Source organism: Tenacibaculum sp. M1.3A (assembly GCF_057732375.1).
This window is the reverse complement of the sequence record NZ_JBYJEF010000002.1, coordinates 57,672-115,342: the sequence shown is the minus strand read 5'-3', so window position 1 is coordinate 115,342 and position 57,671 is coordinate 57,672. Positions and strand designations below refer to the sequence as shown.

At 31.4% G+C, this 57,671-nt stretch carries 52 protein-coding genes (2 of these 52 cut by a window edge); 15 read left to right on the top strand and 37 right to left on the bottom strand.

What is annotated here, in order from left to right; all coding sequences use genetic code 11:
- The 3 genes in view from sov to AC28QF_RS03125 are tightly spaced (at most 53 nt apart) and all read right to left on the bottom strand, a layout consistent with a single transcriptional unit that may run on beyond the window.
- Positions 1-3,751: the 5' portion of a T9SS outer membrane translocon Sov/SprA gene (gene sov / locus AC28QF_RS03135; RefSeq protein ID WP_488202411.1), read on the bottom strand. Its footprint begins 3,305 nt before the window's first position; the window shows 3,751 of its 7,056 coding nt (coding positions 1-3,751); the start codon lies at positions 3,749-3,751; its stop codon lies off the left edge, out of view.
- Positions 3,752-3,772: 21 nt separating this feature from the next.
- A complete protein-coding gene (ruvA, locus tag AC28QF_RS03130; RefSeq protein WP_488200816.1) occupies positions 3,773-4,354 on the bottom strand; it encodes a Holliday junction branch migration protein RuvA in 582 nt (193 codons plus the stop codon).
- A 53-nt stretch (positions 4,355-4,407) separates the two neighbouring features.
- Positions 4,408-6,690, bottom strand: coding sequence for an NADP-dependent malic enzyme (locus AC28QF_RS03125; protein ID WP_488200817.1), 2,283 nt, complete (start codon positions 6,688-6,690; stop codon positions 4,408-4,410).
- A 135-nt stretch (positions 6,691-6,825) separates the two neighbouring features.
- On the opposite strand from AC28QF_RS03125, the gene AC28QF_RS03120 reads away from it, so the two are divergent.
- The 4 genes from AC28QF_RS03120 to AC28QF_RS03105 all read left to right on the top strand — a co-directional run bounded on the left by AC28QF_RS03120 (position 6,826) and on the right by AC28QF_RS03105 (position 13,082).
- Entirely contained in the window at positions 6,826-7,440 is a 615-nt protein-coding gene (locus AC28QF_RS03120; RefSeq protein ID WP_488200818.1) for a PAS domain-containing protein, read from the top strand.
- 183 nt (positions 7,441-7,623) lie between these two features.
- A complete protein-coding gene (locus AC28QF_RS03115; RefSeq protein ID WP_488200819.1) occupies positions 7,624-10,194 on the top strand; it encodes an AsmA family protein in 2,571 nt (856 codons plus the stop codon).
- Positions 10,195-10,325: 131 nt separating this feature from the next.
- Positions 10,326-12,791 carry a DUF5686 and carboxypeptidase regulatory-like domain-containing protein gene (locus AC28QF_RS03110; protein WP_488200820.1) on the top strand — a complete coding sequence of 822 codons (2,466 nt, stop codon included), beginning with the start codon at positions 10,326-10,328 and terminating at the stop codon, positions 12,789-12,791.
- A 48-nt stretch (positions 12,792-12,839) separates the two neighbouring features.
- Complete coding sequence (locus AC28QF_RS03105) at positions 12,840-13,082, top strand: MoaD/ThiS family protein (RefSeq protein WP_488200821.1); 243 nt, start codon at positions 12,840-12,842, stop codon at positions 13,080-13,082.
- A gap of 131 nt (positions 13,083-13,213) precedes the next feature.
- Here AC28QF_RS03105 and AC28QF_RS03100 read toward each other — a convergent pair whose 3' ends face one another.
- The 3 genes from AC28QF_RS03100 to recO are packed head-to-tail and all read right to left on the bottom strand — an operon-like array spanning position 13,214 to position 16,696.
- Positions 13,214-13,495 carry a DUF3817 domain-containing protein gene (locus AC28QF_RS03100; protein WP_488200822.1) on the bottom strand — a complete coding sequence of 94 codons (282 nt, stop codon included), beginning with the start codon at positions 13,493-13,495 and terminating at the stop codon, positions 13,214-13,216.
- A 9-nt stretch (positions 13,496-13,504) separates the two neighbouring features.
- Positions 13,505-15,970, bottom strand: coding sequence for a TonB-dependent receptor (locus AC28QF_RS03095; RefSeq protein ID WP_488200823.1), 2,466 nt, complete (start codon positions 15,968-15,970; stop codon positions 13,505-13,507).
- Positions 15,971-15,973: 3 nt separating this feature from the next.
- Positions 15,974-16,696: a DNA repair protein RecO gene (recO, locus tag AC28QF_RS03090; protein WP_488200824.1), complete on the bottom strand. Its 723-nt coding sequence runs from the start codon at positions 16,694-16,696 to the stop codon at positions 15,974-15,976.
- A 91-nt stretch (positions 16,697-16,787) separates the two neighbouring features.
- On the opposite strand from recO, the gene AC28QF_RS03085 reads away from it, so the two are divergent.
- A complete protein-coding gene (locus AC28QF_RS03085; RefSeq protein ID WP_488200825.1) occupies positions 16,788-17,258 on the top strand; it encodes a CYTH domain-containing protein in 471 nt (156 codons plus the stop codon).
- Between the two features lie 3 nt (positions 17,259-17,261).
- On the opposite strand, the gene trhA is transcribed toward AC28QF_RS03085, so the two are convergent.
- On the bottom strand, positions 17,262-17,903 hold the full coding sequence (gene trhA / locus AC28QF_RS03080) for a PAQR family membrane homeostasis protein TrhA (protein ID WP_488200826.1): 642 nt from the start codon (positions 17,901-17,903) through the stop codon (positions 17,262-17,264).
- Positions 17,875-18,666, bottom strand: a complete 792-nt coding sequence (locus AC28QF_RS03075; RefSeq protein ID WP_488200827.1) for a lysophospholipid acyltransferase family protein — start codon at positions 18,664-18,666, stop codon at positions 17,875-17,877. Before AC28QF_RS03075 ends, trhA begins: the two co-directional genes overlap by 29 nt.
- A 105-nt stretch (positions 18,667-18,771) precedes the next feature.
- On the opposite strand from AC28QF_RS03075, the gene trpS reads away from it, so the two are divergent.
- Both trpS and AC28QF_RS03065 read left to right on the top strand, forming a co-directional pair.
- Entirely contained in the window at positions 18,772-19,740 is a 969-nt protein-coding gene (gene trpS, locus AC28QF_RS03070) for a tryptophan--tRNA ligase (protein ID WP_488200828.1), read from the top strand.
- Positions 19,741-19,761: 21 nt separating this feature from the next.
- Positions 19,762-20,064 carry a DUF6370 family protein gene (locus AC28QF_RS03065; protein ID WP_488200829.1) on the top strand — a complete coding sequence of 101 codons (303 nt, stop codon included), beginning with the start codon at positions 19,762-19,764 and terminating at the stop codon, positions 20,062-20,064.
- Between the two features lie 84 nt (positions 20,065-20,148).
- On the opposite strand, the gene AC28QF_RS03060 is transcribed toward AC28QF_RS03065, so the two are convergent.
- Positions 20,149-21,189 carry an NADP(H)-dependent aldo-keto reductase gene (locus AC28QF_RS03060; RefSeq protein WP_488200830.1) on the bottom strand — a complete coding sequence of 347 codons (1,041 nt, stop codon included), beginning with the start codon at positions 21,187-21,189 and terminating at the stop codon, positions 20,149-20,151.
- Positions 21,190-21,239: 50 nt separating this feature from the next.
- Complete coding sequence (locus tag AC28QF_RS03055) at positions 21,240-22,427, bottom strand: phosphoglycerate kinase (protein ID WP_488200831.1); 1,188 nt, start codon at positions 22,425-22,427, stop codon at positions 21,240-21,242.
- 118 nt (positions 22,428-22,545) lie between these two features.
- On the opposite strand from AC28QF_RS03055, the gene AC28QF_RS03050 reads away from it, so the two are divergent.
- Positions 22,546-22,968: a molybdenum cofactor biosynthesis protein MoaE gene (locus AC28QF_RS03050; RefSeq protein WP_488200832.1), complete on the top strand. Its 423-nt coding sequence runs from the start codon at positions 22,546-22,548 to the stop codon at positions 22,966-22,968.
- A 108-nt stretch (positions 22,969-23,076) separates the two neighbouring features.
- Here the strand turns inward: AC28QF_RS03050 and AC28QF_RS03045 are convergent, their stop codons facing one another.
- Positions 23,077-25,833 (bottom strand): PD-(D/E)XK nuclease family protein, encoded by a 2,757-nt coding sequence (locus AC28QF_RS03045; protein WP_488200833.1) that lies wholly within the window; start codon positions 25,831-25,833, stop codon positions 23,077-23,079.
- Between the two features lie 75 nt (positions 25,834-25,908).
- On the opposite strand from AC28QF_RS03045, the gene AC28QF_RS03040 reads away from it, so the two are divergent.
- A complete protein-coding gene (locus AC28QF_RS03040; RefSeq protein WP_488200834.1) occupies positions 25,909-26,712 on the top strand; it encodes an amidohydrolase in 804 nt (267 codons plus the stop codon).
- A 69-nt stretch (positions 26,713-26,781) separates the two neighbouring features.
- On the opposite strand, the gene AC28QF_RS03035 is transcribed toward AC28QF_RS03040, so the two are convergent.
- From AC28QF_RS03035 to AC28QF_RS02945, 19 genes are all read right to left on the bottom strand, one after another.
- Complete coding sequence (locus tag AC28QF_RS03035; RefSeq protein WP_488200835.1) at positions 26,782-27,762, bottom strand: acyl-ACP desaturase; 981 nt, start codon at positions 27,760-27,762, stop codon at positions 26,782-26,784.
- Between the two features lie 22 nt (positions 27,763-27,784).
- Entirely contained in the window at positions 27,785-28,513 is a 729-nt protein-coding gene (locus tag AC28QF_RS03030) for a lysophospholipid acyltransferase family protein (RefSeq protein ID WP_488200836.1), read from the bottom strand.
- 63 nt (positions 28,514-28,576) lie between these two features.
- Positions 28,577-28,984 (bottom strand): hypothetical protein, encoded by a 408-nt coding sequence (locus AC28QF_RS03025; protein WP_488200912.1) that lies wholly within the window; start codon positions 28,982-28,984, stop codon positions 28,577-28,579.
- Positions 28,985-29,086: 102 nt separating this feature from the next.
- Entirely contained in the window at positions 29,087-30,256 is a 1,170-nt protein-coding gene (locus AC28QF_RS03020) for a nuclear transport factor 2 family protein (RefSeq protein WP_488200837.1), read from the bottom strand.
- A gap of 11 nt (positions 30,257-30,267) precedes the next feature.
- Positions 30,268-32,808 carry a TonB-dependent receptor gene (locus AC28QF_RS03015; protein ID WP_488200838.1) on the bottom strand — a complete coding sequence of 847 codons (2,541 nt, stop codon included), beginning with the start codon at positions 32,806-32,808 and terminating at the stop codon, positions 30,268-30,270.
- Positions 32,809-32,942: 134 nt separating this feature from the next.
- Positions 32,943-34,511 carry a glucose-6-phosphate isomerase gene (gene pgi / locus AC28QF_RS03010; protein ID WP_488200839.1) on the bottom strand — a complete coding sequence of 523 codons (1,569 nt, stop codon included), beginning with the start codon at positions 34,509-34,511 and terminating at the stop codon, positions 32,943-32,945.
- A gap of 3 nt (positions 34,512-34,514) precedes the next feature.
- Positions 34,515-35,798, bottom strand: a complete 1,284-nt coding sequence (locus AC28QF_RS03005) for a peptidoglycan DD-metalloendopeptidase family protein (protein ID WP_488200840.1) — start codon at positions 35,796-35,798, stop codon at positions 34,515-34,517.
- A gap of 94 nt (positions 35,799-35,892) precedes the next feature.
- Complete coding sequence (locus AC28QF_RS03000) at positions 35,893-36,669, bottom strand: DUF3108 domain-containing protein (protein ID WP_488200841.1); 777 nt, start codon at positions 36,667-36,669, stop codon at positions 35,893-35,895.
- A gap of 102 nt (positions 36,670-36,771) precedes the next feature.
- On the bottom strand, positions 36,772-37,692 hold the full coding sequence (locus AC28QF_RS02995; RefSeq protein WP_488200842.1) for a tryptophan 2,3-dioxygenase family protein: 921 nt from the start codon (positions 37,690-37,692) through the stop codon (positions 36,772-36,774).
- A 71-nt stretch (positions 37,693-37,763) separates the two neighbouring features.
- Positions 37,764-38,924 carry a 4-hydroxyphenylpyruvate dioxygenase gene (gene hppD, locus AC28QF_RS02990; protein ID WP_483703757.1) on the bottom strand — a complete coding sequence of 387 codons (1,161 nt, stop codon included), beginning with the start codon at positions 38,922-38,924 and terminating at the stop codon, positions 37,764-37,766.
- A 131-nt stretch (positions 38,925-39,055) separates the two neighbouring features.
- Entirely contained in the window at positions 39,056-40,213 is a 1,158-nt protein-coding gene (locus tag AC28QF_RS02985; protein WP_488200843.1) for a homogentisate 1,2-dioxygenase, read from the bottom strand.
- Between the two features lie 198 nt (positions 40,214-40,411).
- Positions 40,412-40,744, bottom strand: a complete 333-nt coding sequence (locus AC28QF_RS02980; protein WP_218771728.1) for a 2Fe-2S iron-sulfur cluster-binding family protein — start codon at positions 40,742-40,744, stop codon at positions 40,412-40,414.
- 1 nt (position 40,745) lies between these two features.
- Positions 40,746-41,642 carry a sterol desaturase family protein gene (locus AC28QF_RS02975; protein ID WP_488200844.1) on the bottom strand — a complete coding sequence of 299 codons (897 nt, stop codon included), beginning with the start codon at positions 41,640-41,642 and terminating at the stop codon, positions 40,746-40,748.
- 40 nt (positions 41,643-41,682) lie between these two features.
- Entirely contained in the window at positions 41,683-42,738 is a 1,056-nt protein-coding gene (locus AC28QF_RS02970) for an NAD(P)/FAD-dependent oxidoreductase (RefSeq protein ID WP_488200845.1), read from the bottom strand.
- A gap of 201 nt (positions 42,739-42,939) precedes the next feature.
- Positions 42,940-43,176 carry a NifU family protein gene (locus tag AC28QF_RS02965; RefSeq protein WP_218771730.1) on the bottom strand — a complete coding sequence of 79 codons (237 nt, stop codon included), beginning with the start codon at positions 43,174-43,176 and terminating at the stop codon, positions 42,940-42,942.
- A 10-nt stretch (positions 43,177-43,186) separates the two neighbouring features.
- A complete protein-coding gene (locus AC28QF_RS02960; protein WP_488200846.1) occupies positions 43,187-44,317 on the bottom strand; it encodes an Mrp/NBP35 family ATP-binding protein in 1,131 nt (376 codons plus the stop codon).
- A gap of 158 nt (positions 44,318-44,475) precedes the next feature.
- Positions 44,476-44,820 carry an MGMT family protein gene (locus tag AC28QF_RS02955; protein ID WP_488200847.1) on the bottom strand — a complete coding sequence of 115 codons (345 nt, stop codon included), beginning with the start codon at positions 44,818-44,820 and terminating at the stop codon, positions 44,476-44,478.
- Between the two features lie 9 nt (positions 44,821-44,829).
- The gene (gene trmB / locus AC28QF_RS02950; RefSeq protein WP_488200848.1) at positions 44,830-45,501 is read right to left on the bottom strand and encodes a tRNA (guanosine(46)-N7)-methyltransferase TrmB; all 672 of its coding nucleotides are present in this window, start codon (positions 45,499-45,501) and stop codon (positions 44,830-44,832) included.
- Positions 45,502-45,513: 12 nt separating this feature from the next.
- Positions 45,514-45,732, bottom strand: a complete 219-nt coding sequence (locus AC28QF_RS02945; RefSeq protein WP_488200849.1) for a DUF6341 family protein — start codon at positions 45,730-45,732, stop codon at positions 45,514-45,516.
- Positions 45,733-45,774: 42 nt separating this feature from the next.
- Here AC28QF_RS02945 and AC28QF_RS02940 point away from each other — a divergent pair, with 42 nt between their 5' ends.
- Positions 45,775-46,677, top strand: coding sequence for a DUF6427 family protein (locus tag AC28QF_RS02940; protein ID WP_488200850.1), 903 nt, complete (start codon positions 45,775-45,777; stop codon positions 46,675-46,677).
- Between the two features lie 2 nt (positions 46,678-46,679).
- Here AC28QF_RS02940 and upp read toward each other — a convergent pair whose 3' ends face one another.
- Positions 46,680-47,333 (bottom strand): uracil phosphoribosyltransferase, encoded by a 654-nt coding sequence (gene upp, locus AC28QF_RS02935; RefSeq protein WP_488200851.1) that lies wholly within the window; start codon positions 47,331-47,333, stop codon positions 46,680-46,682.
- A gap of 39 nt (positions 47,334-47,372) precedes the next feature.
- Complete coding sequence (locus AC28QF_RS02930; RefSeq protein WP_488200852.1) at positions 47,373-48,152, bottom strand: alpha/beta fold hydrolase; 780 nt, start codon at positions 48,150-48,152, stop codon at positions 47,373-47,375.
- 42 nt (positions 48,153-48,194) lie between these two features.
- On the opposite strand from AC28QF_RS02930, the gene AC28QF_RS02925 reads away from it, so the two are divergent.
- On the top strand, positions 48,195-48,752 hold the full coding sequence (locus AC28QF_RS02925) for a hypothetical protein (RefSeq protein WP_488202408.1): 558 nt from the start codon (positions 48,195-48,197) through the stop codon (positions 48,750-48,752).
- Positions 48,745-50,022 (top strand): branched-chain amino acid transport system II carrier protein, encoded by a 1,278-nt coding sequence (gene brnQ, locus AC28QF_RS02920; protein WP_488200854.1) that lies wholly within the window; start codon positions 48,745-48,747, stop codon positions 50,020-50,022. Before AC28QF_RS02925 ends, brnQ begins: the two co-directional genes overlap by 8 nt.
- A gap of 35 nt (positions 50,023-50,057) precedes the next feature.
- Here brnQ and AC28QF_RS02915 read toward each other — a convergent pair whose 3' ends face one another.
- The 3 genes from AC28QF_RS02915 to AC28QF_RS02905 form a co-directional block, all read right to left on the bottom strand.
- Positions 50,058-50,561 (bottom strand): DUF3575 domain-containing protein, encoded by a 504-nt coding sequence (locus AC28QF_RS02915; protein WP_488200855.1) that lies wholly within the window; start codon positions 50,559-50,561, stop codon positions 50,058-50,060.
- 220 nt (positions 50,562-50,781) lie between these two features.
- Positions 50,782-52,887: a ferrous iron transport protein B gene (gene feoB, locus AC28QF_RS02910; RefSeq protein WP_488200856.1), complete on the bottom strand. Its 2,106-nt coding sequence runs from the start codon at positions 52,885-52,887 to the stop codon at positions 50,782-50,784.
- A 3-nt stretch (positions 52,888-52,890) separates the two neighbouring features.
- Positions 52,891-53,115, bottom strand: a complete 225-nt coding sequence (locus tag AC28QF_RS02905) for a FeoA family protein (RefSeq protein WP_218771742.1) — start codon at positions 53,113-53,115, stop codon at positions 52,891-52,893.
- Between the two features lie 123 nt (positions 53,116-53,238).
- On the opposite strand from AC28QF_RS02905, the gene AC28QF_RS02900 reads away from it, so the two are divergent.
- From AC28QF_RS02900 to AC28QF_RS02890, 3 genes are read left to right on the top strand one after another with little or no spacing between them, the layout of a single operon-like run.
- Positions 53,239-54,390: a DNA polymerase III subunit gene (locus tag AC28QF_RS02900; protein ID WP_488200857.1), complete on the top strand. Its 1,152-nt coding sequence runs from the start codon at positions 53,239-53,241 to the stop codon at positions 54,388-54,390.
- A 50-nt stretch (positions 54,391-54,440) separates the two neighbouring features.
- Positions 54,441-55,853, top strand: a complete 1,413-nt coding sequence (locus AC28QF_RS02895) for a sensor histidine kinase (protein ID WP_488200858.1) — start codon at positions 54,441-54,443, stop codon at positions 55,851-55,853.
- A gap of 48 nt (positions 55,854-55,901) precedes the next feature.
- Positions 55,902-56,681 carry an enoyl-CoA hydratase/isomerase family protein gene (locus tag AC28QF_RS02890; RefSeq protein ID WP_488200859.1) on the top strand — a complete coding sequence of 260 codons (780 nt, stop codon included), beginning with the start codon at positions 55,902-55,904 and terminating at the stop codon, positions 56,679-56,681.
- Between the two features lie 193 nt (positions 56,682-56,874).
- Here AC28QF_RS02890 and AC28QF_RS02885 read toward each other — a convergent pair whose 3' ends face one another.
- Together AC28QF_RS02885 and AC28QF_RS02880 are read right to left on the bottom strand one after the other, a co-directional pair.
- Entirely contained in the window at positions 56,875-57,531 is a 657-nt protein-coding gene (locus AC28QF_RS02885; RefSeq protein ID WP_488200860.1) for an HD domain-containing protein, read from the bottom strand.
- Positions 57,532-57,592: 61 nt separating this feature from the next.
- On the bottom strand, positions 57,593-57,671 hold the 3' portion of the coding sequence (locus tag AC28QF_RS02880; RefSeq protein WP_488200861.1) for an aspartate-semialdehyde dehydrogenase. Its footprint extends 929 nt past the window's final position; 79 of the gene's 1,008 nt are visible here — the last part of the coding sequence; its start codon lies beyond the right edge, outside the window — the gene reads right to left on this strand; the stop codon is at positions 57,593-57,595.

Below are 57,671 nucleotides of genomic sequence, written 5' to 3'. Positions count from 1 at the left end.
TAAATTGCGAAAGAAACATTCTAATAAAACGAATACTATTAAAATCGGTAATTCCGTTTATTCGCTGAGCATCTGTTACATTTCTAACCGGAATTCTAAATTGATACCAAGTCGTACTTCTTGTAGATCCGTTTGCTAATGTAATTGGCTCACTTTTAACATCTATAATATTATTTTGACCTAATTGTAAATCGCTTTTATTTAATGAAACCTCGTATTCAAAATAACTGTTTACAGGGTTCATCGTTTGATCTTTATTAATATCTTCAACATCAGGATATGCCGTTGATGAAGTAGGAAAAGATTCGTTTGATTGACTTGCTGTTGGTGAATTACCTTGAGTACCGTTAAAATTTTTATAACGTGATAAAACCGATGCGTTTGTATTTTCTATAGCGCCTCCTCTAAAATATTGGAAGTTATCTCCTGCGGGATCATCTAAGGATGCGAACGCAGGGAACTTTATTCTTTCATCTTCATCTGTTAATCCGTCTAAACCGATATCTTGATTTGCACGAGCTTCGTTGCTAGAATCAAAAGCATATAATATTGATGGATTTATTGGCGTATTTCCCCAGTTGGTTGCATTTACATTCGTTCCATCTACTTTATTTCCATCCGCAGGTAAACCATTTTCATATTGCTTTCTACCGTCTTTTAAAATATCTTCAGAAACGTTTCCTAAGTTTATAAATAATTTTCCGACTTGATTTCCTGGATCTTGTGGATTTACTCCTGCCGATAATCCTTCTGCTTGTGTGATAGAGTAATTTTCATAAGGATCCATTAACCAAAACTGAATATATTCTACATTCGCTTGTTCAAAATTATTGGTTGTTAACGGTCGCATAATTCCTCCCCAACGCTCTTCTGGGGCTACTGAACTTGCATTTTCGTTATAATTATAAGGACCTCTTTCTGAAGGATAATAAGCTAAATCTAATGTTCTAACTAAATTTTGCTGCGTAATATCTAAATCGGTGTTCGGAAATAATTCGTTGTAACGTATCTGACGAACTTCGTTTCTAGACAGTTCATTTTCATCAATATTATTAGGCCTGTTTCCGCTACCATAAAATAGTTGGTCAATATTATACCATGCAATTTTACCTCTTTTATAATTATAAGATAAATCACCTGCACCACCATCAAAACCTTGCGATTCTGGTGTACTTGCTAAAAACCATTGTTGTGGTGAACTTAAGTTAATTGGTATCTGCGAAGCCTCAAAATCGTCTAAATATGAAGTTGCTGTTCCGTCTACATTAATTCCGCTTGGCGAACCTGGCAATAAATAAGCCATGTCTGCTCTTACAGATACATTCGATGGGGCTTCGGTTTCTACAAATGGTAACCTGTTTGCTAATTTTGTTAAGTAAGGAACCTCAGCTGAATAATCTAAATTAAAACCTAACATTACATTATCAATAGGTTCTCCTCCAAAATTTACTTTAGGTGTAATTGGTTTTTCACTTACATTTAAATAAGTTCCTCCTATGGTAAATTTATCAGAAAAACGATGCTCAACATCAATACCAATAAATGTTTTTCGTTGCTGGCTAAATAAGGTATTACTTTCAGTCGTTGCGTTAATAGGTATCCCTGATGCTTCTAAACCTGGATCTAAAATTTGCACACGACCTAATTGATAATCTACCACATAATCTATACCTTCAACTAACTGTCGTCCTCCGGCAGTTACACGTACCGAACCTCTAGGAATATTAAATCCTCCTAAAGAAATACCTCTACTTGTTTCTGACTTAAAATACCCTTTTAAAAAGAATTTATCTTTGTTCTGATACTCGTTTTTTGCTTGAATTTTTGTTGTTAAATACAGCTCTTCGAAAAGGTATTTATCTTGATCTGAAGTATTGGTTAATACATCTCTTAAATCTTCACCAAAAGGTTCTGGTTCTGGAAACAATACATATCCTCTTTCTGAATTCACAGTAATTCCATCTACGTAATCAAAAAAACCATCTCCGTTTGGCACAGCATACTCACTTTGATCTAATTTATCTAAGTTTAAAATACGCAATAACGGTTTATCTGTTATCCCAGGTGTTAAAGCTTTTTGTAATGTATTTTGTAAAGTTCCTGTTTCATCATCACGGTATAGAAGTTCAAAACGAAACCCTTCACGTTGCAAAGGAAAAGCGCCTAAAGCATACACGTTTTTCATCATTAAACGCCATGTAGGAAAACCTTCGTCTTCGTTCGTAACCGTATTCTTTCTTGTGGTATTTAAAATTTCACTACGCAAAAGTTTTACCACTAAGTTGTCTGGTGCAACTACACCATCGTTAGAAAATTCTCCTACTTTAAAAACAGTTTCTCCACCCGATGCTCCAACCGCAGTATATTCATAAGCAACTGCTAAAACCTCGCCATCATTTAACCTTCTGTTTAAAGATATAAACCCTAATTGCGGATGTACTCTAAATTCATTTGCTTGTAGTTTTCTTGCATTCTGAAGGTAAGAATAGTTAAATCCTTGACGTGCTGGCATAATATTATTAATAGCCGCATCTACAGTAGCCACATCTCTAATACCACCTGTTGTGGTTGCTAATAAAGGACTTAAATTATTAACTCCGTTATATGGTAATATTTTAGAGTTTGCTGAAATAGGGCTAGGAACAGTATTTACCTCAGCCGGATTTACTTTGTTTGCATTATTAGATTCTCCTAAATCGGCAAGACCTACAATACTACGATAATCAGTAACGTTTTGAGTTCTATTGGTTATCCAAACCTCTACTCTTGTTATATTTACTGGACTACTTACCAACGGATAATTTGTTAAAGCACCAGTATAACTTTCTCTAAAATATTGTGATAAAAAAAAGTGACGATCATTATCATAATCAGAAGCTCTTAACTCAAATTCTTCTATAGTTGCCCCCCCTTCAGCTATCACTGTTTTAGATTGTGAGTTTTGCTGTGAAAATGCTGCCGTTATATATGTTTTACCAAACTGTAATTCTGTTTTTACACCAAATAATGTTTGTGCCCCGTTTATTAACGAGTTTTTAATTGGCATACTAATATTACCAGCTTCTATATTTCGTATAATATCATCTTCAGTAGGCGTGTACTCTAATTTTATAATATTCTGAAAATCGAATGTAGATTGTGTGTCGTAATTTGCTGTCACTGTTAATCGTTTACCAACTTTTGCTTGTAAACTTGTACTTATTTGTTGATCAAAATCGAATGTAAAACTACTTTGATTTTCTATTGATATCTGCGGATTTTCGTTTTTCTGATAAATCCCTCCTAGCTTTATATTTACCTGACCTGTAGGGTTTACCTCAACGCTGTTACCACCAAAAATAGATTCGAAAAACTTAGAATTCACATAATACTTAGGCAACAGGTTTTTTCTGGCTTTGCTATTTCCTTTTTTTCTAGAATTTGTTGCATCAACTTTTTCTTTAAAATAATCTTTTACATCATTTTTTAATCGATACTTATCATACTCAGCCGGAGTCATAAAAACAGGGGTTCCTATATAATAATCGCCTATTTTTTCAACCAACATAAACTTGTTTAAAGTCTTATCAAAAGTTATGGTTATCTCTGTAGGGTTGCTTAAAAAAAGAGTTCCGTTTTGACTGTTACTAAAATTATATTTTAGTGGTATAACAGTGTCTTTTTTTATAGTATTACTTTTAGTACTCTGAGCGCTTTGTGAAAACGAAACAACACTTACCAATATAGTAAGTGTTGTAAGTAATCTATTAATAATTGCTTTTTTCAACCTGTTTTATAAATTTTTTAACGCCTGTTTTATCAATGCTTCAACACTAGCATCAGGTGTTTCTTTTAATATATTTCCTATAACTTTATCTGCTTGCTTTCTTGCGAAACCAAGAACCTCTAGTGCAGATAACGCTTCTTCCTTGCTTGTATTGTTTTGAGCGATTGAAACTTCATCTAGATCAAATATTTTCAGAATCTTATCTTTCAGATCTACAATAACTCTCTGCGCTGTTTTTACCCCAATACCTTTAACAGACTGTATTGTTTTTACATTTTCTGAAGCAATAGCTTGTTGTATTTCTTCGGATGTCATTGACGATAACATTGTTCTTGCAATACTTGGTCCTACACCTGAAACAGATGTAAGTAATCTAAAAATTTCTCTTTCAACTTTATTAAAAAACCCATACAACGTATGTGCGTCTTCACGTATAGATAAATGTGTATATAATAACACATTTTCATCATCTGGTAACGACGAATAAGTATTTAAAGAAATATGTAATAAGTAGCCTACTCCATTACAGTCTATTACTGCATACGTAGGGTTTTTCTCCACAAGTTTCCCCTTAATTTGTGTGATCATTCAGTTGAATTTCAATTTGTCTAAAGTAGACAAATTATTTAGTTTTAAAAGTATTAGCTTTTATTTTTTAATTCTTTGTTCTGAGCGTCTACAACTGCTACCGCTGCCATGTTTACCATCTCATCTACACTTGCCCCCAATTGTAAAATATGAACTGGCTTACTCATTCCTAATAAAATAGGCCCGATAGATTCAACTCCATCAAGCTGTTTCATTAATTTGTACGTTATGTTTGCCGATTCTAAATTCGGGAATATTAAAATATTTGCTCGTTTACCATTTAATTTAGAAAAAGGGAATTCTTTTGCTAACAACTCAGGATTTAAAGCGAAATCTGCTTGTAATTCACCATCAACAATTACATTCGGATGGTAACGATGTATGTACGATACTGCTTCTCTTATTTTTATTGAACTTTCTGCTTTTGATGATCCAAAATTAGAAAAACCTAGCATAGCAATATGTGGCTTCATTCCAAACATTTTTGCTAAACCTGATGTTAGTTGACTAATTTTTGCTAATTCTTTAGCTGTTGGATTAATATTAATCGTTGTATCAGCTAAAAACATTGGCCCTTGCTTTGTCAACATCATATTTGTTGCTGCCACTCTAGTAACACCTTTTTCTTTTTCTATTAACTCTAACATTGGTTTTACAACCGATGGATATGACCTTGAGTAACCCGTAATTAAGGCATCTGCTTCACCAGTATTCACCATCATTGCTGCAAAATAATTACGCTCTCGCATCCACTTTTGAGCCTCTAAAAAAGAAATACCTTTACGCTGTCTTGTTTTCCAGAAAGTTTCTGCATACCTATTTCTTCTAGTTGTTTCTTCATCCGTTTTAGGATCAATAATAACAACATCTGCGTCGAATCCCAATTCTTCTTTTAATTCTAGAATAATATCTTTTCTTCCTAATAAAATAGGTGTAGCTATTTTCTCGTCATAAACACGTTGTGCTGCTTTTAACACATCTAAATGATCTGCTTCTGCAAAAACTACTCGTTTAGGCGCCTTTTTTGCTCTGTTATGTAGTAATCTAATTTCTTTACTTCCTGTACCAGATCTATCCATTAATTCTTCACGGTATGCATCCCAATCTGTAATTGGTTCTTGTGCTACTCCCGATTCCATTGCTGCTTTTGCAATCGCTGGTGGAATTTCATATATTAATCTAGGATCAAAAGGCTTAGGTATAATGTATTCTTTTCCGAATGAAAGACTTACTTCGTCGTATACTATATTTACCTGTTCTGGAACAGACTTCTTAGCTAAATCTGCTAAAGCATGTACTGCGGCCATCTTCATCTCTTCATTAATTTTTGTTGCCCTAACATCTAAAGCTCCTCTAAAAATAAATGGAAATCCAAGTACATTATTTACTTGGTTAGGATGGTCTGATCTTCCTGTAGCCATGATAATATCATCACGAGTATCTACAGCCAACTGGTATTCTATTTCAGGATCTGGATTTGCCATTGCAAAGACAATAGGATCTTTAGCCATCGCTAATAACATCTCTGGTGTAACTACATTTCCTTTTGATAAACCTATAAAAACATCTGCATTATGCATTGCTTCTTCTAAAGTATTGATGTCTTTATCAGTTGCAAACTCTGCTTTTTGTGACGTTAAATTACCCCTATCTTTTCTAATAACACCTTTACTATCGCACATCACTACATTCTCTCTCTTTGCACCTAATTTTAAATACAATCGTGTACAAGAAATTGCTGCTGCCCCAGCTCCGTTTACCACAATCTTAATATCTGATATTTTTTTATCAATAATCTCTATAGCATTTTTTAAGGCTGCTGCCGAAATAATGGCTGTTCCGTGCTGATCGTCGTGCATTACAGGAATATCTAATTCCTCTTTTAATCTTCTTTCTATCTCAAAAGCTTCCGGAGCTTTTATGTCTTCTAAATTTATCCCTCCAAAAGTTGGAGCAATTGCTTTTACAGTTTCAACAAATTTATCTACATCTGTAGCATCTACTTCTATATCAAAAACATCAATATCAGCAAAGATTTTAAATAACAAACCTTTCCCTTCCATTACTGGTTTTGATGCTTCAGGACCTATGTCTCCTAATCCTAAAACAGCGGTTCCGTTTGTAATAACAGCCACTAAATTACCTTTAGCGGTGTATTTATAAACATTGTTTTTGTCTTTCGCAATTTCTAAACAAGGTTCTGCAACTCCAGGAGAGTATGCCAACGACAAATCGTGTTGTGTAGCATATTTTTTAGTTGGTACAACTGCTATTTTTCCTGGTTTTGGCTTTGCATGGTACAACAAAGCTTCGCGCCTTTTTCTAGAATCACTCATAGATTAGTTTTATTTGTTTGAACTCACAAATATACGTTTTTGTTATTTAGTTAAAAACCTAAAAGATGATTTTAGTCATGTTTTACAGATACTTCTATTTATAAATTTGCAAAAATTTTAATTTTACAAGAAACTATGAGAACGCCCCCAATTAAACCAATCAATGAAGAAATAAAATGGGATAAAACCCAAGTAATCGTTAGTAAAACAGATATCAACGGAACAATACTTTACGCAAACAAAGCCTTTACTGACGCTTGCGAATACGATGCAACTGAGTTAATGGGTGAACCACATAATATTATTAGACATCCCGACATGCCTAAGGTAGCTTTTAAAGCTTTATGGAATGCTTTGAAAAAAGGCAAAAATTACCATGCAATTATAAAAAATTTAACCAAAACAGGTAAATATTATTGGGTTATTACCGATTTTACGATTGATAAAAATGAAATAGGCGAAATTACAGGTTATACAGGTAGAAGAAAGGCCATACCTAAAAGTGTTGTTGACAAAATTGAACCTTTATACAAAACACTTTTAGATATTGAAAAACTAAAAGGTGATAATGTTAGTGAATTATATTTTGAGGGATTTTTAAAAGAAGAAATTGGTAAAAGCTACGATGAATTTGTGCTTGATTTATTTAAAGAAGAATCTTTAAAGACTGCTAAAAACCATACAGAAGTTAAAGAAAGAAATAAAATTAAAAAAGGGCTGAACTGGTTTTTCTTTGGTGATTTTGTTTAAACATTTTATATAAAGTTATTTACAATCACAAAAGTAAATAACTTTATATTTTTAATGACAAACCATCACTATTAAACCTAATAATTACTACGAAGCTTATTTTATGTTTTATTTCACTTTATTTAATAGATAATTCATGAACTTTGTGTTTTATTACACTTAAACACAAAACCTCTTTACTTCATGAAAAAAACATATAAAATACTCCTAACCATAATATTAACATTATTTGCTTTACTAATTTTAGCTCCGTTTTTATTTCAAGGTAAAATTATTAATCTCGTAAAGAAAACTGTAAACAATAATATTACCGCTCAGTTAGATTTTACAGACGCTAATCTTAGTTTATTAAGAGATTTCCCAAACGCTTCTTTGCAACTTTCTAATGTTTCTATTATTAATGGCAAACCTTTTAAAGGCGACACCTTGTTATTTTCTAAAGAAATTAATTTAGAATTAAGACTTACTGAATTACTTAAAAACACTTCAGAACAATTAAACATCCAATCTTTTTCTATTAAAGATTCTAAAGTAAATGTTTTAGTAAACGAAATTGGTATTGCCAATTACGACATCACAAAACCGTCTGATGTAAAAATTGATAGTACAAATGTGCCGGTATCTAATTTTGGCCTTTCTATAAATTCTTATGAAATTAATAACGCTATAATAAAATATATTGATAAAAAAAGTAAAATAAATCTTACTTTATCTGATTTTAATCATAGCGGTAGCGGAGATTTCTCTCAAACTAATTCTGAATTAAATACCAAAACAACTACATTAGTTTCTTTCGAAATGGATAGCACTTCGTACTTAAAAAATCAAAAGATAGAATTAGATGCTGTCTTAGGAATGGATTTAGTAAACATGAAGTTTTCGTTTCTAAAAAACGAAGCAAAACTTAATAATTTACCTTTAATTTTTAATGGGTATGTTCAAATAAACGAAAACAACCAAGATGTTGATATTAGCTTTAAAACTCCGTCATCAGACTTTAAAAACTTTTTAGGCTTAATACCTGAAGCTTATACCAAAAGTATTGAAAACGTACAAACAACTGGTGACTTTAGTCTTTCAGGAACCCTTAAAGGTTTAGTTACTAACAATACAATTCCGTTGTTAGACATTAACTTAAAATCTAAAAACGCTTCTTTTAAATATCCTGATTTACCAAAAAGTGTTCGTAACATTAATATCGATGCACAATTAAAAAACACTACAGGTTACCTTGATAAAACTTTTGTAGTTATTAACGGCTTATCTTTTAAAATAGATGAAGATACTTTTTCAGGTAGCGGAAGTGTTGCTAATATTGTTAACAACCCAACTATAAACGCTAAATTAAAAGGAACCTTAAATTTAGCCAACATAAACAAAGCCTATCCCGTTGATTTAAAAAGTGAATTAAGTGGTATTTTAAAAGCCAACTTAACTACTGAATTTGATTTAAAAGCAATTAAAAACAGCAACTTAAATCGTATTAAAAACAACGGTGAAATAACAATAAGTAATTTTATTTTTTCTTCGGATGATATTGCTAGTCCGCTTAATATAAAAAACGCCAAAATAAATTTCAAACCAACAACCATTACCTTAAACGAGTTTGATGCTAAAACAGGTAAAAGTGATTTAAATGCTACAGGAGAAATTAAAAATTTATTAGGTTTTTTACTTTCTGATAAAAAACTACAAGGAACTTTTAATGTAAAATCGAATTCTTTATACATGAGTGATTTCATGCAAGAAACGACTACTACAGATAAAAAAGACACGAATAAAACAGAAAAACCTACAGAATCTTTAAAAATCCCTGCTTTTTTAGATTGTAAAATTATAGCGGATGCAAAAACTGTTTATTACGATAATTTAGCTTTAAAAAACGTAAAAGGCACATTATTGATAAAGGACGAAAAAGCGACTTTACAAAATGTAAATGTTAACATATTTAAAGGTACTATTGCTTTAAACGGTGAAGTAAATACACAACAAAAAACGCCTTCTTTTAATATGGATTTAGGCATAAAATCGTTTGATATTTCAGAATCTTTTAACGGCTTAGATTTACTTAAATCAATCAGCCCGATTGCTGCTGCAATGAGCGGTAAATTAAATTCTGACATTAATTTATCTGGTAATTTAAACAACGATTTTACACCTAATTTAACCTCTTTAACTGGTAAAGCATTAGCGGAATTATTAACCACAAAAATAAACCCTAAAAAGACCAAAGCTTTAAGCTTATTAAGCGAAAAACTATCGTTTATTGATTTAGACAAATTAGATTTATCTGATATAAAAGCAAACTTATCTTTCGATAACGGTAAAGTATCAGTAAAACCATTTAAATTAAAATACAAAGACATCGGTATTAACATTGGTGGTAGTCATAGTTTCGATCAAAACATGAATTATGATTTAACTTTAGATGTACCTGCTAAGTACTTAGGTAGTAAAGTAGAAGGATTATTATCTAAATTAAGTGAAAAAGATCAGAATATTACCGTACCAATTACCGCAAATATTACCGGTAACATGTCTAACCCGTCAGTAAAAACAGATTTATCTTCTTCTGTTACAAAGTTGAGTCAAAAATTAATTGAACAACAAAAAGACAAACTAATAAAAAACACACTTGGTAATTTATTAGGTGATAAAAAGAAAGATTCAACTAAAACAAGCGATACCAAAAAGAAGGTAAAAGATGTTTTAGGAGGTTTATTTGGAAAAAAGAAGAAAAAAGAGGGGAATTAATTCTCAGGCAACCTTTTTGTAAATTTACAAGTCTTATATTTAAGATTTCATTGTAAATTATTTAACAGCTTTTAAACATAGCCGAAAAATTACTTCGGCTATGTTTGTTTTTTATTTCAACAAAACCAACTATGAAAAAAAACTACACACTATTTCTTTTATTCCTTACTGCTATTTCTTTTGCTCAAATCAAAGGAAATGTAACAGATACAAACAACAAGCCTTTATCTTTTGTTAGCGTATATTTAGAAAACTCTATTACAGGAACTACCACAAACGATAATGGAGATTATGAATTAGCCATAACAAAAAAAGGAGAGCACACTTTCATTTATCAAATCTTAGGATACAAAACAGTGAAGAAAAAAATTACTATTTCTTCTTTTCCTTTAGTTTTAAACGTTATTCTTTCTGAAGAAGAAGTTGCCTTAGATGAAATTTTAATTTCTTCGAATGAAAATCCTGCTGATAAAATTATTAGAAATGTAATTGCTAATAAAAATAAAAACACCGATAAGTTTTCTGAATATAAAGCCGACTTTTACTCTCGCGGATTATTTAAAGTAAAAGATTTACCAAAAAAGTTTTTAGGGCAAGAAATTGGCGATATGGGTGGCGGATTAGACTCTACAAGAAGTGGAATCGTATATCTATCTGAAACAATTTCTAAAATTTCTTTTCAAAAAAAACCTGCTAATTTTAAAGAGCGTATAGTTGCCTCAAAAGTTTCGGGTAGCGATAACGGAATTAGCTTTAACCAAGCTAAAGAAGTAAATTTTAATTTTTATGAAAACTCTTTTAAATTAGCAGACGCAGAAATGATTTCACCCATTTCTAACGGTGCTTTTGGCTATTACAACTATAAATTAGTAGGAACGCTTTATGATAAAAACAATAAATTAATTAGTAAAATAAAATTACTTCCAAAAAGAAAAAACGATCGTGTTTTTAGTGGTTTCATTTATATTGTAGAAGATGATTGGGCTATTTACGGTACCGATGTTGTGACTACAGGTGCGCAAATAAGCATGCCAATGATAGATTCTTTAAAGATTAAACAAAACTATAATTACTCTCTTAAAAACAATGCTTGGGTACCGGTTACGCAAACAATCGATTTTAAAGCAGGTATGTTTGGCTTTAATTTTAATGGTCGTTTTTCGGCAGCTTATTCAAACTATAATTTTACACCTAACTACAACAATAAATCATTTGGGAACGAAATTTTATCTTTTGCTGAAAATGCAACTAAAAAAGACAGTTTATATTGGGCCAAAATTCGCCCTGTTGCTTTAACTACTGAAGAAGTTTCTGATTACAAATTAAAAGACAGTATTAAAACCATACGAAAGTCTAAAAAATATTTAGATTCTATAGATACCAAACAAAATAAGTTTAACCTTTTAGATGTTATAACCGGCTATTCTTATAACGACACTTATAATAAATGGGGTTTAGGTTTTTCATCTCCTATTTTCGACTTAAACTTTAATACCGTACAAGGTTGGAACTCTTCAGTTGGATTAAATTATTATAAATCGATAAATGAAAAAGGAGAAAGGTTTAATATTGGTGGTAAATTAAATTATGGGCTTTCAGATAAAAAACTAAGACCTACCGGTTATTTTTCTTACAAATGGAATAATACAACCAAACCAATTTTAACACTTTCAGGAGGTGTTACAACCGCTCAATTTAATGCAAAACAACCTATTTCAAAATTATGGAATACCATTAGTTCTGTTTTATTTGAAAGAAATTATTTAAAAATATACGAGAAATCATTTGCTAAAGTATCTTTTTCAAGAGAAGTAATTAATGGTGTTAGTATGTCTTCTTCTTTAGAATACGCAGATAGAAAACCATTATTTAACACCACAGATTATGTAATGTTTCCTAAAAGCGATGTTGATTATACGTCAAATAATCCGCAAGAACCCGCTAATTTTAACACGTCTTTTACACCTAATAAAATATGGTCGTTTGCTTTAGGAACTACTATTAATTTTGGTCAAAAATACGTGTCTTATCCTGATGGAAAATACAATGTGAGTAGTAATAAATACCCTTCTTTATTTATCGGTTATAATAAAAAATTTGGCGCTGATAATGCAGAATGGAATTCTGATGTAGTTTACTCACAAATAACTCAAAATATATCTTTAGGCAATTGGGGGCAATTTAAGTACAAGGCCAAAGGAGGAGTCTTTTTAGAGAAAAAAGATATTCAGTTTATAGACTATGCTCATTTTAACGGAAACCGATTGTTAATTGCACCTAACGACAATTATTTAAACAACTTTTACATGTTACCTTACTATCAGCTAAGCACAAATGATAAATATGGTGAGTTGCATGGGGAATATAATTTTAAAGGTGCTTTGCTTAGTAAAGTTCCGTTATTAAATAAATTAAATTTCCACTTGGTAACCAGTGCTAAAGGATTGTTTACAGCAGGCAACAACCCTTATTCTGAATTTTCAGTTGGGTTAGATAATGTTGGTATTGGAAAATGGCGTTTTTTACGTGTAGATTTTGCCCGCTCTAACTTTAACGGAAAGAATGAAAACAGAGTGCTATTCGGAATTAAATTGTAATTTTACTTTATCAAAACCATATTAAGGGATTCATCAAAAAATACTCGTGTGAAAATAACTGTATTACTTTTTGGTATTGCAACAGATTTAATAGGAAGTACTTCTATAGAAGTTGTACTTCCTGTTAATTGCAATGTTACTTCTTTTAAAGAATTCCTTGTAAAACAACATCCGAAATTAAAAAACACGAGTGCTTATGCAGTTGCCATCAACGAAAGTTATGCATCAGACGAAACAATTATTAATGAAAATGATGTAATTGCTATTATTCCTCCAGTAAGTGGTGGCTAAAGAGATTACTTCGTCCTTCTTACTCGTAACGATAGGTGTAAATTTTTTACGTCATTGCGAAGAATGAAGTAATCTGTAAAATGGTAGTTCTAAACAAAGAGATTACTTCGTCGTGCCTCCTCGTAATGACATTATTGTTTTAAATACTTCCCTACAAAGAAAGTTCCGAAAGGTAAAATAGACAATAAGCAAACAATTCCGAATGTTTTACCGTTCCAGTTCAATTCGAATTTTAGCATAATTGCTATGATTATATAGGCAACAAATAGAATACCATGCGGCATTCCAAAAAGTTTTACAAAATAAGGATCGTTTCCTAAAGCCTCTAAATACTTATAAGGCATGCCTAAAAACATTAATAATAAATAAGAAATTCCTTCTAATAAACTTACAATCTTAAATAGATTTATCATTTGTATATTTTAAAAATTGGTTAGTAGCGATACTGAAACATTGCGCCCTGGTGCAGAAACACCACTTGCAAACTCTTTGTAATGGGCATCTAATAAATTAGTAAGCTGTGTTTGTATTGTTATATTATTATTTACTGTGTACTTGGCAAATAAGCCAACGGTCATCCAACTTGGTGTACCGTAATATTTATTAATATCTTGAGTAGCAGCCGAGTTAACAATTGGTGTTTCTTGATGATTATCTATTCCTTCGTCTAAATTATAATCAGCGATGTCTTTTTTTGCGTTAAAAACAAAATTAGCGCCTCCTTCAAACTTATTATTAGCGTAATTTAATTCAAAACGACCAAATAATGGCGGAATTGAAGACATTGGTAAATTCGTGTCATACGCTTTACCTTTTGTATAGGTTAAAAACCCTGAAGTACTCCAATTATTAAATATTTTCCCTTGGTAACTCACCGTTGCTCCTGTAATATAAGCAGTACCTTTATTTACATTTGCTACAATATTACCCTCTTCACCATCGTAAGAAACAGTACTACTTCCGTTTAACTGAAAGTTTTCACGATAAATATAATTGTTTAACAACGTATAATACACATTGGCACCGATTCTAAATTTTCGGTTATTAAAATACTTCTGAAATCCAACTTCGGCATTGTAAGCATGTTCCGGTTTTAAAGTGATATTTGGCACAGTTACATCTCCGTTTTTTTCTCTTACTTTACCTACATCATCAATATTTGGCGATCTAAAACCTGATGACAATACTGCGTTCAACTGCAATGTTTTAACTGGTTTAAACACATAACCAATAGTAGCCGTAAGTGCTGTATTGTTTAAACTAATATCATTACTTGGTAGCTGTATAAATGTTTCATCAATCCATTTTGCATCTAGTAATGTATTTGTTAATCGAATACCTGTATTTAAGATTGATTTTGGCGTAATATCTTGGCGATAATCTAAATACATTGCAGAACTAAAATAACTACTTCCGCCATCAGGATATCGAGATTGCACTGCAAAATCTGCATCAAAACCAATAATTTCATTATTATTTATTCTTAATGTTTTACCGTAAGAATTAGATTTAACATCGTTGTAAGCTGCCTCAAAACCATAACCTAAATCACGATTTTCTGCTAACGGAACTGTAAAATCTCCATTTATACTAAAAACATTTACATTTTCTTCTCTGTAAGATCTTTCTAAACTTTCGAATTTTCTTTGAATACGACTTTCTTCAATATTCTGATAAGCAGCCGTAATCGTACCTTTATCTAACCATTTTTTATTCGGATTGATTTCTAATTGAGATGAAACTAATAACCTGTTTTGCGGACCATATTGCCATTCTGCAAACTTTAAATCACCACTACCTTTAAGCTCACTTAATTTATCAAACCTTGGCACATCTGATGATGTAGAATATTGAATATTTACCTTTAAATCGGTCTTTTTTGATAAGGGGATAAAAAATTTCTGTAAAAAATCAGTTTGACTAAAACCTGTATTTTTCTGTAAATTCACATCTTCGTTTGCTATTGGATTCTCTGCATAATTCCCATTTAAATTATCAGAATAAAAAAACGTTTTTCCCCAATCATCAAAACCATGAGAACGATTTTTACCCATTTTTAAATCACCAAAATTACTATGTGTTATGCTCGTAAGCGATGCCCATTTTTTAAATTGTAATTCTGCCGATACCGAATTGGTAACTTCATTATTTACCGAACTGTAACGTAAAAAACTACTTCCTTTAATTTGATTTTCTTCAGATAATTTTGGCGTTTTTGTATAATAATGAATTACACCTCCAAGCGCATCAGAACCATAAATAACAGATGAAGGCCCGAAAATAACTTCTGTTCTATCTAATAAAGTAGGGTTTACAGTTATTGAACTTTGTAAATGCCCTTTTCTATAAATTGCATTGTTCATTCTAACACCATCAACAACCAATAAAACACGGTTACTTTCCATCCCTCTTAAAACAGGACTTCCACCACCAAATTGTGATTTCTGAACTTTAATTCCGGGAATTGTAGCTAATAAATCTGCTGATGTTTGTGGAGATACTTTTTGAATATCTTTTAAAGAAACAACTGCTATTTGCTCTGCAATACGATTCGCTTTTTCTTTATTCTTAAATACAGATACAACTATTTCATCTAATTGCTCTGATTGTTTTGATAAGAAAACTTGGTACTTATTTTGTTTTAAAACCGATTTTTTCTCTTGAAATTTTGCGTACGATACGTGTGAAAAAACAAGAATTTCATTATTTTTAAACTTCGCAACATCTACAACTCCGTTAATGTTACTAATTGCAGATATTGTTTTATTTTTATTAAAAACAGCAACCTCATCAATTTTTTTGCCAGTTTCGGCATCAATTATGGTAAGGTTTTGCGAAAAAATAGTGGTAATTGTCAGTAAAAAAAATAGGGTAATAGCTTGCTTCATCTGTTAACTAAACACGGTTTCTAAAATATTTAATGATCTTGGCTCCTTAAAACCCTCCAAATGTAATTCAAAATATCGAACTATAATTCTGAGAATTATTTGCCTTTCGTATTTATTGTACGAAATTGTATTTATCCTATCAAAATTTATGCCCAATAGCTTTTTAAAAAGAATTAATTCGTTGCCTTTTATCACTAATTTTTCGTAGGATGCATCAGTAAATCTTCCGTCTAGTAAATTAAAAGTCATTTTATTGGGTTCTGAAACGTCTGGGTAAAACCCTAAAAATCGAGATAAATTCAACAAAAAGAGCAAATGAAAATTAGCAATCGCGTCATGAGTATCTAGCCAAATTAGGCTTGTTTCGATAAACTCATATAGCACTTCATTTTTTTCTTCCTCTTTAATAATATTCGAAAGTATTTCTGATAAAAACAACACAATCGATTGCTTTATTACTGAAGTATAAATACTCTCATAAGGCTGAATAACCTGGGCTTCTCTTATAGAATTTAAGGAGTTTTTATTATTGTGATTTGCTTCAATTATTAATTGCGTTAATGGCTGAAAATAGGCTTTTTTCAATTTTCCTTTTCTCGATTTTAATACACCTCTTATCATGTAAGATCGAATACCATCTTCTAACGTAAAACACTTAACAATTAAACTTGTATCGCTGTACTTAATAGCACTAATAACAATTGCTTTTGTTGTAATTAACGCCATTAAATTAAAGTTTTTTATAATTAATAGCATCAAAGATATTTAATAATAACAACAAAAATGATACATTCGTACAAATTTGATTTAACTTCTTATGACTTTTGAAATAGAACGAAAATTCTTGGTAATTTCTGATCAATACAAACAAGTAGCTTATAAAAAAAGTTACATAAAACAAGGCTTCTTAAGCTCTAAAAAAGAGCGTGTAGTAAGAGTTCGCATAAAAGATGATGCCGGTTTTTTAACCATTAAAGGTGCTTCTAACAAAAGCGGAACTACCAGATTTGAATGGGAAAAAGAAATAGATTTAAAGGAAGCTCAAGATTTATTTAATTTATGCGAGGAAGGAATTATTGAAAAACACCGTTATTTAGTAAAGGAAAACAACCATATTTATGAGGTTGATGATTTTTTAGGTGAAAACAAAGGCTTGGTTGTTGCCGAAATTGAATTAGAAAATGAAAACGAACAATTTTCTAAGCCAAATTGGTTAGGCAAAGAAGTAACCGGAACCGTTAAATATTACAATTCAAACTTAAGTAAACTTCCGTTTTCTAAATGGTAAAAACTATATGTATTTATAGATTGCCCAAAAATGACTAAAGCTTCCTAAAAGTACAAAAACGTGAAAAATAGCGTGATTGTATGGCACTTTTTTAATTGAATATAAGATTGCGCCAATTGTGTAAAAAACACCGCCAGCTATTAAATAAAATAATCCGTCGTACGACAAATTATTCATTAAAGGTTTTATTAAAAAAACAACTTGCCATCCCATTATTAAATACAAAGCCGTTGATAATTTATCAAACCTACCGGTAAAAAATAACTTTAATATAACACCAGTTAGTGCAAACAGCCAAACAAAAATAAACATATACCAACCTGTTTGTCCTGGTAAAACTACTAAACAAAAGGGCGTGTAACTTCCTGCTATTAAAACATAAATAGCAGCATGATCAAAAATATTAAGTTTTCTACGAAGTTTAGGACTTTTGGCTGCGTGGTAAAAAGTAGATGCAGCATATAAGATGATTAAACTTAATGCGTAAATGACAAAACTAATTGTTTGCCAAAACCCTTGATACTCTAATGATTTTAAAACTAAAAAAGGTAAAACTATAATAGCTAGTAATAGCCCAAAACCATGTGTTAACACATTTAGCTTTTCTTCAGTATTACTATAACGGTGATTTAAATTCTCGCTCATTGTTTGGTCGGTTTGTGTCTTTCATATACAACTTATCATTAACTAATTCATTATATAATAAATCAAAAGATTGTTGTTTTAAAGTATCTTTATTTTCTATTGTCAAGCCTTCTGTCTCTATAAATCTTAATTGTTTTACTCTAAACGTGCCTGGACGTCCTTTAAAGAAATCCCAAGAAAAATAGCGTTTTGCATCAAAATATAATTGTGGTACAATTGGCATTTGATATTGTATTGCTAAACTAAAAGCGCCGTTATTAAAAGGCGCTAAAACTACATTTTCTGTTGGTACTAATCCTTCAGGAAATATTGCAATACTTAATCCTTCTTCTAGTCGTTTTTTTATACGAGCGTATACTTTTTTTCTACTTTTAGGATCTTTTCTATCAACCATAACAACCGCTTTTTTATAGAAAAACCCAAACAGTGGTAATTTTACTAACTCCTTTTTCCCTACAAATAAAATCGGATTTTTACTAGATGCTATCATAATCCATGGATCTAATAAAGAAGCGTGATTCGCAATAAATACATAACTTTTTTTACAATCAAGCTCTTCTTCTCTTTCAATTTTCAATCTAAAACCCATTCCGTAAATTAAAAAAAACGACCATCCTCTCATCAGTTTCCAAAAAGTATCGTAATATTTTTCATCAGATAACAATACCAATATAAAAGGAGACATTGCAATTACCGATACTATTATTAACAGGTAAAACCAAATTCGCCAAATTAATCGAAAAGGAAAAAGTATATATTTCATATATGCGAATGTAGTAATTTCTTTTGTTTGAACAATTTTAAGCTTATTTTTGCTATACTAAAGTAGTCGTAGGCGTTGCTTATATAATTTTTTCAAAACAGACATATGTCAAGAATTTTAACAGGAGTACAAAGTACAGGAACTCCACATTTAGGTAATTTATTAGGAGCTATTTTACCTGCCATTGAAATGGCAAATGACTCTAAAAATGAAGCTTTTATCTTTATTGCAGATATGCATTCTTTAACACAAATTAAAGATGGTAACGAATTAAGAGAAAACACCTACAGCGTTGCTGCTACTTGGCTTGCATGTGGAATTGACATTAACAAAACTGTTTTTTATCGCCAAAGCGATATTCCTCAAGTGGCGGAATTATCATGGTATTTAAGCTGTTATTTTCCGTACCAACGTTTAACCTTAGCACACGGATTTAAAGACAAAGCCGACCGTTTAGCAGATGTTAATAGCGGATTATTTAGCTACCCAATGTTAATGGCTGCCGATATTTTATTATACGACGCCGAAATTGTTCCGGTTGGTAAAGACCAATTACAACACCTAGAAATGGCTCGTGATGTAGCAAGTAGATTAAATAATGTGGTAGGAGAAACGTTAATTTTACCACAAGCTAAGATTAGCGAAAACACAAAATTAGTTCCTGGAACTGATGGTGAAAAAATGAGTAAGTCTAGAAACAATTTTATTAATATTTTCTTGCCTGACAAAAAATTACGCAAGCAAATCATGGGGATTCAAACGGATAGCAAAGCGCTAGAAGATCCTAAAAACCCAGATACCGATAATGTTTTTGCGCTTTATAAATTATTAGCTTCGGATATTCAGATTACTGAAATGCGTGCAAATTACGAAGGCGGAAATTATGGTTACGGTCATGCTAAACAAGCTTTATACGAGCTAATAATCGACAAGTTTGCTCATATTCGTACAAAGTACAATCATTATATGGAGAATCGTACTGAAATTGACGAAGCACTTGCAGTTGGAGCCGAAAAAGCGAGTACGGTTGCTACGGATGTTTTACAAAGAGTTCGTAAAAAAATAGGATACTAATCTCAAAATTTAAAAAATCAGATGAAAAATTTACTTTTTATATTTTTATTCGGAATAATAGCTTGCTCACAACCAAAAGAAAAAACGTTTATAGCCTATGCTTCTTGTGGTCAATGTAAATTTGGCTTAGAAAGTCAAAACGGATGTGATTTAGCCATTAAAATTGATGATAAAGCCTATTTTGTTGATGGCGCTCATATTGATGATTTCGGTGATGCGCACGACAAGAAAATTGGTTTTTGTAATGTTGTTAGAAAAGTAGCAATAACTGGTAAATTAGAAAATGATAGATTTAAAGCTACCGCACTTAAAATAGTTGAGTAGTTTTCACAGATAATTAGCACAAAAAAATCCGAAGTAAATAGTACTTCGGATTTTTTTTTATTTTGATACACTACACTGTTAAATTTATGGTGCAGGATTCGGAATTAAATTATGAACCGCTTCTATTTCTGCTAAAATTTCTTCTGACAAATCAATATTAATAGAGTTGATATTTTCTTTTAACTGACTCATTTTTGTAGCTCCAATAATATTACTAGTTACAAATGGCAACTGATTTATGTATGCCAATGATAACTCGGCCAATGATAAGCCATGCTTCTCTGCTATTTTTAAATATTCTCTAACAGCTTTTAAAGAAGTCTCACTCATATAACGAGCTATAAACCTTGGAAACAATGTTCCTCTTGCTCCTTCTGGTGTATTTCCATCTAAATATTTACCTGATAATACACCTTGTGCTAAAGGCGAATATGCCAACAAACCAATATTTTCTCTCATAGAAACTTCGCTCATTCCTACCTCATAGCCTCTATGGATTAATGAATATGAGTTTTGAATCGTACTCATTCTTGGCAAATTATGCTGTTCAGCAGTTTGCAAATACTTCATCGTTCCCCAAGGCGTTTCGTTTGATAAACCTATGTGTTTTACCTTTCCTTGTTTTACTAAATCATTCATCGTTTCTAAAATCTCTAAATGATTTTCTGCTTCTTTAGTTGCTGTTTTGTAAGGATAATCACGAACACCAAAACAATTTACACCACGAGAAGGCCAATGAAACTGATATAAATCGATATAATCGGTTTGTAAGCGTTTTAAACTACCTTCAACCGCGTCAATAATATTTTGTTTTGTAAAGCCACCCTTACGAATGTGTTTTGTATAATCGCCACCACCAGCAATTTTACTTGCCAATACTACTTTATCTCGATTTCCAGTTTTTTTAAACCAAGAACCAATTATTTCTTCTGTTGCTCCGTAAGTTTCTGGCGTTGCAGGAACTGAATACAACTCGGCTGTATCCCAAAAATTTACGCCTTGCTCTAAAGCATAATCCATTTGTTCATGTCCATCCACTTCAGTATTCTGATTTCCCCAAGTCATGGTTCCTAAACAAATTTTAGAAACTTTTATATCTGTATTTGGTAGTTTTGTGTATTTCATTTTATAAATTTAATTAACAACTATTTCTCGATTGTCTTCGAAATAACAATTTATTTCAAAACAGCTTCGATACCTGGTAATGTTTTTCCTTCTAACATTTCTAACATTGCTCCACCACCTGTAGAAACATAACTTACTTTTTCACCAAAACCAAATTGCTTTACTGCTGCTACAGAATCTCCTCCTCCGACTAAAGAAAATGCTCCGCTTTCAGTTGCTTTTGCAATAGCATTTCCTAATTCGATAGTACCGGTTGAGAATTTTTCTAATTCAAAAACTCCTAAGGGTCCGTTCCATAAAATAGTTTTAGATTTTGCTATTACTGCTGCAAATTTCTCTGATGTTTTTGGTCCGCAATCAAGCCCCATCCATCCATCAGGAATTTTAGTTGTATCAACTATTTGCGTGTTTGCATCGTTTGAAAAAGCATCTGAAATAACTGCATCTACAGGTAAATGTATTTCTGTATTTTGCTCTTTTGCTAATTTTAAAATTGACAGTGCCAACTCTAATTTATCATCTTCTACTAATGAATTACCTATCGTTCCGCCTAAAGCTTTAATAAAAGTAAAGGTCATTCCTCCACCAACAATAATATGATCTACTTTTTCAATAATATTTTCTATCACTCCGATTTTAGACGATACTTTTGCACCTCCTAAAATTGCGGTTACTGGTTTTTCAGAATCATTTAACACCTTATTGATACTTTCAATTTCGGTTGCCAATAAATTTCCGAAACATTTATTTTCAGCAAAAAATTGTGCAATAACCGCTGTAGAAGCGTGCGCTCTGTGTGCAGTTCCAAATGCATCATTTACATATATATCACCAAATTCTGATAATTGTTTTGCAAAAGAAACGTCTCCTGCTTTTTCTTCTGGATAAAAACGTAAGTTCTCTAATAATAAAATCTCTCCGCTTTTTAAATTTGCAATCGCTTCGGTAACTTTATCACCAATACAATCTTCAACAAACTTAACCTGAACTCCTATAACTTCTGTTACTTTAGCTATAATATGACGCAATGAAAATTGATCTTCTTTTCCTTTCGGACGACCTAAATGCGACATTAACACACAACTACCGCCATCTTCTAATACTTTTATTATTGTTGACTTTGCTGCCTGAATCCTGGTAGCATCTGTAACCTCAAATTTATCATTTAAAGGCACATTAAAATCTACACGGATTAATGCTTTTTTATTATCAAAATTAAAATCGTTGATTGTTTTCATATGTTTTGTTAAAAGATGTCTTTTTCTATGTTACTTACAAAAATAAATATTTAAATCTGATTCGTTTACACTATTTGCATTTTCAAACTTATATCTTTGTTAAAGTTTATTATTTAACATGAAAACAACTTCGATAAAAGTAACTTCAGAAAAGCTAAACTTACAGGAATGCTATGACTTTGTAGTTGATCCTTCTTGTGGCGGAATTTCCGTTTTTGTTGGCACTGTAAGAGATGCTACTCAAAATAAAAGTGTTACTCAATTAGATTTTTCTACTTACAAACCAATGGCCATTAAAGAAATGCAAAAAATTGCTGAATTGGCTTTAGAGAAATTCCCTATAAAAAAAATAGCGATTCATCATGCTGAAGGTTTACTGCAAATAAAAGATGTTCCTGTAATTATTACAGTTTCTTCTCCCCACAGAAAAGCGGCTTTTGATGCTTGCCAATTTGCAATTGATACTTTAAAGGAAACTGTTCCTATCTGGAAAAAAGAACATTTTGAAGACGGTGAAGTTTGGGTAAATGCACACCCTTAAACTTTAGCCTGTATTCTTTCTGAGCCTCTGCTAATAGAAATTCTGCTAATTATTATGAGAACCTGAAACAAGTTCAGGTTAACAAATCAAAAACCGATAATATACTTTTTAATAAGGTAAATCTGCTGGTTCAATAAAATCAATTTCAGGATTGTACAGTTCTTTTAAAAACACTTTTATTTCATCCATAAAATCATTCAGTTTTTCTTCTGTCACTTCATTATCTGGAGTACGATAATTAGATGAAAAATTCATTTTTAAGAACCCGCTTTTTAAATTTTTAAACGAAATGATACCTGCTTCCAAATTATTAGAGAAATCAAATTTATTGTTTTGAGTATACAAAAAAGCGTACAGCATAACCTGAATTGCTTTATGGTGTTTTAAATCTCTAATATTTTCAAAATCTACCACTTTTAGTTTATTTGCATCTACCATTCCGGTTTTATAATCTATAATTCTTACAACACCATTTAGCTCATCAATTCTATCAACTTGTCCGTGAATTTTTATCGGAAAATCGATACCTTCAACTGTAATTTCAGCGGCTAAATTTTGTTCTGTTCCAATTATTTTTAATTGATTATTTTCATCTTTTAACAACTGTTTTTCATTTGCTAAAAAATTTTCTACAAATCGATTAGCAACTTCAAAAACTAGCCTATTTTTCCCCGTAGCAATGTCTCCGTTTTTAAAATGTTCTGAGAAATAAAAAGTAACCAGTTCTTTTGTTTTCTGTTGCATATCAATAATATCATCAACAGATAAAAACTTACCTATAAAAGGTTTATATAACGCCTCTAAAGTATCGTGAACCACAGTTCCCATAGTATTTGCGGCAACGGTTTCTTCTACATTTTCGAACTCATTAATTTTTAAAATTTTCTGTTTGTAAAAAGCAATCGGATTGTATAAGTAATTGGTTAATGCTGATGGTGAAATTCCTTTTTTAGCGAGTTCTTTTAATCGTTCTAAAACCTTTTCGTCTTTCTGAATTTCTTTTAATTTAGCTGATGATGTTACTACTTTCGGGCTAATTACTTTTTCAGTAATATCATCTCGCATCATTTCTAACTGCGTAACAAAACGACTTTTTTCTCCGCTTCCAAAAACGTCATGCTCTGTATTATATAAAATAAAAATATTTTTAGCTCTTTGTAATAATCTAAAAAAATGATATGAAAAAAGGGCATCTTTTTCTTTATATGTAGGCAAACCAAACTCAATTTTAACATCAAACGGAATAAAGGTGTTTTGCTGGCTACTAGCCGGTAAAACACCTTCATTTACAGATGTGATAATTACGTTTTCAAAATCTAACATTCGTGTTTCTAAAACACCCATTAACTGTAATCCTTGCAACGGTTCTCCTTGAAAAGACAAACTTTCTGACTGTATTAATTGCCTAAAAAACTGATGTAATGTTTTTAAATTTTGCACATAATTAAACTCAATATGTAAGTTTTGTAATTGTGTAAATGCCGTGTAAAAACGGAATAAATATTCCTTTTCTAAATCGTTGGCTTTGTCTTTTAAAACATTAATTAACTTTAGTATTCTTGATAAAAATTCTGCTATTGTAGAAAACGGATTAAAAATCAAACAAACAACTTCTTTAATTCCCTGGTCTAAAGGAGCAAGAAACTCAGCGATTTTTGTTTGATTGATAAAAGTAGTATTCTCTTTAACAATCGTTGCCGAAATAATATCTGCAACATTTGTTTCAGCATCAATTTGTAATAACTTATAGATTGATGCATCTTTTACAAACCGAACAACATCTTTATGATAAAACTGTTTATCTTTTTGTTTTTGCAGTTTTTCTTGATTGTTAAACAACTGAAAAACAGCAAAAATTAAACTCGTTGTAGGAATATCTTTTAATGGATATCCCATGGTAATGTTTATTGCTTCTACGCTTTTAGGTAATGAATTTAAGGTTATTGGCAACAATGTTTCATCGGCCAATACCAAGGCTGTATTATTATGATTTGGTAATTTTGATAAAATTTCTCCCGCATGTTTTATTTGCGTGATATTTTTTGAAGCTCCTATTACCTGAATGTTTTTAGGTTCTGAAAAATAATCTTTTATTGTTTCAATCGAATTCTTTTCGTAGTATTTCCATTGTTTTTTATATTTTCTAAGAAAACTACCTGCTTGATGATTCCCTTCATAAAAAGTTTTATCAATATCCCAATAAACCTCACTATTTCCTGCTGATAAAAACTCTTGAAATAAAAATTCTTCCGCTGTATTTAAAGCATTAAATCCGATGAAAAAATATTTTTTATGTTGATTTTTACTGATAAATTTTTCAACATTCTTAGTTGCTTCACGGTATAAAACCCCTTGATATCCTATTTTATTTGAAATCAAAAATTGATAAAAAACAGCATAAAACTCTTCTAATTTCTCCATAAAAGAGAAATGATCTTTCATTAGTTCCGTTTCCTTAAACTCCCCTTTTACAGACCATTTTTGCAAACGGTGAATATCTCGTAAATACACAAAAATATCCTTTGGTTTTATTAGATGTTGGTCTATTTCGTTAAAATCTTGTAAAACAGTAAAGGCCCATGTAGAGAAAACATCAAACGTATCTGGATTTTCTTCAATATCTTTATAAATTGTATAAAAATGAAATAGCAGTTGTACTGAATCTGCTTTGTTAATTTCAGAAATTTCTTCAACAAAATCGCCAATATTTAAAATCTGAGGTAAAAAACCTGCCAAAATTTTATTTTTAAATGTTTGCTTTACAAACACTCCTGCTCTTTGTGATGGTAAGACAAATACTACATTTTCAAACGATTTGGTGGTTTGTAAAATAGTATCTAAAGTTTCTGAAATAAAAGAATTCATAGCGGATTTTTAATCAACCCAAAGTACAATATTTATCTTATTTTTGAGAAGATTAATAACTTCATTTCTTTACTAATGAATGCAACAAACAAACTTAAAACTGCACTTATTCAGGCTGATTTAATTTGGGAAAATCCGACTGAAAACAGAAATTATTTTAAAGAAAAAATAAACAAACTTCCTTTAGGTATCGGTTTAATTATTTTGCCCGAAATGTTTACCACTGGTTTTACTATGAACGCGCAGCATTTAGCAGAAACGATGACTGGTGATACTATTATTTGGATGCAAGATGTAGCTAACAAAAAGCAAGCAGCAATTGTTGGAAGTATTATTATTAAAGAACCGTGTTTAAATACTTATAAAGAATACAATTATTACAATCGATTACTTTTTGTACATCCTTCTGGTAAAATTGATTTTTACGACAAGAAACATTTATTTACATTGGCGGGAGAACACAAGGTGTTTTCTGCAGGAAAAGACATTGCTTTAATACAGTATAAAGGGTGGGAGATTTGTCCGTTAATTTGTTATGATTTACGCTTTCCTGTTTGGGCTAGAAATACTCTTAATTATGATTTACTATTGTATGTAGCTAATTGGCCTACACCAAGAATTGAAGCTTGGAATGCACTCTTAAAAGCACGCGCTATAGAAAACATGAGCTATACAATTGGTGTAAATAGAGTTGGTACTGATGCTAACGGTTATGAATACAGCGGTGATTCTGCTGCATATGATATGTTAGGGAAGTGTTTAGCTAAAAATACAGCAAAAGAAATTTCTTTAATTATTGAGTTAGACAAAGAAACGCAGTGCAAAACTCGCGATAAGTTTCGGTTTTTAGATGATAAAGACGAATTTACTTTTCAGTAAAAAAAAACGTCATTGCGATTAATAGAAGATTACTTCTGTTTATCGTAATGACGTTTCTTAATTATCTTTCTAAGATGGAATCATCCATTTAAAACTGAATTTGGTATCAGGAACTACAATACGTTCTGTAATACGATACATTCTGTCTGGCAATTTCATTAAGTAATCACGTGCTTTTTCAGCCTCTGGTGTTAAACCCGTAATTTTATCTATTTCCCAAGTTGTATTTAATTTTTTAAGAATATCTACATAGTCAAAACCTGTGTATACACCAACTCTTTGCGCTACTGTAGAGAAATCATCAAACAAAGTTCCTTTTGCCCCAAAAGACTCTCTTAAATGCATTGCAGGCATTACTATTTTGTATTTCATCATGTATTGAAACGCTAACATCATTTCGCTAGGATCTATCTTAAAAATCTCTTTTACAAAATGTGTATATGCCTGATGATGACGCATTTCGTCTCCTGCAATAATTCGAGACATTTTAGCCAACGCTTTGTGCCCTTTTTTCTTTGCAATTTTAGCTACGTTTAAATGCGAAACATAGGTTGCTAATTCTTGAAAACTCGTGTATATAAAGTTTTTATAAGGATCACTTGCGGTACCAATATCAAAACCATCAGTAATTAAATGCTGCGTGGTAATTTCTACCTCACGCATATTTACACGTCCTGAAAGGTATAAATACTTGTTTAAAGTATCTCCATGACGGTTTTCTTCCGCCGTCCAAGCACGAATCCATTTTGCCCAACCATTATCTGGGTGCTGTGTAATTCCGTCTAAATCCAGCAACCAAGACTCGTAAGTTGGTAGCGCTTCTTCGGTAATTGTATCTCCTACCAATACCACCCAAAAATCATCATCTAATTCTTTTGATAATTCTCTTATTTCTTCAATCTCAGAAATAAAAGTATCCTTTTGTGAGTTTGGTAAAAAATCTGTTGGTTGCCAAATTTTTTCTGCGGGTATTAAAAATTTTTCTACGAAACTATCGATATTCTTCTCGAGCGTTTTCATTACTTCCTTTCGGATATTTTGTACTGACATAATTTTTATAATTTATAAGTGATTATAAAATTGATTCTTTAATCGTATTTTCTACTGTTGTCACCAATTCATTAAACGGTAAGCTGTTTACCTTTATTGGAGCGTGGGTCTTAATTTTTATTGGACTTCCCAAACCTAACGGAAATTTACCATACTTAAATACTTTCCATGAATTATTTATGGTTAGTGGAACAATATAAGCTTCTGGATTGTATTTTGTAATCATTTTTAAGCCATTTACCGAGAATGACTTTGGTTTGCCTGTTCTACTTCTTGTTCCTTCCGGAAAAATAACCGCAGACCATTTGTTTTTATTTATTTTTTTTGAAAAACTTCCCAATTCAGTTAATGCTTGCCTGGCATCTTTTCTATCAATTAAAGCTGCACCACCGTGTCTTAAATTAAAAGAGATACTTGGTATTCCTTTTGCTAGTTCCTTTTTAGATACAAATTTCGGAAAATGTTTTCTAAAATGCCAAATAATTGGTGGAATATCAAAAGTACTTTGATGATTTGAAACGAATATTAAAGTGGTGTTTTCTGGTAAATCTTGTTCGTTTTCAACCTGAACACGAACTCCTAAAATTAAAAGTGATTTGATTAGTACCCAATTCATAATATCTACTACCTTCTGATGACCATTTTGACCAAACAATTTTAAACCCAACCACTGTAAAGGTTGAAAGATAATTAGTAGTAAAAAAAACACCAATGCAAATATTGATGATACTATGTAGCTTATGAATTTCATTATTATATATTTAATACTCAACAAAAATAAAAAATCCCGCGAGAGCGGGACTATATTTTATAATTAAAACCAATTACTCCAAGGAATTCTTGATAATATTAGTAGTAATGCGATTCCGTAAAAAATTGCAAAGGTTTTAAACTTAGCTTCACTTTTTACTTGTTTCTTATGTTTAGACCATCCGATGGTTATTAAAACAATCGCTAAGATCATCATTAATGGATGCTCTAAAGCTAAAAGTCTTACTGGAGCATCTTTCATATCTCCCAGTCCTTTTTGAAAACCACCTATGAAATACACCAAAAAACCTAATAATAACTGAATATGAGTTGTTATTAAACTAAACAACCCTAAACGGAATTCTTTATGGGTAAATTCTTTTTTTTGTACTAAACCGATAATTGCATTTATTACTGTAAAAATTAATACAGCTACCACAATATATGCCCAATAAGAGTGCAATGTTTTCATCATAATTTGTTCGTTTTTAATAACAGTAAATGTACTAATTTTTGCGCATAAAAAAACCACCTCGTTTGAGGTGGTTTTTAATATTATAGATTAGTTTCAAAATTATTTATTTTCAATCCACTCTCCATTCTCTTTTATTAAGCTAAATGATTCAAAACCTGCAGATCCGTTATAAATACTAACAGTTACCACATATTTCTGACCATCTAATGCATCAGGGTTCAATTTATTTAAAGCAATTGGTAATGCTCTAAACATCATTAGATTGTTCCATCTTGAATCTCCTGAAGCCTCGGTAGCATTTAAATCAGATTCATTAGTTGGTCTACCAAAGTTACCATACTGATCTAAGTTAGCTGCAGCTGCTTCATAACCAACTACATCTTTTAATCCATTGTACACTGACGAATAATCTTCAGCAGTAAATGAATGTTTAATTGTATTATCAGGTAACCATGAGTTACCATCATGTCCAAATTGTAAAACTAAGTTAATTGTGTTTTCATATTTTTCCCAATTAGCTCCGTCAAAGATGTAGTAAACAATATAACTTTCAGTTACACCACCACCTACATATTGCTTCCACATAATTCCTTCGATATCACCAGCTTCTTTTCCTTCAAACTTATATTTATCTAATAAAAATAATGGAATTTTAGTTAATGCTTCTTCTTCATTAGTGAAGTTTGGGAAACTTTCACCCATTTGGTTGTACTCGTCATTAGTAAAACCTTCTATCTTCTCCCAAGCTCCATTGTTAAATAAAAATCCATTATTTAAGGTAGAAACAGTTCCGTCATAGTATTTATAAGTTAAAGAAACCAATAATCTATTTGCTGGTGAAGGGTACTTTAAATCTAAGAAATCAGTTATATGTGATGATCTACTAAAATTCCCAAAAGAATGACCTCCTGCTGCATAATCTGCAGAAGTTACTTTGTAAACAATTAAACTTTTCTCATCATTTTTTTTGTTAAACAACTTATAAGTTACTCCCACTGTAGAACCTTTACCCCAAGCTGGATATTTACTTGACAAAAAAGCAGGTAATTCTTCTTTTGCTTGATCTTCAGAATTGAAATTAGCGAAACTAAAACCTAATCCTCCGTCTTCCACTTTATCAGTATAATCCTCATCTACAAGAGTATAATCTGCATCTCCTACAATTGCAGCATTTTCTTGTGCATCAATGATTGCATTCATATCTTCCAATGGGTCACATGATGTAAAGACCATTGCAAAAACTGTTAATAATAAAAATATTTTTTTCATGATTATATTTTTTAAAATTTAATTTTTAATCCTAAACTAAAGGTTCTACCAGCACCATAATATACTTGGTCACCTCTTTCAAATCCATCAGATAGATATTCTGTATCAAAAATATTATTTAATTTTCCTGAAATAGTAGAATCTAAATCTCCAATTTCAAATCCATGTCTAAATCCTAAATCAAATAAGTGGTAATTTGGTAATTTAAAAGTGTTTTCTCTAAAGTTAGGATCACTGTTTCTTCTATCTAAATCCATTTGCGCATAAATATCACCCGCATAATTGTAATCTACAAAAAACGAAGTACTCTTTACAGGACTGTAACTCGCACCTAATGCCCATGTTGTTTGAGCTGAATCAGAAACTTTTACTCCTTTAGCATAAATATTTTTCACACCTCCAGAAACACCTGCATCAGTAAATCTTTCTCCTGATCCATCACTTGCCCATTCCCAATCTCCTAAAGAAATCATACCTGTAAACTTAAACTTATCAGATGGTTTATACGTGAAATCTAATTCAATACCTTGGTGTAATGCATCTAATCCAGAGATATTTGTTGCAGCAATATCTCCATTAATATCAGGCCTTTCAGTAACAACAATAGCTTTATCTATCCATGAAGTCCTATAAATATTAACATTAGCTGCTAATTTCTCACTTCTATAACCATAACCTAACTCTGCAGAGAATATTTTCTCGTTTATAGCTTCTTCATTTAGAGATACAGATTCTTTATTAGTAAATACATTACCTGCTAAAAATGGTGCTCTAGAAAAATACCCAATATTACCAAAAACATTATGATTTTCATCAATATTATAGTTTGCCCCTCCTTTAGTACTGTAACCTAAAAAAGTTGCTTTCTCAGAAGCTGTTCCATTAGGATTTACTATATCATCTATAAAACTAGATTTGCTATATTCCGTATTAGATAAAGCTGTAGCTAAGAAAACTGACAAATCATTATGTGCATATTCTAGTTGACCAAAAACACCATATCTTATAACATCTCCTGTATAATCTCTATTTAAACGATCACCAACTTGTAATGCTTGATTAGCATTATTATCATTACTGTAATTGTTTAAAAAATACTGTCCTCCTAATAAATCATCAACTTCATAATAATGAATTCCTTCATAGTATCTTCCATCTATACCTCCAGAAAAAGTTAACTCATCTGTTAAATCGGTTTTTAAAGTAGATAATACTCCATACCATTTATGCTTGTTTCTTGACGACAAGAACACATCAGTAGAACCTGAAGCTCCGTTTGCTTTATTCTCAGCTACAATTTTATCAAAATCTATTGGTTGATCTGAATTACCTAGCCTATATTCATCTAATTGAAATTTAGAATCACCACCACTTGTTCTTGTTCTTCTTCCACCACCATTACCAAAAGAAGCGTATAATACTGTAGTTAAAAAAGTATCATCAGAAATTGTCCAATCATGATTTAAAGATATCTGAGGCTTATGATAAAAGTTTAAAGCAGTATTTTCAATTTTACCATTTCTATAACCCCAGTCTGGGTTAAATCTTTTACCTCCTTGTTCAGTTGCTCTATTTTCTGCAACTGTTCTTCTACTAAATCTCTGTCCGTGCTCTTGTTTAGCTCCGAAAGCTGTAAATGATAATTTATGGCTATCATTTATTTTTTTTGCTATATTAAAGAAATAATTAAATCCCTTAAACCAAAGTCCATCCACGTAACCATCTCCAGATGTTTTTGAAGCTGAAGCTGTTACTGCAAAACCATTATCTAATAAACCAGTCGAATATGTCATACCATATTTTTGATACCCATCATTACCAGTAGAAGCTGAAACACTTCCTCCTTGTTTAGCATCAGTAGATTTAGTAATGATATTTATTGTACCACCAACAGAAGGAACAGCTACTTTAGAAGCACCTAATCCTCTTTGTACTTGCATAGCAGATGTTACATCTCCTAAACCTGCCCAGTTAGACCAGTATACAGCTCCATTTTCCATATCGTTTACTGGCACTCCATTTATTAAAACACCAATATTTTCAGATCTGAATCCACGTAAATTAATTCTCCCGTCTCCAAAACCACCACCGGCTTTTGTAGCATACACCCCTGGAGTTGATTTTAAAATTTCAGGAAATTCTTGTGTTCCTAGTTTAGCTTCAATTTCAGATGCTTTAATTGTAGATACTGCTACTGGAGTTTTTCTATCAACTGCAAAAGATGTTGCTGTTACTACTATTTCACTTAAAACATTTGAAGGCTCTAACTCAACAGTACCTAAATTTGTTTTTGAAACTGAATAAGCTACTTCTTTATTGTTGTATCCTATAAAAGATAATACAACAGTACCTGAAGTAGATTTAGCGTTTAACATAAACTTTCCGTCAAAATCTGTTGCCGTTCCGTTTGATGTTCCTTTAACTACAACTCCAGCTCCCGGTAATGGCTCTCCCATTTCGTCAACAACTGTACCTGTAAGTTTAGTTTGCCCTAAAACAGTAGCTGTTACAATGAACAGTGCTACTAGTAAAACATTTTTAAAATTTTTCATTTTTAATCTAATTGTTATTAAATGCGGCGCAAAGGTCTTGCTTTTATATCTTGCTAATATTAATTTAATGTTAAGCTTTTAACATTACCTTAACAACAAACACTCACTTAAAATATTAAAAAAAGGAAAAAAATCTATTTATTTAACATTTTTTTTGCGAGTTCCTTACCCAACTCTACCCCAAACTGATCAAAAGAGTAAATATTCCATATAACACCTTGTGTAAATATTTTATGCTCATAAGTAGCTATTAACATCCCTAAAGATTTTGGTGTAAGTTTTTTTAAGAGCAGCGAATTCGTTGGTCGATTTCCTTTAAAGGTTTTATAAGGTAGTAATAAATTTATTTGATCTAATCTATTTTCAATTTTTAACTCTAAATGTATTTCTTCTTTTGTTTTACCATAAGCTAAGGCATCCATTTGAGCATAATAATTAGCCATTAATTTTTTATGTGAATCTACCAAACCATATAATGACTCTTCAAAACCAATAAAATCAGCCGGAATTAGTTTTGTTCCTTGATGCACTAATTGCATAAAAGCATGTTGCATATCTGTACCTGCTGCTCCCCAAATAATATTTCCTGTTTGATAGTTTACTGGTTTACCATTTCTATCAACACTTTTACCATTGCTTTCCATAACAGATTGCTGCAAATAAGAAGGGAACATAGACAGATTGAAGCTATATGGTAAAACTGCTTCTGTTTCGCATTTAAAAAAATTATTCATCCAAATACTTAACAAAGCTAGTATTACAGGAATATTCTCTTTAAAGTCAGCATCTTTGTAATGTTCATCAGCTTCTTCTGCTCCGTTTAATAATTCTTTGAAATTATCATACCCAATAGACAAACTAATAGACAACCCCACGGTTGACCATAATGAAAATCGTCCTCCAACCCAATTCCACATTGGGAAAATATTTTTTTTGTCAATTCCGAAATTAACTGCTTCTTCAATATTAGAAGATACGGCTACAAAATGTTTCGCTACATCAAAAACGATGGCCGATTTTAAAAACCAATTTCTAATGATATTTGCATTCGTTATAGTTTCATCTGTAGTAAATGATTTTGATACAATTACAAATAACGTGGTTTCGGGGTCTAACTTACTTAATATTTCAGATACATGATCTCCGTCTATATTAGAAACAAAATGTGTGGTTAATTTGTTTTTATAAAACTGTAATGCCTCAACAACCATACGCGGACCTAGATCAGAACCTCCTACACCAATGTTCACAACATCTGTAATTGGCTTACCTGTAAAACCTTTCCATTTTCCTGAAATAACTTTATTGCTAAAGCTTTTCATTTTTCTAAGAGCGGTTTGTATTTTGGGTCTTATATCTTTTCCATCAATTAAAAGAGGGCTATTTGAATTACTCCTTAAAGCTGTATGCAAAACAGCTCTATTTTCTGTAACATTAATTTTATCTCCTGAAAAATATTTATCAATAGCTTCTTTTAACTTCGTTTCTTCTGCTAATGAAACTAATAAATCAATTGTTTCTTGAGTTATGTGGTTTTTTGAGTAATCAACTTTTAAATCACCTAAAGAAATAGAAAATCGTTCTTTTCTGTTTTTATCTTTACGGAAAAGTTCTTTTAACTCATATTTTTGTGCTTCACTAAAGTGGTCGACTAATTTTTTCCACGCTTCGGTTTGAATTGGATTTATATTTTCTAAAGGCATAGTTTAATGTGTCAGTAATAGTTCTTTTTCAATTAAAGGCTTAGAAACTGTATCCTTTTTAGTCAACTTAATTTTATCTAGTTGTTTTTTGAATGGTTTTATAAATTCAAAATACGCTGGTTTCATGTTAGGGTCTAAAGGTTCTGCTGAAGGCAATTTTTCTCTAAAAGGATCTACTTCTCTTCCGTATTTCCAAAAACGATAACAAACATGCGGTCCACTTGTATTTCCTGTCATACCTACATACCCTATAATATCTCCTTGCTTAACATAATCCCCCACTTTAACATTTCTGCGTTTCATGTGTAAATACTGAGTGCTATAAGTGCTATTGTGCTTTACTTTTACATAATTTCCGTTACCACCACGTCTTGCTGATTTCACTACGGTTCCGCTAGCCGTTGTCATAATAGGCGTTCCGTATCTTGCTGCAAAATCGGTTCCTCTATGCGCACGCACTCTGCCATAAAGTGCTATTTTCCTCCTTAAATTATAACGCGATGAAATACGATATTGAAATTTAATTGGTGATTTTAAAAATGCTCTTCGCAACATATTCCCTTTTTCGTCATAAAATTCTGAGATCTTATTTATCGTGTCTCCTACAAATTTATAGGCATGTAAATCATCTCCTTTATGATTAAAAACCGCTGCTTTTACTTCACCGTACCCTACAAAAACAGAATCGTTAATAAATTTCTCTTCATAAATTAATTTAAAACTATCGCCTTTTTGTAAACCATAAAAATCTAAAGTCCATGCATAAATATCAGCAACAGTATTTGTTAAGGTTGGTTTTAAGCCCAAACTATCCATAGTAACTGATAAGCTAGAAAAAATTTCTCCAGCAATTTCTTTTTCTACTGTTTTAATTTTTTTCTTAACGCTATATGCAGATATAATAGAGTCTTTAAAATTGATTACTGTAGCATCAACCTTATTATGTTTATATATAAAAACCTGTGCTTTTTCTAAAGAGTCTTTAGAGGTAAGTATCGTGTATGCTTTACCAGATCTAACTCGTCTTACATCAAAAGTATCTTTAATTACTGTTGCTATTTCGTTTATTTTAGGATACATAACATGATACCTATCTAAAATAACACCAAAACTTTCTCCACTTTTTATGGTATCGTTTACTAAATTGTAGTTATCTAAATTAAAACCGAAGACAAAAATAGGCTTTGGTTTTTCTATTTTAATAGGGATTTTTATAGCATCTTTCTTTTCTTCTTTACAGGATAGAAACAAGTAAAAAACAAGAAGTGGTAAAATAAATTTTTTCAAAAAAAGTGATTTAAAATTGAGTTTATCCGCAAAAATACAAATAAAAACTATTGTTTATGACACTTTAACGATAAGTAAACGACTTATCTTATTTTTAATCAAAAACTATTTCAAAAGGATTTGCTAATCCTTTATACGACTCTAACTCTGCACGAAGAGAACCCACAGATAAAGAAGCGTTCATTTTTATTGGTATTTTATTATCGTCTGCAGTGATCCAAATAGTTACACTTTCTTCTGCTTTAAACACTCTACCTGACTGAACGATTGGTCTGAATTTTTGTGTTTTAACTTTTCCGAACTTTGTTTTTAGAGTTTCATTACCTAAAAAACGCAATTTAAAAGGATAGCTTTTGTTATCAAAAAACATATCTATACTTATCTCCTCACCTTTTTTCATTGCCTTAGTATCATAACTCCTTAAAAAATAGAAAGTCGAAATCATATCTTGCGGACCATTTACAGAAATAAGTGTATCCGTTTTTTTTCTAAAATCTTCTACGTGCGCAGTGTTTTTATTTTGATTAAATGTTATTTGTTTGTTTTTTTTATAACCTCCTTCATCAATTTTTCTTTTAAACAAATAAGGTTTTCCTGTTTGTTTATCAAAATATGATTGATAATTATCATTTACCTTAAAAAACCACTTAATCATTCCTGTTGTTTTTCCTTTTCCTGTAGCGTGTAATATTTTTTTACCATTTAAAACTTCTTCTTTTAATGATAATGTAGCTTCACCAGCTTTTAAAAACCCGCTATAACTCATTTTAAACTTAAGCCATTCGCCATCTTTAAAAGCCACTGGTTTTTGTTGACCAAAAGTAATTGTGGTAAAAAATAATACGGAAATAAAAATTAGCTGTTTCTTCATAGTATTCAAACTTATGAAAAAAGTAAGACAATTACTGTTCCAAACTAAAAAAAGCTGTTTGATTTTAAAATCAAGCAGCTTTTTTAGTATTGTTAATCAGGATTAAAATGTTCCCCAATTTTTTAGTTCTTCTTCACTCCACAAATACGGAAAAAATATTCTGCGTTGGTATTTTGGATGCATATATTTACGCCAATTACTTCCGCCTGTAGCTTCTAAATCTTTATCTCCGCCACCTAAATACTTTCCTGCAGCGTTATAATGTGCCATTACCCATTTTACATTTACGGTATAATCGTAATGACGCATCGCTTTAACTAATTCTTCATTTTTTTGAACATCTGCTGGAAGTTGTTTAAACTTTGTAGATAAATTACAGTCGTTATAATCTTCCATAAAATCGATAAAATCTCCCATATACTTTTTCTCGAAAAGTTTAATTAAGATTGATTTATTACCTGTTTGATGATTTTTACCTGCTGCTTGCCAATACAAATGCTCGAAAGCATTTTTAAAAGACGAATTTCTATCAATCGTATCTCTATATCGTGCATCAATTAAATTAATCAGTTCTGTTGATGCGAATTCAATTTTTCGATATTGCGCACTTTGAAATCCGCTTGCAGGCGCCAACGTGTTTCTAAACTTTAAATACTGCTCTACATCCATTCCGTCTTGCATTACAGTAAACGAATTACACAACATATCAAAGTATCTGCTGATACGCATTAAATGCTTTGAAAACTTATCGGCTGCAATAGCCTCTTCAGAAAGTGAAATCTGATCAATTTCCCATAATACCATTTTAAATAACAACTCATTTACTTGATGATACATGATAAAAACCATTTCATCAGGCTCTGTTGTTCTTGGTATTTGCAATCCTAATAGTGCATCGGTTTGAATATAATCCCAATATGTTATTGGTGTGCTATGCAACAAACCTTCTAACATTGTTTCTAACGGAACACCTAACTTTTCGTACTTATTTTCTATTGCCTTTAGCAATTCGTCTTTATTCATTCTTTTATGAGAATACAGAAAAGAGACAAATTAAACTCGTCTCTTTTCTTTAGTCTATTTTCTAATTTCTTTTATAAAGTTCCTCTTTTTTCTTGTTCTCTTTCGATAGATTCGAACAATGCTTTAAAGTTACCTGCTCCGAATCCACGAGCCCCCATTCTTTGAATAATTTCAAAAAATAACGTTGGTCTGTCTTCAATTGGTTTTGTGAAAATTTGTAATAAATACCCTTCTTCATCAGCATCAATCATGATACCCAAACCTTTTAATTTTTCGATATCTTCTCTTAATTCATGGCTAAATTCTTCTAATCTTCCAGGAACTGATCTATAATATTCTTCTGGTGGCGTTGATAAAAACTCTACTCCGTTTGCTTTTAATTGAGATACTGTTTTAATAATATCATCTGTTGCAACTGCAATATGCTGCACACCTGCTCCTTCGTAAAAATCTAAATACTCTTCTATCTGAGAACGTTTTGCTGCTTTCGCTGGCTCGTTTATTGGAAATTTAATACGACCATTTCCGTTAGACATTACTTTACTCATTAAAGCGGAATATTCTGTGTGAATTTGCTTGTCATCAAAAGATAAAAAGTTTTCAAACCCCATAACATCTTCATACCATTTTACCCAAACATCCATTTGGTTCCATCCAACATTACCAACCATATGATCGATAAATTTTAAACCTGCACTTGGCGGATTATAGTCTGATTCCCATTTTTGAAAACCTGGTAAAAATGCACCGTTGTAGTTTTTACGCTCTACAAACATGTGTACCGTTTCTCCATAAGTATAAATTCCTGCTCTTACAACTTCACCGTGTTCATCTGTTTCTACAGTAGGTTCCATATAAGATTTCGCACCTCTTGATGTTGTTTCTTCGTATGCTTTTCTTGCATCTTCTACCCAAAGTGCCACAATTTTTACACCGTCACCATGTTTTACAATATGGTCGTTTATTGGCGATTTGCTATTTAACGGAGTTGTTAGCATCAACTTAATTTTATCTTGTGTTAGTACATAACTCACAGAGTCTTTAGAACCTGTTTCTAATCCGCGATATGCATGTGATTGAAATCCGAATGCTGTTTTATAAAAATGTGCTGCCTGTTTTGCGTTACCCACGTAAAACTCAACGTAATCTGTACCTAGTAATGGAAGAAAATCTTGTGCTCCTTCAAATATTTTTTCTAAACCGTAGTTTACTGATTTTATATCTTTTGCCATCTTTTGATGATTTTAATAGTTTGTTTATGCAATTTACTTGCAAGTATGTTTAGCCCTGATTGGAGTGACATCCTTTTTGGATTTCACAAAAAGGTATAACAAAAAGCAGGAAATAGCTTCTAATCGTTATTTTACTCTATCCAAGATTTATAATAGTCTTCATCGGCAATTTTCATTGCTTCTTCGGTAACTTGTAACGGCTTAAATGTATCTACCATTACAGCTAATTCTTCAGTTTTTGTATGCCCAATACTGCGCTCGGTTGCTCCTGGGTGCGGACCATGAGGTATACCTGCCGGATGCAATGAAATATGGCCTTGATCAATATCGTTTCTACTCATAAAATCGCCATCAACATAATATAAAACTTCATCAGAATCGATATTACTGTGATTGTATGGAGCTGGAATAGAATCTGGATGATAGTCGTACAAACGAGGCACAAAACTACAAATTACAAATGCGTTTGTTTCGAATGTTTGGTGCACTGGTGGCGGTTGATGAATACGACCTGTTATTGGCTCGAAATCGTGAATTGAAAATGCATACGGAAAATTATACCCATCGTAACCAACCACATCAAAAGGATGTGAAGCATAGACCATTTCTATAATTTCTCCTTGCTTTTTTACTTTGATTAAGAAATCACCTAACTCATTATAAGTTTCTAATTCTTGTGGTCTACGTAAATCGCGTTCGCAAAATGGCGAATGTTCTAATAGTTGACCAAAGTAGTTTCTGTAACGTTTTGGAGTATACACTGGCGAGTATGACTCAACGATAAAAAGGCGGTTGTTTTCATCATCAAAATCTAATTTATAAATAATTCCACGTGGAATTACTAAGTAATCTCCGTATTTAAAATCGATATTTCCAAGGTGTGTTCTTAGTTTACCGGTTCCTTTATGTATAAAAATTACCTCATCAGCATCGGTGTTTTTATAAAAATAATCGGTTTTAGATTTTTTTGGCGCCGATAAAATTATATTACAATCTGAATTCGTTAAAACAACTTTTCTGCTTTCTAAATAATCGTTTTCTGGTTTTACTTGAAATCCACGAAAACGATACGACTGAATATTATTTGCTTTCGCTATTTTCGGAGCAACAGAGTATTGCTTGCGAATTTCTTTGACCATAGTAGGCCTGTGTTCGTGATATGAATTGGTAGACATTCCGTCGAAACCAATCGTACCAAACAATTGTTCGTAATACAAACTTCCGTCTTCTTTACGAAACTGTGTGTGTCTTTTGGGTGGAATATTTCCTAACTTATGATAAAAAGGCATATTGCTTAATAGTTTAATAAATTAATATAACAATGTAACAAATAAGTATTGCTACATTTTAACATTGATAGATTATTCCATTAATTATTCAGGATTGCGTTTTATCAAAAATTTTAAATGTGATAGTAAGTCTAAATACATCTTTTAGCCTTTTTTAGTTGCTTGCTCCACAAATATACAGAAAGTTTCAGTTAATATTTAACTTTCAGGAGCTAGTTCAACTTCTAAACCATCAAGCGCTGGAGTTATTGCTAGTTGACAGCCTAAACGGCTATTATCTTCTACATAAAAAGCCTCCGCTAACATTGCGTCTTCATCGTCTCCCATTTCTGGTAATTCATGCGCTGATTTTATATAACATTGGCAAGAAGCGCACATTGCCATACCACCACAAATACCAATTGTACCCTCTGGCGCTAATTCGTAAGAACGCACAACCTCCATTAAATTCATTGCCATATCTGTTGGTGCTTGAATTTCGTGTAAAACACCTTCTCTGTCTGTTATTTTTAGGGTGATGTCTTGTTCCATATTACAAATTCATTTTTTTACGTAATGTTTTTGCTCGTTTATCTTCTCCGTCATGCGTCCAACCGGGTGAGTTGAAAATATAATTTAGCTTATCAGAAAATTTACGAGCTCTTTTTACATCTTTTAAAATTGCCGAATATTCGTGTGTTGCAACTTTTATAGGGTTATACGTTTCAATATTTACTGTTAAACCGTAAACGGGATGTTCGATATCTTTTAATTCTTCAGAAAAAGTACCAAAAATACGATCCCAAATAATTAAAATACCCGCATGATTACAATCTAAATAACGAATGTTTGATGCATGGTGTACTCTATGATGCGAAGGTGTATTAAAAATAAACTCAATTGGTTTTGGCAGCTTATCTACCAATTCTGTATGAACAAAAAATTGATAAATTAAACTTACAGACATCATTACAAACATCATTAATGGATCGATACCCAATAAAGGAATCCATATCCAAAAGAAAAATTTATGAATACGCTCACCAACTCCTTGACGTAAAGCTGTACCTAAATTCATGTGAATTGATGAATGATGCGGCACGTGACCTGCCCAAAACAAACGAACTTCATGATTTAAACGATGAAACCAGTAATAGGCAAAATCATCTGCAAAAAACAGCAATATCCACACCCACCATTGTCGCCCTACAATATCTTTTAACGGACTAAACTCGTGTAAATAGAAGAAAACAATAAAGGCTATTACCTTAGGAAAAAACTCAACAATTGCAGAAAAAATCATCATTAAGATTGATATCCCCGTGTCTTTTGCATTGTATTTTTCTTTTGATATTTGATACTCTACCAACATCGAAATTAAAAATATTGGCAATGCAAAGTACAAGAGTTTATCTTGTGATAATTGTTCTATGTAGTCTATTAATGTCAAATTTTATATGTTTATAACCAACCTAAAATCGATTAAAATATTATTCGATTTTTTTAACCACTGCTTTCGGAGCTTCTTTACGCGTACCATCAAAACCATCTATTCCACCAACTGTGGTATATTTCATTACATATTTTTTATCTGGAAAAATACGCTGAAAAGCACTTTGACACATTAACGTTGCTTCATGAAAACCACAGAGAATCAACTTTAATTTTCCTGGATAAGTGTTTACATCTCCAATCGCATAAATACCCGGAATATTTGTTTGATAATCTAACGCATTATTTACTTTAATAGCGTTTTTTTCAATTTCTAATCCCCAGTTTGCAATAGGTCCTAATTTTGGAGACAATCCAAAAAGCGGAATAAAATGATCACACTTTAATGCATATTGCTCTTTATCTTTTTGTTCGATTAAAACACCTTCAACACTATTTTCACCAACGATTCCTTTAACCTCAGCCGGTGTAACTAAATTAATTTTACCGGCATCTTTTAATTCCTGTACTTTATCAACAGAATCTAACGCTCCGCGGAATTCATTTCTACGGTGTACTAAAGTTACAGATTTAGCTATATCTGTTAAGAAAATAGACCAATCTAAAGCAGAATCTCCACCTCCTGCAATAACCACATCTTTATCTCGGTAAAGCTCTGGCTCTTTAATCATGTACTCAACACCTTTATCTTCATAATCTGCAATACCAGGAATTGGAGGCTTACGTGGCTCAAAACTTCCTAAACCACCTGCAATTGCCACTATAGGCGCCTTGTGTTTTGTACCTTTATTAGTGGTTACTATAAAATTACCATCTTCTTGTTTTTCTATTGTCTCAGCGCGTTCAGCTAAAGTAAATCCTGGTTCAAATTGTTTAATTTGTTCCATTAATTTATCGGTTAAATCGCCTGCTAAAATTTCTGGATACGCTGGTATATCGTAAATAGGTTTTTTAGGGTAAATTTCTGAACATTGCCCTCCTTGTTGTGGCAATGCATCAATTAAATGACAGCGTAGTTTTAATAATCCTGCTTCAAATACGGTAAACAATCCTGTTGGACCTGCTCCTATAATTAGTATATCTGTTTGTATCATTTTAATGACAAATATTTTCTTTTTTATACTGATATTCCTGTCTTCAAAAAAAGACAGGAATATATGCGTTAGTGATTGAGCGGCTTGTTTGAGCTCTTTTTAAAATATTTTTCTATTTTTAAAAAAGCGAGTAGCGAAAGCGCGCTCGAACGCCCAAAAATAATAAGTTTGCAGTTATTAAAACCTGATAAAAATCAAGTTTTAAGCTACATTAATTACTTCTTCTATTGATGGAACATATTTTTTTATGGTTGCCTCAACGCCATTTTTTAGCGTCATTTGATTTACTGTACAACCACTACAAGCTCCTTCTAACTGAACTTTTACTTTATTATTTTCAATAGATAATAACTTTATGTTTCCTCCATCACTTATTAAAAAGGGACGAATTTCTTCTAAAGCTTTTTCTACGTTATCTTTTATTTCTGTTGCTGTCATAATTTTTTAATTATTTGGTACTACAACCACTCATCGTAGTAATACGAACTACTTCGGTAGCTGGCAAATTAGCATTTCTTTTTAATAATTGAGAAACCATTTCTTTGGTTACATCTGTAAATGCTTTTTGTAAAGGAGTGTTTTCTTGTAATGCCACTGGATGACCTACATCACCTGCTTCACGAATACTTTGCACTAATGGTATTTCACCTAAAAAACTAGTTTCGATATCTTTAGCTAAATTCTTAGCACCACCTTTACCAAAAATGTAATATTTATTTTCTGGTAATTCTTCTGGTGTAAAATACGCCATGTTTTCTACGATACCTAATACTGGTACATTAATACTTTCTTGCTTAAACATTGCAACACCTTTTTTAGCATCGGCTAAAGCAATGTTTTGCGGTGTACTTACCACTACGGCTCCGTTAATTGGCACTGCTTGTACGATTGATAAATGTACATCTCCTGTTCCTGGAGGTAAATCTATTAGTAAGAAATCTAATTCTCCCCAATCTGCATCAAAAATTAATTGATTTAATGCTTTTGAAGCCATTGGCCCACGCCAAATTACTGCTTGATTAGGATCTGTAAAAAATCCTAGAGATAATAATTTTACACCGTAATTTTCAACAGGTCTCATTTTAGAACGCCCGTCTACCTTTACTGCTAAAGGCTTTTCTTTTTCAACATCAAACATTATGTGTTGAGATGGCCCATAAACATCAGCATCTAAAACACCAACTTTAAAGCCCATTTTAGCTAAAGATACTGCCATGTTAGAGGTAATGGTAGATTTACCTACACCTCCTTTACCCGACGCTATTGCTATAATATTTTGAATATTAGGAATTGATTTTCCTTTTATTTCATTCGGATTTTCCTTTTCCTTTACCTCAACTTTTACATTCACCTTTACATCGATTGCTTTATCAACATTTTCGTGAATTGCTTTCGTAATTTCTACTTCTGCCTTCTTTTTAGCTTGTAAAGATGGGTTAGAAATTGTTACATCAACAATAACTTCGTTACCAAAAGTAACGATGTTTTTTATGTTTTCGTTTTCAACTAAACTCTTACCTTCTCCTGGTGCTGTTATAGTTTCTAACGCTTTGTATATATCTTGTTTTTTAAAACTCATTAGAGTGTTTAATTAAATTAATTAATACCTAGTTGCAAAGATACGTTTTAGGCGTCAGAAAATAAAGGGAGTTAGATTGTGATTCTTTATGAAGTGATAATTCTATTTTATGAAGTGTTTTTAATCAAAAAACCGAGATAAACGCCCTTATTTACAAGCTAAAGCTCTTCTTCAGGTGGCAGTTCGTTTAACGGACTCCAAAAAACAATTTTAAAATCTTGTATTTGACTTTCAATTACAACAATGCCTTCATTTTCTAAAAGCTGTTGCATTAAGTTTGTGCCATCGAAATGTTGCTTTCCCGTGAGTAGGCCAATTCGGTTTACTACTCTATGAGCCGGTATATTTTTAGAATGAGAATTATTCATTGCCCAACCAACCATTCTTGCAGATCTTGCAGCACCTAGATAAGTTGCAATAGCACCATAACTAGTTACTCGTCCGTACGGAATTAGCTTTGCTACTTCGTAAACTCTTTCGAAAAAATTTTGATTTTTACTCACCGAGTAAAATTAGTAATTTAATTTAAATCGGATATAGGTAATTGGCTTTCCTACTTCTAAATATTGTTTTTCGTAGAAAGTTTGGGTAGAAGTTACTTCTTCTGGCGCGCCTTCGTTTTTATACACGTTATGATTTGCGTGTATAATCTCATGACCTTCACCGTGTAACAAACCTAAAGTATAACCGTGCATAAATTCGCTATCGGTTTTTAGGTTCATGATTCCGTCTTCTTTTAAAATATGATCATACCTTTTTAAGAATGCTGTATTGGTCATTCTATGCTTTGTACGTTGGTATTTTATTTGTGGATCTGGGAATGTTATCCAAATTTCATCAACTTCATTTTCAGCAAAAATGTAATCTACCAATTCTATTTGTGTTCTAATAAAGGCAACATTTTGCATATCGTTTTCTATTGCAGTTTTTGCACCACGCCAAAAACGAGCTCCTTTAATATCAATACCAATAAAATTTTTACCTGGATTTTTCTCTGCCAAAGCAATCGTATACTCTCCTTTACCACATCCCAACTCTAAAACAATTGGATTGTCGTTTTTAAAAAAAGTATGCCATTTTCCTTTTAAAGAAAAATCACCAACTACTTCTTCTCTTGTAGGCTGAAGTACGTTAGCAAACGTTTCATTTTCTTTGAAACGTTTTAATTTATTTTTGCTTCCCAATGTGTATCTAAATTAAGCTTTATCTTCAGTTCCTTCTTTTAAGAAAGTTGCCGATTGCCACATCCAATACCCAAATAAAACGATTAACACCAATACAAATAGCCAGTTTACAGCATTTGATGTCCACCATCCTAAATCTCCTTTTGCAACTTCTAGTCGCAACCATTTGAATGGGATTAAAATGTACTGAAATAATTCTCCAATTAATCTAAAAATATTTAATCCTAACATAACTTGATTATCTTTACGCTTGCAAAAGTATAAAAAGAAACCATGTTAGCCAATTTTTTCGGTAAATCAAAACCTGTAAATTTTATAGTGCTGTTTGCACTGTTTTTAATTTACTTTTCTTTCAGCTTATTTTCTAAAGAATTATCTCTTAATCTCTTTAAAGAATTACTTGGATTTATTGTTGTTTTTTCTATTTTCAACTTTATTCTTGCTAAAAATCAATTAACTTTTGATAATTCTTTTGCTTTTTTATTTTTTGTAATACTTATTGGTTTTTTTCCTGATGTAATAATTATTAATAGTACTTTTTATGCTTGCTTAACTGTTTTACTTTTTTTACGTAAAGTATATAGCTTACAGTCTCAAAAAAACACTCTTCATAAATTATTTGATGGTGGGTTATGGCTAGGTATTTCTTTCTTAATAGAACCATATACTGCCTTATTTGCCGTATTATTATATATTTCTATATATCTACATCAACAATACACTTATCAAACACTTTTAACGCCTTTAATCGGTTTTGGAAGCGTAGTTTTTTTATTTTTTACCTATTGTTTTTGGTATAATAAGGTGAGTGATTTTTACCTTCTTTTCAACTGGAGTTTTCACTACGATTTTAATCTGTACCTGAGTCCCAAGTATTTATTTCAGAATATATTTATTGCTGTTTTAGTTATTGCTGCAATTGTTTTAAAAAGTCCTAAGGCACTGGCAGTACTTAATGCTTTTAGAAAAAACTGGATTTTAACTCTTATTCACCTAATAATTTCTTTACTAATTATCCTCTTAATGAGTAACAAAGCTAGTAGCGAATTATTATTCGTGTTTTTTCCTGTAGCGGTAATATTAGCAAACGGGCTAGAATTATATCAACACAAATGGATTGGAAATGTATTATTGTTACTATTTTTAGCTATATCGATTATAACAAATTTTATATAAGGCTACATTTTAGCGCCAAAAGCCAAATCACCTGCATCTCCTAAACCAGGAACTATATATCCTTTATCATTTAACCCTTCGTCAATATCTGCTATCCATAAATTGGTGTCTTTAGGAAAAAAATCCTCGATATATCTTACGCCTTCTGCTGAACCGATTACTGATACTATTTCAATTTTTTTTGGTGTCCCGTATTTTTTAATTGCATCATAAACCGCAACTATAGATCTACCTGTAGCTAACATAGGATCAACTAATAATAATGTTTTATCATCTATTGACGGTGAGGCGAAATACTCAACAACAATCTCAAATTCTTCATCGTTATTTGGATGATGACGATATGCTGAAATAAAGGCATTTTCCGCATCATCAAAGTAATTTAACAATCCGTTATGCAATGGCAATCCTGCTCTAAGAATTGAACATAAAATTACATCGTTAACTGGGTTTTCTATAGATTTTGTACCTAAAGGTGTTTTAATCTCTTTGTTTTCAAAAGATAATTTTTTACTTAATTCATACCCTAAAATCTCACCTATTCGCTCAATATTTCTACGAAAACGCATAGAATCTTTCTGAATATCTACATTTCTTATTTCTGCTAAAAATTTATTTAAAATAGATTTTTTGGTCGCTAGTTGATGAATTTTCATAAGTATCTTTTTTTTACACTGCAAAGAAACAGAAAATATTTAGCCTTTAATAAATTTCTTTAGACTAGCTATTAATTCATCCCTATCTTCTACATGACTCATATGCCCTCCTGATAATCTTATTAAAGGTGTTTTTGTTCGCTTTGCCTCATTAACAATCGAATTAAAACTTATTACAGGGTCATTTTCACCTGCAATTATCAATCTTTTAGCAACAGTTTGTAAAACAGCTTCTTTATTTTCTCTTAATTGCATTCCTTTTGTTGCTGCAATATATCCCTGAACAGAAGTTTGTAAGGCTTCTTTTTTTATCTGTGCTATTTCTGAAGTAAAAACTGCTTTAGTTTCGGTTACAAATAAATTTGAGATAGACATTTTTACTAAATTACTATAATTCGTTTTCGCCATTTCACTTACTCTCGTACGTAACTCTTTTCGCGCTTCAGAATCTGCTTGTGCAGATGAATTTAACAAACACAATCCCTTTATATTTTCTAAATATTTTTCTGCAAACGCTAGGGAAACATAGCCTCCCATTGAATGACTAATTATATAAAATTTTCTAAGTCGTAAAAAAGTTAAAACTTCTTTCACTGCTTCTGCCATATCGTTCATCGTATGAACATACCCTATACAGTCTGATTTTCCATGACCCAAAAGATCAATACAAATTACTCTATTTGTTTTAGATAGCTCTTTTACTACGCTACTCCACATAGTCGCGTTTTCTAAAAAACCATGAAGCAAAACTATCGTAGTTCCTTTTCCAACATCTAAATATGCTATTTTACTATTTTTGTAACTGATAAAGTTCTGCATCCTGCAAAAATATGTATCTTTCGCTTGTATTTTTATAAAATTATGTTAACCTCCCCTTTTTATTTATTAGATAGTAAAACCGAAAAAAAAGTTACTATTTTTTTAGCCATTATGACTTTTTGTATTGGATATGCGATGCTAAGCATTGATTATTTTTTAATTAATGATGTTTGTGAAAACGGAATTATATCTTTTGAGTTAGCTAAAGATATTCGCATATCTCAAGCTATTCTTAATTCTTGGGATGCAAATGCAAAAATTAATGCAGGTATAAGCTTAGGTATTGATTTTTTATTTTTAACTATTTATCTAGTCTTAATAGCGTTGTTAATTCACAAACTCAATAAAATACTTTGGCGCGGAAAACCATTTTATATAGTTGGACTTGTCTTATTGTTTTCTCAATTTTTTACCGCCTGTTTTGATGCTATTGAAAACATAGGATTGATACATATATTATTAGGCAGTACTGATAAAAATTTAGCTTTAATGGCTTACTACCTTGCTTTTATGAAATTTACATTAATTGCTATTGCTCTTTTTTATCTATTTATAAATTTCATCATTTATATAATTACAAACACGAATAAGAATGAATAAGACTAAGGATATATACATTACAGGATTTGCTTTGTTTTCTATGTTTTTTGGAGCAGGAAACTTAATTTTACCTCCTTTTTTAGGTAAAAATGCTGGTGATTTATGGAGTTGGGTTACAATTGGTTTTTTTATTACCGCAGTATTCATTCCTATATTAGGAATTATAGCACACGCCAAATTACAAGGTACCATGTACGACTTTGCTAAAAAAGTATCCCCTACTTTTAGCCTTATATATTGTTTTGTTATTTACGCAATTTGTATTGCGTTACCAGCACCAAGAACAGCTTCGGTCACTCATGAAATGGCTATTGCACCTTATTTTAGTGCTATTAGTTCTTTAATTACAAGTAGTATTTACTTCGGATTTGTTTTTTTGTTTGCCATGAACCGATCTAAAATACTAAATCTTATAGGTAAGTTCTTAACTCCTCTTATAATATGCATGCTACTTTCTATTATTTTTATTGGGATTTTTACCGCTCCAGATGCCATAAACACAAGCACACTTAAAACACCTTTTGTTGATGGTTTATTAGAGGGGTATCAAACTTTCGATGCCATTGCTTCGATAGTAGTAGGTGGTGTTTTGGTGATCTCTATGAATTTTAACAAAAAAGCATCTTTTAACTACAAAAAAGAACTGATTACTAAAGCTGGATTTATTGCTGGTTTAGGGCTGTTAATTATTTATGCAGGCCTTATTTATAATGGTGTTTTGTTTAGCTCAACTTTTACTGAAGGGTCTAATAGAACAGAGATTTTAAAGTCATTAAGCAACCAAACTTTAGGAAATATAGGTAGTGTTTTCTTAAGTATTTTAGTTGCCTTAGCTTGTTTTACTACTGCTGTAGGAATTATTACTGGTACTGCTGATTATTTTAAAGGAATTAGTAACAACTCTCAAAAAGTGTTTACAATTACCGCGGTAATTGGATGTATTCTTGGGGTTTTAGTTGGTCAGTTTGATGTAACTTATATTATAAACATTGCACTACCAATATTAATGTTTATTTACCCAATAACAATTATTTTAATTATTTTAAATGTACTTTCAAACAAGTACACATCTAACATCGTTTTTAAAATAGTGGTACTCGTTACATTTATATTCAGTATCCCTGATTTTTTAGGATTCATTATTCCTGGTGCATACTTAACAACTATTAAAAACTTTATTCCCTTAGCCAATTATAGTTTAGGTTGGGTTATACCAGCCTGTATAAGTTTTATTTTAGCTAATGTTATACAAACAAAAAAGCTTGCATAATGCAAGCTTTCTAATCATTTCATTTCAGTTTTACACTAAAATCTATATCCTACATTAACACCAACTCTTGGCACTACAGAGCGCGATTCTGAAGAAAACATATTTCTTCCTAAACCTGCATAAACATCAATAACAAAACCTCCTGATGATACGTATTTAGAACCGATAGCAATACCTAAAGCTCCATCTGTATATTCTTTATACTGTTTTGTTTCACTTCCTTCTATTTTAATTTCTTTTTCACCTGTATTAATCCCCATAAAAACTTCACCAAAATAATTCCAGTTACTATTATTTGTAAAGTAATGACGAAAATAAGGTGTAATCATTAGCTCTTCATTGTATCTAAAATCCGATGATTTTTTCTCGAAATTAAACAAGGCCGAAATACCTATAGATGATTGCTCACTAGTATAATATTCGTAAGAAACCTCTACTGTTTTTAATGCCAGGGCATCTAATATATCTACTTTTACCTCTTGTTGCGCTTGTGCAAATGAACTGATAAAAATAACAGCTATTAAAAATACTTTTTTCATATTTAAATTTTATATCAATTATAGATGCAGATTAAACATCAATTATAATACCACAAACATACATTAATTACATAAAGTGTTACAAACAAAAATATATTATTTTGTTCTTAAGAACAGTTACAGTCTGTACTACAACCTTTGTTGCTTTTTTTAATAAAAAACTTTTTTACTAAAAAAAACACTGCTAAACCGACTATGATATACGTAATAATTTCTTGCATTAACTTAAAATTTGATATGCTATAAATGCCGTTAAATATGCCAATGCTCCCATACCTATAAGTTGTATTATTGGCCATTTCCAACTTTTTGTTTCTCTTTTTACGATAGCTAAAGTTGCCATACACTGCATTGCAAAGGCATAAAACAATAACAATGATGTTCCGGTAGCAAAATTGTATCGTTTTTCACCCGTTTCACGGTTTATTTCGGCCGCCATCTTTTGTTTAATTGTCGAAATATTTTCATCATCATTTTCAACACTATAAATTGTTGCTAACGTACCAATAAACACTTCTCTTGCTGCAAATGAAGCTATTAAACCAACTCCTATTTTCCAATCGTAACCTAATGGTTTCACGGCAGGTTCTATTGCTTTACCTGCTATACCGATATAAGAGTTTTCTAATTTAGCGGATGCGATTTTTTGTGATAATTCAGCTGCTGATAATTGTTGATTTGCAACATTCTCTATTACATTCTTCTCTGCATTCTCAAAGGCTGATGGCCCGTTCGAAGCTAAAAACCATAATACAATTGAGATGGCTAAAATTATTTTCCCAGCTCCGAAAACAAAGGCTTTTGTTTTTTCTAACACATCAAAAAATACGTTTTTGGCCGAAGGAAGCTTGTAATTAGGCATTTCTACTACGAAAAACGAAGTGTTATTTACTTTTAATGTTTTATGTAAAATGTAAGCACCTATTATTGCTGCTGCAAATCCTATAAAATATAACCCTAATAGGGTTAATCCTTGTAAACTTAATATTCCGAATATTTTGGTGTTAGGAATAATCAAGGCTATTAAAATAGCATATACAGGTAAACGTGCCGAGCAGGTTGTAAAAGGTGTTACTAAAATGGTTATTAATCGTTCCTTCCAGCTAGAAATAGTTCGTGTTGCCATTATTGCGGGTATTGCACATGCAGTACCAGAAATTAACGGAATTACACTTTTACCGCTCATTCCAAAACGACGCATAATTTTATCCATCAAAAAAACGACTCTGCTCATATAACCAGTTTCTTCTAGAATGGCTATAAATAAAAACAGAATGGCTATTTGCGGAATAAAAATAACAACACCACCTATTCCCGGAATAATTCCCTCCGTTAATAAATCTGTAAACATACCAGCAGGTAAGTTTGTTTTGGTAAAATCAGCAATGTTTGCAAATAAGTCATCTATTAAATCCATTGGTGTTGACGCCCAATCGAAAACGGATTGAAAAATCAACAATAATAATCCGAAGAAAATAATATAACCGAATATTTTGTGTGTAAAAACACGATCTAACTTTGCACGTAAATCCGTTGCTTTAGAGGCGTCAACTTTATATGTTTTATTTAAAATCGAATTTATTTTCTGATAACGATAAATTGTTTCTTTATGCTGATATTTTTTTTGCTTAACACCTGAGTCGTTAAAAAACAGTAACTGTTCTTTTTCTTTATCAGAAAGCAAAGAAATATGCTGCTTTGTAAGCATCATCCATAATTCATATGATGAAAAACTTGGACTTATTTTTTCTAGCTTACTAAAATAATCTTTATCTATTTTAGTAGAAATCTCATTAAAATTAGAGTGGGGTTTTAATAGGCTATAATTCTCAATTTCTTTTTTTACGTCGTTTATTCCTTCGTTTTTTCTAGCAGATATTAAAACTACTTTTGTGTGTAGTTCTTTTTCTAAACTCTCTATATCTATTAAAATACCTTTACGCAGCATTTGATCTGCCATATTTAAGGCTAAAATCGTGGGTATTTCTAAATCTTGAATTTGAGAAAAGAGTAATAAATTTCGCTTTAAATTCTCTACATCTGCAACCACTACAATTACATCTGGCTTTTCATCTTCCCGAGAACTTAAAAGGGTTTTTAAAACAATACTTTCATCAATAGAGGTTGGATTGATACTGTATGTTCCTGGTAAATCGGTAATAATTGCAGTGTTTATACCTGACAACTTACAGGTTCCTTGCTTTTTATCGACCGTTACACCAGGGTAATTACCAACTTTTTGGTTTAAACCCGTTAATTGGTTAAATAATGATGTTTTTCCCGTGTTTGGGTTTCCAACCAAAGCTACTTTAATACGCTTATCCATCAATTATATTTTGGTAATTACAATTTTACTTGCCGTTTCTTTGCGTATCGCCAAGTGACTGCCGTTTACACAAATGTATAACGGATCTTTAAAGGGAGCTATTTGTAATAACTCTACTTCTGTTCCTGGTAAGCAACCCATTTCTAATAGTTTTAAAGGAATAACATCTAAACACTGTTCTGATATAATTCCCCTTTCTCCGAGCTGTAAATTTGCGATTGAATTCAAATGACACGTATAAATTGGGTCACAAATATACTAAAATAGAACCATTCTAAACAATTAGCCCTAAACAATCTGTTGTTTCTTTTTATTGGTTGTTCTCTGTATTTGAAATCTTATATTTGTTGCATGACTTTCGATAAAATTATAGGACAGGAACATATTAAAAAGCATTTACAGCAATCGGCTGAGAATAACCGAATTCCGCATGCGCAACTTTTTGTTGGTAAAGAAGGTTCTGGTACTTTGCCTATGGCGATTGCTTATGCTCAATATTTATTATGTAAATCATCAAGCAACGAAGAGGCCTGTAATATAAAATGTAATAAATTACAACATCCCGATTTACATTTTGCCTTTCCTGTAACCACAAACGATGCTGTAAAAAAACATCCTGTTAGTAATTTATTTTTAAATGATTGGAGAAGTTTTATAGAAACGCAACCTTACGGAAGCATTTTCGACTGGTCTAAACATATTGGTGTAGAAAATAAACAAGGTCAAATAGGTGTTGATGAAGCCTTAGATATTGTTAAAAAACTACAATTAAAATCTTACGAAGGCGGTTTTAAAATAATGATTATTTGGATGGCTGAAAAAATGAACATTGCAGCTTCTAATAAATTACTAAAATTGATTGAAGAGCCGCCAAACAAAACCATTTTCTTATTAATTACTGAAGATGAAGAGCAAATTATAAACACCATAAAATCTCGCTGTCAAGCATTAAATTTCCCTTCTTTAAGTGATGCCGATATTGCAAACACTTTAGTTAAAAACGAGAATGTTGCAGAAAATGAAGCTATAAAAATAGCGCATCAATCTGAAGGAAATTACAACAAAGCATTGCATATATTAAACAACAACTCTAATGATTTAATTTTTGAAGAATGGTTTATTACATGGATTCGTGCCGCCTTTAAAGCCAAAGGAAACGCTGCTGTAATTCAGGATTTAATAAAATGGTCTGAAGCTATTGCTAAATCTGGAAGAGAAACACAAAAACAGTTTTTACAATACTGTTTGCAGTTTTTTAGGCAAGCGTTGCTATTAAATTACGGAACACCAGATTTAGTTTTCCTAGAAACAAAATCTGCTAATTTTCAATTAGAAAAATTTGCCCCTTTTATACACAGTACAAATATTTTAGTTATTGAAAAGGAAGTAAGTGAAGCTCAATACCATATTGAAAGAAATGGGAATGCTAAAATAATCTTATTAGATTTATCAATTAAATTAACTCGTCTTTTGCACACGAAGGAAGAAAAAATAGCACTATAAATTTGCCATACATTAAAAACATATCGCTACGGATTAGAATTTTTTTATCAATGATACTACTCGTATTGTTGGCTTCTATTTTAATTTTAATAGTCACCATATTTCAATACGGTGAACAAACAGATGATTATAATGTTTTACGATTCAATAGAAAAGAAAATGCTACAAAACACGATATAGAAATCGAGTTAAAACGCAAAACAACATACCCTATTACCACTAATAATTTAGCTAAAATATTTCAAGATCGTATTTATGATATTGCATATGTTCATAAACTTACGGTATCTATGTACGATATGGATGGAAATCTTTTAAAATCATCTATCCCCTATAATTTTGATAAAAAAGAAGGCGCTAATTTAGCCTTAGATATTATAAAAGAACTTGCTAATAATTCCGACCATAAAGTTATAAAAGACAGAGATGAAAACGGAATCACCTATCAATCGTCTTATACCTATATAAATGATACCAGGTTTAAACGAATTGGTATTTTAAAATTACAAATAGCACAAGATAATGAAGAGCAAGAAAAAGAGTTACGTGAATTTATATCGCGACTTTTATTAGTTTACCTCTTAATGTTTATTACTGCTATTTCATTGGCGTATTTTTTATCGAGTTATATTACGCGTTCTATTAAAACAATTTCAGAAAAAATTAAAGAAACTCGTTTAAATCAGCGAAATGAAAAAATTACGTTGAACTCTGCTAGTTCAGAAATAAATTCTTTGATTGATTCTTATAACAATATGATTGATCAATTAGAAGAAAGTGCTGTAAAACTTGCTAAAAGTGAACGTGAACAGGCCTGGAGAGAAATGGCCAAACAAGTAGCACATGAAATAAAAAATCCACTTACACCAATGCGTCTTTCCGTTCAAAGCTTCGAAAGAAGATTTAACCCAGAAGACCCGACCATAAAAGAAAAGTTATCTGAATACAGTGAAACATTAATTCAGCAAATTGATGTAATGAGCTCTATTGCTTCTGCTTTTTCAGACTTTGCAAAAATGCCAACACAACGTCGTGAAAGGTTAGATGTAGTTGATATTGTTAAACATTCTTTAGATATTTTCTCTGAAGATTACATACATTACATTCCGCAAGAAACCGAGCTATTTGCTAATTTAGATAAAACTCAATTAATTAGAATTTTAACTAATTTAATAAAAAATGCCACGCAAGCAATTGCAGAAAATGAAACTACTCCTAGAATTGAAGTAAAAGTAACTTCTGAAGGGAATAACGTTATTATTATAGTGTCTGATAACGGAAAAGGAATTACAGAACAAAATAAAGAATTAATTTTCGAACCTAAATTTACCACCAAAACAAGTGGAATGGGATTAGGTTTACCAATGATAAAAAATATAATTGAAGCATATGACGGCTCTATCAGTTTCACATCAACAGAAAACATAGGAACCGTTTTTACTGTTATTTTGCCTAAAACTTAAAAATTTACGCCTAGAGAATTTTCGACAGGCCTTAAAAACTTAAATCAAATGAATTTCGAAAACATCTTAGTGTCTATCACTAACCAATTAGCAACAATTACCATTAACAGACCAAAAAAGTTAAATGCTTTAAATAGCGCTACAATTGAAGAGTTAAGCACAGCTTTTGAAGACTTAGAAAATGATACAAATGTAAAAACAATTATTATTACCGGAAGTGGTGAAAAAGCATTTGTAGCTGGTGCTGATATTTCTGAATTTGCAAACTTCTCTGTAGAAGAAGGTGGTAGATTAGCTAGATTAGGACAAGAATCGTTATTTAATCTAGTAGAAAACTTATCAACTCCTGTAATTGCAGCTATAAATGGTTTTGCTCTTGGTGGCGGATTAGAATTAGCAATGGCTTGTCATTTTAGAGTAGCATCAGACAATGCTAAAATGGGTTTACCTGAAGTATCTTTAGGTGTAATTCCTGGTTATGGTGGTACACAACGCTTACCTCAATTAGTTGGTAAAGGAAAAGCGATGGAATTAATTATGACAGCAGGAATGATATCTGCCGAAGATGCTAAACAATGGGGATTAGTAAACCATGTAGTTTCTTTAGAAGAATTAATACCTTTAGCAGAAAAGTTAGCTAGTAAAATAATGCGCAATTCTTCTGTAGCGATTAGCGCAGCAATTAGAGCCGTAAATGACAATTTTAAAGACGGTGTAAATGGTTATGAAACCGAAATAGCTGAGTTTGGTGATTCTTTTAGTACAGACGATTTTAAAGAAGGAACAACCGCTTTTTTAGAAAAAAGAAAACCAAATTTTCCTGGATAACAAAAAAACAAGAGCAATAAAAAAGCATCTAGATCTCTAGATGCTTTTTTAACAATTTAGGGGATTGTTGTAATTAATAAAGGGGAATTATTAACTCTTAAGACAAATATATATTATTTTTAAAGACTCGCAACTTATATTGCGGTTTTTTTATTTAAAATAAAAATTAAATAAATTATTCTTAAAAAAAATACTATTTAACCCCATTAAATTCATCATAAAATTGCTGTAAAAAACCTTTCATATAAATGTGTCTTTTGTTCGCAATTTTTTTACCTGTTTTGGTATTCATCTTATCTTTTAAAAGTAATAACTTTTCATAAAAATGATTAATTGTTGGAGCTGTAGATTTTTTATACTCTTCTTTTGTCATACTCAAATTCGGAGCTATCTCAGGGTCATACAAAGCTCTATTTTTAAATCCTCCATAATTAAAGCAACGAGCAATTCCGATCGCACCAATCGCATCTAACCTATCTGCATCCTGAATCACACTTAGTTCTGGTGAGCTAAATTTTTCTCCACTTGCCAAACTTATTTTAAATGAAATAAATTGAATAATATTTTCAATATTTATAATAACCTCTTCGGTAACTTGCTCGCTTTCTAAAAACTCACGTGCCAACTTTGGCCCCACAGTTTCATCGCCATCATAAAACTTAGCATCAGCAATATCATGTAATAACGCACCTAGCGATACTATAAATTCATCAACATCTTCATCTTTGGCAATTAATAAAGCATTTTTATATACACGCTCTATATGAAACCAATCATGTCCACCCTCTGCACCTTGTAGTGTTTCTTTTACGAATGCTATGGTATTTGTAATTATTAGTTCTTTATTCATTTTCCAAAAATAAAAATCCTGTACTAATTAGCACAGGATTATATACATATAAAATTACATTTTAAACTGCAATCGATTTTTTAATCAAGTTATTAGCGACTAAATACTCAGCTATTTGTACCGTATTAGTTGCGGCTCCC

Excerpts from the sequence above, each read along its gene's own strand:
- ruvA (WP_488200816.1), bottom strand. The coding sequence starts at position 4,354 with ATGATCACACAAATTAAGGGGAAACTTGTGGAGAAAAACCCTACGTAT.
- AC28QF_RS03125 (WP_488200817.1), bottom strand. The coding sequence starts at position 6,690 with ATGAGTGATTCTAGAAAAAGGCGCGAAGCTTTGTTGTACCATGCAAAG.
- AC28QF_RS03120 (WP_488200818.1), top strand. The coding sequence starts at position 6,826 with ATGAGAACGCCCCCAATTAAACCAATCAATGAAGAAATAAAATGGGAT.
- AC28QF_RS03115 (WP_488200819.1), top strand. The coding sequence starts at position 7,624 with ATGAAAAAAACATATAAAATACTCCTAACCATAATATTAACATTATTT.
- AC28QF_RS03110 (WP_488200820.1), top strand. The coding sequence starts at position 10,326 with ATGAAAAAAAACTACACACTATTTCTTTTATTCCTTACTGCTATTTCT.
- AC28QF_RS03100 (WP_488200822.1), bottom strand. The coding sequence starts at position 13,495 with ATGATAAATCTATTTAAGATTGTAAGTTTATTAGAAGGAATTTCTTAT.
- AC28QF_RS03095 (WP_488200823.1), bottom strand. The coding sequence starts at position 15,970 with ATGAAGCAAGCTATTACCCTATTTTTTTTACTGACAATTACCACTATT.
- recO (WP_488200824.1), bottom strand. The coding sequence starts at position 16,696 with ATGGCGTTAATTACAACAAAAGCAATTGTTATTAGTGCTATTAAGTAC.
- AC28QF_RS03085 (WP_488200825.1), top strand. The coding sequence starts at position 16,788 with ATGACTTTTGAAATAGAACGAAAATTCTTGGTAATTTCTGATCAATAC.
- trhA (WP_488200826.1), bottom strand. The coding sequence starts at position 17,903 with ATGAGCGAGAATTTAAATCACCGTTATAGTAATACTGAAGAAAAGCTA.
- AC28QF_RS03075 (WP_488200827.1), bottom strand. The coding sequence starts at position 18,666 with ATGAAATATATACTTTTTCCTTTTCGATTAATTTGGCGAATTTGGTTT.
- trpS (WP_488200828.1), top strand. The coding sequence starts at position 18,772 with ATGTCAAGAATTTTAACAGGAGTACAAAGTACAGGAACTCCACATTTA.
- AC28QF_RS03065 (WP_488200829.1), top strand. The coding sequence starts at position 19,762 with ATGAAAAATTTACTTTTTATATTTTTATTCGGAATAATAGCTTGCTCA.
- AC28QF_RS03060 (WP_488200830.1), bottom strand. The coding sequence starts at position 21,189 with ATGAAATACACAAAACTACCAAATACAGATATAAAAGTTTCTAAAATT.
- AC28QF_RS03055 (WP_488200831.1), bottom strand. The coding sequence starts at position 22,427 with ATGAAAACAATCAACGATTTTAATTTTGATAATAAAAAAGCATTAATC.
- AC28QF_RS03050 (WP_488200832.1), top strand. The coding sequence starts at position 22,546 with ATGAAAACAACTTCGATAAAAGTAACTTCAGAAAAGCTAAACTTACAG.
- AC28QF_RS03045 (WP_488200833.1), bottom strand. The coding sequence starts at position 25,833 with ATGAATTCTTTTATTTCAGAAACTTTAGATACTATTTTACAAACCACC.
- AC28QF_RS03040 (WP_488200834.1), top strand. The coding sequence starts at position 25,909 with ATGAATGCAACAAACAAACTTAAAACTGCACTTATTCAGGCTGATTTA.
- AC28QF_RS03035 (WP_488200835.1), bottom strand. The coding sequence starts at position 27,762 with ATGTCAGTACAAAATATCCGAAAGGAAGTAATGAAAACGCTCGAGAAG.
- AC28QF_RS03030 (WP_488200836.1), bottom strand. The coding sequence starts at position 28,513 with ATGAAATTCATAAGCTACATAGTATCATCAATATTTGCATTGGTGTTT.
- AC28QF_RS03025 (WP_488200912.1), bottom strand. The coding sequence starts at position 28,984 with ATGAAAACATTGCACTCTTATTGGGCATATATTGTGGTAGCTGTATTA.
- AC28QF_RS03020 (WP_488200837.1), bottom strand. The coding sequence starts at position 30,256 with ATGAAAAAAATATTTTTATTATTAACAGTTTTTGCAATGGTCTTTACA.
- AC28QF_RS03015 (WP_488200838.1), bottom strand. The coding sequence starts at position 32,808 with ATGAAAAATTTTAAAAATGTTTTACTAGTAGCACTGTTCATTGTAACA.
- pgi (WP_488200839.1), bottom strand. The coding sequence starts at position 34,511 with ATGCCTTTAGAAAATATAAATCCAATTCAAACCGAAGCGTGGAAAAAA.
- AC28QF_RS03000 (WP_488200841.1), bottom strand. The coding sequence starts at position 36,669 with ATGAAGAAACAGCTAATTTTTATTTCCGTATTATTTTTTACCACAATT.
- AC28QF_RS02995 (WP_488200842.1), bottom strand. The coding sequence starts at position 37,692 with ATGAATAAAGACGAATTGCTAAAGGCAATAGAAAATAAGTACGAAAAG.
- hppD (WP_483703757.1), bottom strand. The coding sequence starts at position 38,924 with ATGGCAAAAGATATAAAATCAGTAAACTACGGTTTAGAAAAAATATTT.
- AC28QF_RS02985 (WP_488200843.1), bottom strand. The coding sequence starts at position 40,213 with ATGCCTTTTTATCATAAGTTAGGAAATATTCCACCCAAAAGACACACA.
- AC28QF_RS02980 (WP_218771728.1), bottom strand. The coding sequence starts at position 40,744 with ATGGAACAAGACATCACCCTAAAAATAACAGACAGAGAAGGTGTTTTA.
- AC28QF_RS02970 (WP_488200845.1), bottom strand. The coding sequence starts at position 42,738 with ATGATACAAACAGATATACTAATTATAGGAGCAGGTCCAACAGGATTG.
- AC28QF_RS02965 (WP_218771730.1), bottom strand. The coding sequence starts at position 43,176 with ATGACAGCAACAGAAATAAAAGATAACGTAGAAAAAGCTTTAGAAGAA.
- AC28QF_RS02960 (WP_488200846.1), bottom strand. The coding sequence starts at position 44,317 with ATGAGTTTTAAAAAACAAGATATATACAAAGCGTTAGAAACTATAACA.
- AC28QF_RS02945 (WP_488200849.1), bottom strand. The coding sequence starts at position 45,732 with ATGTTAGGATTAAATATTTTTAGATTAATTGGAGAATTATTTCAGTAC.
- AC28QF_RS02940 (WP_488200850.1), top strand. The coding sequence starts at position 45,775 with ATGTTAGCCAATTTTTTCGGTAAATCAAAACCTGTAAATTTTATAGTG.
- upp (WP_488200851.1), bottom strand. The coding sequence starts at position 47,333 with ATGAAAATTCATCAACTAGCGACCAAAAAATCTATTTTAAATAAATTT.
- AC28QF_RS02930 (WP_488200852.1), bottom strand. The coding sequence starts at position 48,152 with ATGCAGAACTTTATCAGTTACAAAAATAGTAAAATAGCATATTTAGAT.
- AC28QF_RS02925 (WP_488202408.1), top strand. The coding sequence starts at position 48,195 with ATGTTAACCTCCCCTTTTTATTTATTAGATAGTAAAACCGAAAAAAAA.
- brnQ (WP_488200854.1), top strand. The coding sequence starts at position 48,745 with ATGAATAAGACTAAGGATATATACATTACAGGATTTGCTTTGTTTTCT.
- AC28QF_RS02915 (WP_488200855.1), bottom strand. The coding sequence starts at position 50,561 with ATGAAAAAAGTATTTTTAATAGCTGTTATTTTTATCAGTTCATTTGCA.
- feoB (WP_488200856.1), bottom strand. The coding sequence starts at position 52,887 with ATGGATAAGCGTATTAAAGTAGCTTTGGTTGGAAACCCAAACACGGGA.
- AC28QF_RS02900 (WP_488200857.1), top strand. The coding sequence starts at position 53,239 with ATGACTTTCGATAAAATTATAGGACAGGAACATATTAAAAAGCATTTA.
- AC28QF_RS02895 (WP_488200858.1), top strand. The coding sequence starts at position 54,441 with ATGATACTACTCGTATTGTTGGCTTCTATTTTAATTTTAATAGTCACC.
- AC28QF_RS02890 (WP_488200859.1), top strand. The coding sequence starts at position 55,902 with ATGAATTTCGAAAACATCTTAGTGTCTATCACTAACCAATTAGCAACA.
- AC28QF_RS02885 (WP_488200860.1), bottom strand. The coding sequence starts at position 57,531 with ATGAATAAAGAACTAATAATTACAAATACCATAGCATTCGTAAAAGAA.